The organism is Actinomadura citrea (assembly GCF_013409045.1).
GTDB lineage: Bacteria > Actinomycetota > Actinomycetes > Streptosporangiales > Streptosporangiaceae > Spirillospora > Spirillospora citrea.
The window spans coordinates 6608468-6664641 of sequence record NZ_JACCBT010000001.1 but is presented as its reverse complement, the minus strand read 5'-3'; the positions used below and the strand labels follow the sequence as shown (position 1 = coordinate 6664641).

The 56174-nt window shown below is 71.8% G+C and carries 55 protein-coding genes and 1 tRNA gene (2 of these 56 running past the window's edge); 36 read left to right on the top strand and 20 right to left on the bottom strand.

The genetic code is table 11. The features are described 5' to 3' along the window. The 3 genes in view from BJ999_RS30625 to BJ999_RS30615 are tightly spaced (at most 39 nt apart) and all read left to right on the top strand, a layout consistent with a single transcriptional unit that may run on beyond the window. Positions 1–455 carry the final stretch of a WD40 repeat domain-containing serine/threonine protein kinase gene (locus tag BJ999_RS30625; protein WP_179836477.1) on the top strand. The gene continues 1492 nt to the left of window position 1, outside the view, so the window shows 455 of its 1947 coding nt (coding positions 1493–1947); its start codon lies beyond the left edge, outside the window; the stop codon is at positions 453–455. Next, positions 455–2266: a WD40 repeat domain-containing serine/threonine protein kinase gene (locus tag BJ999_RS30620; protein ID WP_179836476.1), complete on the top strand. Its 1812-nt coding sequence runs from the start codon at positions 455–457 to the stop codon at positions 2264–2266. The genes BJ999_RS30625 and BJ999_RS30620 overlap by 1 nt, the downstream gene beginning before the upstream one ends. Positions 2267–2305: 39 nt before the next feature. Continuing rightward, a complete protein-coding gene (locus tag BJ999_RS30615; RefSeq protein WP_179836475.1) occupies positions 2306–3013 on the top strand; it encodes a helix-turn-helix transcriptional regulator in 708 nt (235 codons plus the stop codon). 80 nt (positions 3014–3093) lie between these two features. On the opposite strand, the gene BJ999_RS30610 is transcribed toward BJ999_RS30615, so the two are convergent. Together BJ999_RS30610 and BJ999_RS30605 are read right to left on the bottom strand one after the other, a co-directional pair. Further along, positions 3094–3396 carry a hypothetical protein gene (locus BJ999_RS30610; RefSeq protein ID WP_179836474.1) on the bottom strand — a complete coding sequence of 101 codons (303 nt, stop codon included), beginning with the start codon at positions 3394–3396 and terminating at the stop codon, positions 3094–3096. Between the two features lie 22 nt (positions 3397–3418). After that, the gene (locus tag BJ999_RS30605) at positions 3419–4177 is read right to left on the bottom strand and encodes a L,D-transpeptidase (protein WP_179836473.1); all 759 of its coding nucleotides are present in this window, start codon (positions 4175–4177) and stop codon (positions 3419–3421) included. 93 nt (positions 4178–4270) lie between these two features. On the opposite strand from BJ999_RS30605, the gene BJ999_RS30600 reads away from it, so the two are divergent. Continuing rightward, on the top strand, positions 4271–4960 hold the full coding sequence (locus tag BJ999_RS30600) for a response regulator transcription factor (protein ID WP_179836472.1): 690 nt from the start codon (positions 4271–4273) through the stop codon (positions 4958–4960). 7 nt (positions 4961–4967) lie between these two features. Beyond that, positions 4968–6983: a sensor histidine kinase gene (locus BJ999_RS30595; RefSeq protein ID WP_229810141.1), complete on the top strand. Its 2016-nt coding sequence runs from the start codon at positions 4968–4970 to the stop codon at positions 6981–6983. 106 nt (positions 6984–7089) lie between these two features. Here BJ999_RS30595 and BJ999_RS30590 read toward each other — a convergent pair whose 3' ends face one another. Together BJ999_RS30590 and BJ999_RS30585 are read right to left on the bottom strand one after the other, a co-directional pair. After that, positions 7090–7455 (bottom strand): hypothetical protein, encoded by a 366-nt coding sequence (locus BJ999_RS30590; RefSeq protein ID WP_179836471.1) that lies wholly within the window; start codon positions 7453–7455, stop codon positions 7090–7092. Next, the gene (locus BJ999_RS30585) at positions 7452–7988 is read right to left on the bottom strand and encodes a hypothetical protein (protein WP_179836470.1); all 537 of its coding nucleotides are present in this window, start codon (positions 7986–7988) and stop codon (positions 7452–7454) included. Before BJ999_RS30585 ends, BJ999_RS30590 begins: the two co-directional genes overlap by 4 nt. A gap of 334 nt (positions 7989–8322) precedes the next feature. Between BJ999_RS30585 and BJ999_RS43780 the strand changes: the two genes are divergently transcribed. Together BJ999_RS43780 and BJ999_RS30575 are read left to right on the top strand one after the other, a co-directional pair. Beyond that, on the top strand, positions 8323–8880 hold the full coding sequence (locus BJ999_RS43780) for an RNA polymerase sigma factor (protein WP_179836469.1): 558 nt from the start codon (positions 8323–8325) through the stop codon (positions 8878–8880). Continuing rightward, positions 8877–10022, top strand: a complete 1146-nt coding sequence (locus BJ999_RS30575; RefSeq protein ID WP_179836468.1) for a CU044_5270 family protein — start codon at positions 8877–8879, stop codon at positions 10020–10022. The genes BJ999_RS43780 and BJ999_RS30575 overlap by 4 nt, the downstream gene beginning before the upstream one ends. A gap of 92 nt (positions 10023–10114) precedes the next feature. Here the strand turns inward: BJ999_RS30575 and BJ999_RS30570 are convergent, their stop codons facing one another. Then, positions 10115–12415, bottom strand: coding sequence for an ABC transporter permease (locus BJ999_RS30570; protein ID WP_179836467.1), 2301 nt, complete (start codon positions 12413–12415; stop codon positions 10115–10117). After that, on the bottom strand, positions 12412–13086 hold the full coding sequence (locus BJ999_RS30565; protein WP_179836466.1) for an ABC transporter ATP-binding protein: 675 nt from the start codon (positions 13084–13086) through the stop codon (positions 12412–12414). The genes BJ999_RS30570 and BJ999_RS30565 overlap by 4 nt, the downstream gene beginning before the upstream one ends. 139 nt (positions 13087–13225) lie before the next feature. On the opposite strand from BJ999_RS30565, the gene BJ999_RS30560 reads away from it, so the two are divergent. From BJ999_RS30560 to BJ999_RS30545, 4 genes are all read left to right on the top strand, one after another. Beyond that, positions 13226–14002, top strand: coding sequence for a sensor histidine kinase (locus tag BJ999_RS30560; protein WP_179836465.1), 777 nt, complete (start codon positions 13226–13228; stop codon positions 14000–14002). After that, the gene (locus BJ999_RS30555) at positions 13999–14646 is read left to right on the top strand and encodes a response regulator (protein WP_179836464.1); all 648 of its coding nucleotides are present in this window, start codon (positions 13999–14001) and stop codon (positions 14644–14646) included. The genes BJ999_RS30560 and BJ999_RS30555 overlap by 4 nt, the downstream gene beginning before the upstream one ends. 247 nt (positions 14647–14893) lie before the next feature. Next, a complete protein-coding gene (locus BJ999_RS30550) occupies positions 14894–15484 on the top strand; it encodes a VOC family protein (RefSeq protein ID WP_179836463.1) in 591 nt (196 codons plus the stop codon). A 363-nt stretch (positions 15485–15847) separates the two neighbouring features. Beyond that, positions 15848–16222: a VOC family protein gene (locus BJ999_RS30545; protein ID WP_179836462.1), complete on the top strand. Its 375-nt coding sequence runs from the start codon at positions 15848–15850 to the stop codon at positions 16220–16222. Positions 16223–16318: 96 nt separating this feature from the next. Here the strand turns inward: BJ999_RS30545 and aceE are convergent, their stop codons facing one another. Then, positions 16319–19108: a pyruvate dehydrogenase (acetyl-transferring), homodimeric type gene (gene aceE / locus BJ999_RS30540; RefSeq protein ID WP_179836461.1), complete on the bottom strand. Its 2790-nt coding sequence runs from the start codon at positions 19106–19108 to the stop codon at positions 16319–16321. 317 nt (positions 19109–19425) lie between these two features. Here aceE and BJ999_RS30535 point away from each other — a divergent pair, with 317 nt between their 5' ends. The 6 genes from BJ999_RS30535 (at position 19426) to BJ999_RS30510 (ending at position 22953) form a co-directional block, all read left to right on the top strand. Further along, positions 19426–19623, top strand: coding sequence for a DUF1918 domain-containing protein (locus tag BJ999_RS30535; RefSeq protein WP_179836460.1), 198 nt, complete (start codon positions 19426–19428; stop codon positions 19621–19623). Positions 19624–19696: 73 nt separating this feature from the next. Beyond that, on the top strand, positions 19697–20104 hold the full coding sequence (locus BJ999_RS30530) for a YjbQ family protein (protein WP_179836459.1): 408 nt from the start codon (positions 19697–19699) through the stop codon (positions 20102–20104). A 337-nt stretch (positions 20105–20441) separates the two neighbouring features. Beyond that, entirely contained in the window at positions 20442–20870 is a 429-nt protein-coding gene (locus BJ999_RS30525) for a DUF3052 domain-containing protein (protein WP_179836458.1), read from the top strand. 20 nt (positions 20871–20890) lie between these two features. After that, positions 20891–21358: a peroxiredoxin gene (locus BJ999_RS30520; protein ID WP_179836457.1), complete on the top strand. Its 468-nt coding sequence runs from the start codon at positions 20891–20893 to the stop codon at positions 21356–21358. Between the two features lie 81 nt (positions 21359–21439). Continuing rightward, entirely contained in the window at positions 21440–21790 is a 351-nt protein-coding gene (locus BJ999_RS30515; protein ID WP_179836456.1) for a hypothetical protein, read from the top strand. Positions 21791–21894: 104 nt separating this feature from the next. Then, positions 21895–22953, top strand: a complete 1059-nt coding sequence (locus BJ999_RS30510) for a potassium channel family protein (protein ID WP_179836455.1) — start codon at positions 21895–21897, stop codon at positions 22951–22953. 166 nt (positions 22954–23119) lie between these two features. Here BJ999_RS30510 and BJ999_RS30505 read toward each other — a convergent pair whose 3' ends face one another. Next, on the bottom strand, positions 23120–24091 hold the full coding sequence (locus tag BJ999_RS30505) for a phosphoribulokinase (protein ID WP_229810140.1): 972 nt from the start codon (positions 24089–24091) through the stop codon (positions 23120–23122). Between the two features lie 159 nt (positions 24092–24250). Between BJ999_RS30505 and BJ999_RS30500 the strand changes: the two genes are divergently transcribed. The 5 genes from BJ999_RS30500 to BJ999_RS43775 all read left to right on the top strand — a co-directional run bounded on the left by BJ999_RS30500 (position 24251) and on the right by BJ999_RS43775 (position 29281). Continuing rightward, entirely contained in the window at positions 24251–24907 is a 657-nt protein-coding gene (locus tag BJ999_RS30500; protein ID WP_179836454.1) for a response regulator, read from the top strand. Then, complete coding sequence (locus BJ999_RS30495; RefSeq protein ID WP_229810139.1) at positions 24904–26052, top strand: GAF domain-containing sensor histidine kinase; 1149 nt, start codon at positions 24904–24906, stop codon at positions 26050–26052. The genes BJ999_RS30500 and BJ999_RS30495 overlap by 4 nt, the downstream gene beginning before the upstream one ends. Positions 26053–26163: 111 nt before the next feature. Further along, positions 26164–27447, top strand: coding sequence for an ABC transporter substrate-binding protein (locus BJ999_RS30490; RefSeq protein WP_179836453.1), 1284 nt, complete (start codon positions 26164–26166; stop codon positions 27445–27447). Continuing rightward, complete coding sequence (locus BJ999_RS30485; RefSeq protein ID WP_179836452.1) at positions 27444–28400, top strand: carbohydrate ABC transporter permease; 957 nt, start codon at positions 27444–27446, stop codon at positions 28398–28400. The genes BJ999_RS30490 and BJ999_RS30485 overlap by 4 nt, the downstream gene beginning before the upstream one ends. After that, positions 28397–29281, top strand: a complete 885-nt coding sequence (locus BJ999_RS43775) for a carbohydrate ABC transporter permease (RefSeq protein ID WP_218935302.1) — start codon at positions 28397–28399, stop codon at positions 29279–29281. The genes BJ999_RS30485 and BJ999_RS43775 overlap by 4 nt, the downstream gene beginning before the upstream one ends. A 57-nt stretch (positions 29282–29338) precedes the next feature. Here BJ999_RS43775 and BJ999_RS30475 read toward each other — a convergent pair whose 3' ends face one another. The 5 genes from BJ999_RS30475 to BJ999_RS30455 form a co-directional block, all read right to left on the bottom strand. Next, positions 29339–30364, bottom strand: a complete 1026-nt coding sequence (locus BJ999_RS30475) for an amidohydrolase family protein (protein WP_218935301.1) — start codon at positions 30362–30364, stop codon at positions 29339–29341. A 4-nt stretch (positions 30365–30368) separates the two neighbouring features. Next, positions 30369–31658: an alpha-glucosidase/alpha-galactosidase gene (gene melA, locus BJ999_RS30470; protein WP_179836450.1), complete on the bottom strand. Its 1290-nt coding sequence runs from the start codon at positions 31656–31658 to the stop codon at positions 30369–30371. Between the two features lie 8 nt (positions 31659–31666). After that, positions 31667–32425, bottom strand: coding sequence for an SDR family NAD(P)-dependent oxidoreductase (locus BJ999_RS30465; RefSeq protein ID WP_179836449.1), 759 nt, complete (start codon positions 32423–32425; stop codon positions 31667–31669). Between the two features lie 67 nt (positions 32426–32492). Continuing rightward, positions 32493–33341 carry an MBL fold metallo-hydrolase gene (locus BJ999_RS30460; RefSeq protein WP_179836448.1) on the bottom strand — a complete coding sequence of 283 codons (849 nt, stop codon included), beginning with the start codon at positions 33339–33341 and terminating at the stop codon, positions 32493–32495. Positions 33342–33384: 43 nt separating this feature from the next. Beyond that, positions 33385–34320: a zinc-binding dehydrogenase gene (locus BJ999_RS30455; RefSeq protein ID WP_179836447.1), complete on the bottom strand. Its 936-nt coding sequence runs from the start codon at positions 34318–34320 to the stop codon at positions 33385–33387. A gap of 72 nt (positions 34321–34392) precedes the next feature. Between BJ999_RS30455 and BJ999_RS30450 the strand changes: the two genes are divergently transcribed. The 3 genes from BJ999_RS30450 (at position 34393) to BJ999_RS30440 (ending at position 37569) form a co-directional block, all read left to right on the top strand. Further along, positions 34393–35166, top strand: a complete 774-nt coding sequence (locus BJ999_RS30450; protein ID WP_179836446.1) for an IclR family transcriptional regulator — start codon at positions 34393–34395, stop codon at positions 35164–35166. Positions 35167–35380: 214 nt separating this feature from the next. Further along, positions 35381–36205 (top strand): fumarylacetoacetate hydrolase family protein, encoded by an 825-nt coding sequence (locus tag BJ999_RS30445; RefSeq protein ID WP_179836445.1) that lies wholly within the window; start codon positions 35381–35383, stop codon positions 36203–36205. Beyond that, complete coding sequence (locus BJ999_RS30440) at positions 36202–37569, top strand: FAD-binding oxidoreductase (RefSeq protein ID WP_268247781.1); 1368 nt, start codon at positions 36202–36204, stop codon at positions 37567–37569. The genes BJ999_RS30445 and BJ999_RS30440 overlap by 4 nt, the downstream gene beginning before the upstream one ends. A gap of 7 nt (positions 37570–37576) precedes the next feature. Here BJ999_RS30440 and BJ999_RS30435 read toward each other — a convergent pair whose 3' ends face one another. Further along, positions 37577–38755: a saccharopine dehydrogenase family protein gene (locus tag BJ999_RS30435; protein WP_179836444.1), complete on the bottom strand. Its 1179-nt coding sequence runs from the start codon at positions 38753–38755 to the stop codon at positions 37577–37579. Between the two features lie 125 nt (positions 38756–38880). Between BJ999_RS30435 and BJ999_RS30430 the strand changes: the two genes are divergently transcribed. Next, complete coding sequence (locus tag BJ999_RS30430) at positions 38881–39057, top strand: hypothetical protein (protein ID WP_179836443.1); 177 nt, start codon at positions 38881–38883, stop codon at positions 39055–39057. On the opposite strand, the gene BJ999_RS30425 is transcribed toward BJ999_RS30430, so the two are convergent. Next, positions 39014–39940 carry a LysR substrate-binding domain-containing protein gene (locus BJ999_RS30425; RefSeq protein WP_179836442.1) on the bottom strand — a complete coding sequence of 309 codons (927 nt, stop codon included), beginning with the start codon at positions 39938–39940 and terminating at the stop codon, positions 39014–39016. The two genes, BJ999_RS30430 and BJ999_RS30425, sit on opposite strands and share 44 nt — an antisense overlap. A 209-nt stretch (positions 39941–40149) precedes the next feature. Here BJ999_RS30425 and BJ999_RS30420 point away from each other — a divergent pair, with 209 nt between their 5' ends. The 9 genes from BJ999_RS30420 to BJ999_RS30380 all read left to right on the top strand — a co-directional run bounded on the left by BJ999_RS30420 (position 40150) and on the right by BJ999_RS30380 (position 47025). Next, complete coding sequence (locus tag BJ999_RS30420; protein WP_179836441.1) at positions 40150–41583, top strand: form I ribulose bisphosphate carboxylase large subunit; 1434 nt, start codon at positions 40150–40152, stop codon at positions 41581–41583. A gap of 1 nt (position 41584) precedes the next feature. Next, positions 41585–42013 (top strand): ribulose bisphosphate carboxylase small subunit, encoded by a 429-nt coding sequence (locus BJ999_RS30415; protein WP_179836440.1) that lies wholly within the window; start codon positions 41585–41587, stop codon positions 42011–42013. Further along, a complete protein-coding gene (cbbX, locus tag BJ999_RS30410; protein ID WP_229810138.1) occupies positions 42010–42975 on the top strand; it encodes a CbbX protein in 966 nt (321 codons plus the stop codon). The genes BJ999_RS30415 and cbbX overlap by 4 nt, the downstream gene beginning before the upstream one ends. Positions 42976–43090: 115 nt before the next feature. Continuing rightward, entirely contained in the window at positions 43091–43999 is a 909-nt protein-coding gene (locus BJ999_RS30405; protein ID WP_218935299.1) for a proteasome assembly chaperone family protein, read from the top strand. 48 nt (positions 44000–44047) lie between these two features. After that, entirely contained in the window at positions 44048–44467 is a 420-nt protein-coding gene (locus tag BJ999_RS30400) for a CBS domain-containing protein (RefSeq protein WP_179836438.1), read from the top strand. Further along, a complete protein-coding gene (locus tag BJ999_RS30395) occupies positions 44464–45099 on the top strand; it encodes a dienelactone hydrolase family protein (RefSeq protein WP_179836437.1) in 636 nt (211 codons plus the stop codon). Before BJ999_RS30400 ends, BJ999_RS30395 begins: the two co-directional genes overlap by 4 nt. Next, positions 45099–46268, top strand: a complete 1170-nt coding sequence (locus BJ999_RS30390; RefSeq protein WP_179836436.1) for a geranylgeranyl reductase family protein — start codon at positions 45099–45101, stop codon at positions 46266–46268. The genes BJ999_RS30395 and BJ999_RS30390 overlap by 1 nt, the downstream gene beginning before the upstream one ends. Before the next feature lie 68 nt (positions 46269–46336). Continuing rightward, complete coding sequence (locus BJ999_RS30385) at positions 46337–46729, top strand: nuclear transport factor 2 family protein (protein WP_179836435.1); 393 nt, start codon at positions 46337–46339, stop codon at positions 46727–46729. Between the two features lie 224 nt (positions 46730–46953). After that, positions 46954–47025, top strand: a tRNA-Val gene (locus BJ999_RS30380). Between the two features lie 69 nt (positions 47026–47094). Here BJ999_RS30380 and BJ999_RS30375 read toward each other — a convergent pair. Then, a complete protein-coding gene (locus BJ999_RS30375; protein ID WP_268247779.1) occupies positions 47095–47742 on the bottom strand; it encodes a site-specific integrase in 648 nt (215 codons plus the stop codon). A gap of 39 nt (positions 47743–47781) precedes the next feature. Between BJ999_RS30375 and BJ999_RS30370 the strand changes: the two genes are divergently transcribed. Next, entirely contained in the window at positions 47782–48147 is a 366-nt protein-coding gene (locus tag BJ999_RS30370; protein WP_179836433.1) for an NUDIX hydrolase, read from the top strand. A gap of 592 nt (positions 48148–48739) precedes the next feature. On the opposite strand, the gene BJ999_RS30365 is transcribed toward BJ999_RS30370, so the two are convergent. The 4 genes from BJ999_RS30365 to BJ999_RS42485 all read right to left on the bottom strand — a co-directional run. Next, positions 48740–49765: a GNAT family N-acetyltransferase gene (locus tag BJ999_RS30365; protein ID WP_179836432.1), complete on the bottom strand. Its 1026-nt coding sequence runs from the start codon at positions 49763–49765 to the stop codon at positions 48740–48742. Positions 49766–49807: 42 nt separating this feature from the next. Continuing rightward, the gene (locus tag BJ999_RS30360) at positions 49808–51061 is read right to left on the bottom strand and encodes an IS256 family transposase (RefSeq protein ID WP_179836431.1); all 1254 of its coding nucleotides are present in this window, start codon (positions 51059–51061) and stop codon (positions 49808–49810) included. A 2583-nt stretch (positions 51062–53644) separates the two neighbouring features. Next, positions 53645–54856, bottom strand: a complete 1212-nt coding sequence (locus BJ999_RS30355) for a DUF4365 domain-containing protein (protein WP_218935298.1) — start codon at positions 54854–54856, stop codon at positions 53645–53647. Between the two features lie 1300 nt (positions 54857–56156). Beyond that, positions 56157–56174, bottom strand: partial view of a hypothetical protein gene (locus tag BJ999_RS42485; RefSeq protein WP_229810136.1) — the end only. 159 nt of this gene lie beyond the right edge of the window; only the last 18 of its 177 coding nucleotides appear in the window; the start codon falls outside the window, past its right edge; its stop codon occupies positions 56157–56159.

The following is a 56174-nucleotide window of genomic DNA, read 5'->3' as shown; positions in this document are numbered from 1 at the left end:
CCGGGACGGACGGTTTCCAGGGCCGTGCCGAGCCGGGTTCGGTGCAGGTGTGGGACGTCCGCACCCGCAGCCCGATCGCCCACGTCGCCGACCAGGGGAAGAAGACGAGTTCGCTGGCCCTTGCCCCGGACGGCCGGACCCTGGTCACCGCGGGGGGCGGCGCCACGATCCGGTTGTGGGACGCCGCCCGGGTCCGCATCACCGGTGCCCTCGCCTCCGGCGATGCCGGTGACGTCACCGAGGTGGCCGTCAGCGCGGGCGGCGCGGTGCTGGCCGCCGCCGGCACCGACCACACCGTTCGGCTGTGGGACCTGGCGACCCGCCGGGTGACCGCGGCCCTTGCCGGGACCGGCGGAGCGGTCAGGGGACTCGCGCTCTCCACGGACGGCCGGACGGTGGCGGGCGGCAGCGAACGTCGCGGACAGGCCGCCGTGAACCTGTGGAGGCTGCGCTGATGGACCGGCTGCGTGACGGCGACCCCCGCCGGATCGGCCCGTACCGGTTGGAGGGGCGGCTGGGCGCCGGCGGCATGGGCGAGGTGTTCCTCGGCGTGTCGGCAGGCGGTCGGCGGGTCGCGGTGAAGGTCATCCGGGCCGAACACCTGAGCCGCCCGGAGTTCCGGGTCCGGTTCGCGCGTGAGGTCGAAGCGGCGCGGAAGGTGGGCGGCTTCTACACCGCGCAGGTGGTGGAGGCTGATCCGGAGGCGGACGAGCCGTGGATGGCGACCGCCTACGTCCCGGGCCCCTCGCTGCGCGAGGCCGCGCCCTTGGACGTCGCCGGGGTCCGCGCGCTCGGTGTCGCGCTGGCGGAAGGGCTGGCGGCGATCCACGCGTGCGGGCTGGTGCACCGTGACCTCAAGCCCGGCAACGTCATCATGTCGCGGGACGGCCCGCGCATCATCGACTTCGGCATCGCCCGCGCGGCCGAGGCCACCGCGCTGACGTCCACTGGCGCGGTCGTCGGCACGTACGCCTTCATGTCGCCCGAGCAGGTTCGCGCGGACACGGCGGGCCCCGCGTCGGACGTGTTCTCCCTCGGCTGCGTCCTGGCCTTCGCCGCGACCGGGCGCGGGCCGTTCGACGCCGCCGAGGTGCCCGGGATCGTCCACCGCATCGTCAGCGCCCCGCCGGACCTGACCGGAGTTCCCGCCGAGCTGCGGCCCGCGATCGCCGCGTGCCTGGCCAAGGAACCGCAGCGGCGGCCGTCGCCCGGCGAGGCGGCCCGGCTGCTGGCGGCGTCGCCCCGCGGGACGGGACGCCGCGCCGTCCTGGCCGGCGGAGCGGCGGTGGGGGCCGCGGCCGTCCTCGGGGTGCCCGCGCTGCTGTGGTGGTGGCCCGGCGACGCCGGAGGGGAGGGCGCCACACCGCTGAAGACGCCCCGGCCGGTCGTGCTCGCCGGTGGACCGGTCGCGACGGTCCGGCTCGCGTTCACTCCCGACTCGGCGACACTGGTCTGCGCGGGGGCCGGGCAGATCTGGCGGTGGACCGTCGCGACCGGCCGGGGAACCGCGCACGAGCTGGGCGGCGAGGGCGCCGACCAGCTCACGGCCCTCAGCGGGGACGGTCGGCTGCTGGCGACCCTGCGCGGGAACGGCCCGATCCAGCTCTGGGACGCGGCCACCGGCTCCCGCCGCCGGACGATCATGCCCGAGGGCAGGATGTTCACCAAGGCGTTCAGCGCCGACGGCCGCACGTTGGCCACCGTCGGCGCCAATGGCATCGAACTCTGGGACACCGCGACCGGCCGCCGCACCGGCACGTTCGCGCCACGGAGCGGTGGCACCTTCCACCTGGCCTTCGACGCGACCGGTGAGCGGATCGCCGCGGTCGGCAGCCGCGGCCACGTCCAGATCCACGATCTGCGGCCGGGCCGGGACATCGAGAACGCCGTGGCCGGGCCCGTCAATGTGCTGTTCACGTTCGCCCCGGACGGACGGACCGCCGCGACCGACGTCGTGGACACGACGGGCCGCGACGCGTACACGATCCGGATACTGGACCTGCGAGCGGGGACGCCGCGCCGGGATCTGGTGGGACACGAGGGAACCGTGCAGGCACTCGCGTTCAGCCCCGACGGCCGGGTCCTGGCCAGCGCGGCCGGGGACGGGACGATCCGGCTGTGGGAGACGGGCACCGGCGATCACTTCGCGACGCTGGAGTGGGAGAAGTCGGACGGGACGGCCCTGGCGTTCAGTCCGGACGGCCGCCTGCTGGCCGCCGGAGCGGGCAGCTCCAACGGAAGGGTGCGCCTCTGGCGCTTCTCGTAGCGCCCGGGGAATGTCGGAGCCGGCGCGTACGGTCGGCGCGTGAACCGCACCGACCGCTTGTACGCCTTGGTGGAGGAGTTGCGCGCGTGCGCCCCGCGCCGGGTCAGCGCGCGGGAACTGGCCGCGCGGTACGAGGTGAGCGTCCGCACGATCGAGCGCGACATCGGCGCGCTCCAGCAGGCCGGTGTGCCGATCTTCGCGGACGTGGGCCGCGGAGGCGGCTACACCCTCGACAAGAGCCGGACGCTGCCGCCGCTGAACTTCACCCCCGCCGAGGCGGTGGCCCTCGCGATCACCCTGTCCCGGGCCGGCGGCTCGCCCTACTCCCGGGCCGCACGCACCGCCCTGCACAAGATCGTCGCCGCGATGTCGGCCGCCGACAGTGCCTCGGCCCGCGAACTGGCCCAGCGCGTCCGCTTCCTGACCCCCGCCGAGGTCGACGATCCGGCGTCCGTGCCGGCCGTGCTGGAAGAGGCCATCCGGACCCGCCGGGTGGTCCGCCTCACCTACGTCGACCGGACGGGCACCGAGACCGAACGCGACGTGGAGCCCGTCACGTTCACCGCGTCCGGCAACGGCTGGTACCTGACCGCCTGGTGCCGCATGCGAGACGGAAGCCGCATCTTCCGCACCGACCGCGTCCGCCGCGCCGCCCTCCTGGAGGAGACCGCCCCCGACCGCCCCGTCGAGGCCATGCACGACGACATCCCGTCCGACTACACCGTCCGCCCCCTGGAGTTCATCTGAGAACACCGGCCCAGGGCCGTCGCGGCGCTTCCACGGCGGCAGGCCCGCACGACGGGAGACGTGCGGGCCTGCTGTCACGGTCAGCCGGTGTAGTTCGGCACCCTGGGGATGGCATTGCCGGGAGGCATGGCGGTCGGCGGCTCGCTGGGCCTCGGCAGGTTGCCGCCGGGGCGCTGGGGCGGGGTCGGGACGCCGGGGCGCTGGGGTGCCGGAGAGCCGGGGTGCTGGGGCGGGTTCGAGGCGCCGGGGTGCTGGGGCGGGGTCGGGACGCCGGGTGAGGTGGTCGGGTGGGGGGTGGCGGTGGCGGCCTCGGCGGCGGCCATCCCGGTGCCGGCCAGGCCGATGCCCAGCGCGACGGCCGCGATGAGGGACTTCAGATGCATCGATGTTCCTTTCGGTGTTGTTTCACTTCTTGACGACGACAGGCGTGCCGATCGCCAGGTTCTTGGCCATCCAGGTGATGTCGTCGTTGCCGACCCGCACGCAGCCGTGGCTGACCTTGCCGCCCAGCGCCGACGCCTTGTTCGTGCCGTGCACGGCGAGCTGCCCTGGGCCGCCGGCGAACGTCTTCAGCGTCGGCGAGAAACCGCTCAGCCCGAAGGCGTACGCGCCGTAGTCACCGTTGGGGTTCGGCGGTCGGACCAGCTCGGTGAAGTAGAAGCGACCGGCCGGGGTCGGGGTGCCGCCCTCGCCGGTGGCGACCTTGCCGGTGCGCAGCACCTTGTCGCCGTCGAAGACGGTGAACGTGAACGCCTTCGGGTCGATCTCCACGCGGTGGGGCGTCGACGACAGCTTCACGTCGGACGCCCTGACCCAGCCGGTGCTGCCGTTCGGCCGGATCGGCAGCAGCACCTTGAGCCACTCGCCGTCCTTGGCGTCGACGAGGAAGACCCGGGTGGCGCCCATCTCGTTGGGGCTGGACAGCTTCTTCCAAGTCGCGCCGTCGCCCTTCTGCTTGTGCACGGCGATCTGGCGGCCGCGCACGGTCGCTATCTCGGCACCGCCCTGCCGCCCTGACCGCTGTGGCTCGGCGGCGGCCGCCGGTCGGTCCGCATCGGACGGGCCGTCCCCTGATCTGCGGTTGTCCGACGAGCCGCAGCCGGCCAGCCCGGCGATCAGGCCGGCGGCGAGCAGGACGCCGGTGTGGATCTTGACTTGGCGCATGCCGCGAGATGCTGGCCGAGGAGTGTGAAGAACCTGTGAGGCCGATGTGATGATCCCGTGGTGCCGGGATCGGCTTGGCTACGCTCAGGCCCCATGTGCGCGAATGTCCTGGTCGCGGAGGACGACCCCAAACAGGCGGAGCTGCTGCGCCTCTATCTCCAGCGCGAGGGGCACTCCGTGGTCGTCGTCCACGACGGGCGGGCCGCGATCGACGAGGCTCGCGCGCGCCGCCCCGACATCGTGCTGCTGGACGTGATGATGCCGGGGGTCGACGGCCTCGACGTGTGCCGCGGGCTGCGCGCCGAGTCCGACGTCCCGGTGCTCATGCTGACCGCCCGCTCGACGGAGGACGACCTGCTGCGCGGCCTCGACCTCGGCGCCGACGACTACGTCACCAAGCCCTACAGCCCGCGCGAGCTGATGGCCCGGGTGCGCACGCTGCTGCGGCGGACCGGGCGGGGGAGCGGCGAGCAGGTGTACCGGGTCGGCGGCATCACGGTGGACCCCGAACGGCACACGGTCCTCGCGGACGGGCGCGAGGTCGAGTGCACGCCCGCGGAGTTCCGCCTCCTGGAGGCGCTGGCCGAGCGGCCGGGCCGGGTGCTCACCCGGGTGCAGCTCCTGGAGCACCTGCACGGCTTCGACCGCTTCATCACCGAGCGCACCGTCGATGTGCACGTGAAGAACCTGCGCAAGAAGATCGAGCCGCAGCCGCGGCGGCCGGTCCGGCTGTGCACCGTGTACGGCGTCGGATACAAGCTGGTCGGCGACCGTGCGCCATAGCCTGCTCGTGCGACTGGTCGCCAGCTCGGTACTGATCGCGGTGTGCTCGATCGTTGCGACCGCGTGGCTGGCGGCGCGCAGCACGTCCGGCGAGATCCGGCAGCGGCAGGGCCGGACGCTCGCTCGCGACGCCCGGATCAACGACGCGCTGCTCGGCTACGCGGCGAGCCACCCGCATTGGGACGGCGTCGGGGAGACCGTGCGCGGGCTGGCCCGGCAGAGCGACCAGCGGGTCGCGCTGGCGACCGAGGACGGCACCCGGATCGCGGACTCGGCGGCAGGCCGGCCGCCGCTGCCGGCGCGCCCCTCGGCCGTCGTCGACCCGCTCGCCGTCGACGTCTCGCTGGGGCCCGGTGCGGCCACCGACCGGATCGACGCGCGTGCGGCCGGCCCGTTCCGGCTGCCGGATCCCGAGCGGGTGCGGCTGCGGCGGGAGGTCGACGCGCAGGCGGCGTGCCTGCGCCGCGAGGGCCAGCGCGCCACGGTCGTCGTCGGGCCCGGCGGCCGCCCGTACCTCCGCCGCGAGGGCGGTCCGACCAGCCCGGCACCGGGCACGAACCCTCCGGGCGCGCCCGTCGGCGCACCATCCGGACACGGTCCTTCAACATCGCGAGCCGCGCTTGCGCGACCGTCCGGTGGCGGAGCGTTTCGGCTCGCCGAAGTCGCCGAGACGCCGTCGGCCGCGGTCCCGCCGACGCCGAGACCTTCCTCGCCGACCGAGCCCGTGGAGAAGTCGCAGCAGCCGGGGAACACGCCCGGCGCGCCGCCCGGCGTGCCGACCCGGGCGCCCGGCGCGCAGACCGTCGCGCCCGGCGGCAGGCCGGCGGACCGGCCCACCGCGGAGCCGGAGCCCGCGGTGCCGCCCGCGTCGTGCTCGCCGGACGCACCCGGGCCGACCACGACCGAGAAGCGCGCGCTCACCCAGCTCGCCGCCCTGGTCCGGCAGTGCCGCGGAAGCCAGGTCGACGTGTGGCTGGACGAGACCGGCACGCCGGCCGCTCCGGCGTCGGCCGCCGAGTGCCTGGCCACCGCGCGCCGCACCCAGCTGAAGTCCTACGTCGCGCCGGCCGCGCTGCTCTACATCGGCTCGTCGGAGGACCGCACGCCCGCCATCGACCCGTACGGCATCGCGGGGGTCACCGCGGTGATCCTCGTCCTGGCGGTCGGGATCAGCGTCCTCGTCGCCACCCGGCTGGCGCGGCCGGTGCGGGCGGTCACCGCGGCGGCCCGGCGGATGCGGGCCGGCGACGGCTCGGCGCGGGTCGCGATGCGCGCCAAGGGCGAGGTCGGCGAGCTGGGCGCCGCGTTCAACGAGATGTCCGAGCACCTGGACCGCATGGAGCGGCAGCGCAAGGCGATGGTCAGCGATGTGTCGCACGAGCTGCGCACGCCGCTGAGCAACATCCGGGGCTGGCTGGAGGCCGCCCAGGACGGCGTGGCCGACCTGGGCCCGGCGCTGACCGCTTCGCTGGTCGAGGAGGCCACGCTGCTGCAGCACATCGTCGACGACCTCCAGCAACTCGCGCTCGCCGACGTGGGCAAGCTGCGGCTGCACCCCGAGCCGGTCGACGTGGCCGATCTGGTCGAGCAGATCGCGACCGTCTACCGGGCCGCGGCCGAGGCCGCCGAGCTGGTGCTGACCGCCGAGGTGACCGGTCGGCCGCACCTGGACGCCGATCCGGTACGGCTGCGGCAGGCGGTCGGCAACCTGCTCGCCAACGCGGTCCGCTACACGCCGGCCGGCGGACGGGTGGGCCTGAGCGCGCACGCCGACGGCGACGACGTGCTGATCGAGGTCGCCGACACCGGGCCGGGCATCGCGCCCGAGCACCTGCCGCACCTCTTCGACCGGTTCTGGCGGGCCGAGAAGTCGCGCAGCCGGCAGACGGGCGGCAGCGGACTGGGCCTGGCCATCGTGCGGCAGCTGGCCGAGGCGCACGGAGGCTCCGCCGCGGTGCGCAGCGCGCCGGGCCAAGGCGCGACGTTCACCCTGCGACTGCCCCGCGCACCGGACCACGCCTAGCCACCCGCCGCTCCCCGAGGCGCGTCTCCACAGGTCAGCGCCTCGGGGTCCGGTGCGGAGGAGGGTCAGGAGGGAGGGACGCGATCCGGCCCCTGGCCGGTGGTGCTCAGCACTCGCGGAGCGAGTAGGGGTTGAGGCCGCCGCCCCACAGCCAGGCGTGCCCCTCCCAGCCGTACCGGATCTTGACCCAGTCCGACCTGGTCCGGCCCCAGGAGGTCATCTGCGAGCCGTCGGTGATGTGGCACAGGGCGCTGGCCTCCGCGGGCGGCATGATCGAGCCGATGATCCTGCCCGGCGGGACTCCCGGAGCCCCCGGATCTTCCCGCACGTGCAGGGGCCTGGCCCAGTCGCCGACGGTGACCCGGTCCGCGCGAGCGCGGGCCGGAGAGTCGGCGACCGCGGCCGAGGGCGCCGCCACGGCCGACAGCGCCAGCGCCGCGACCATTCCGGCCCCGGTTCGCCAGGGGTTCATTGACCCTCCTCGCGTTCCCGGCAGCCGCAGGTCTTGCCGTCCGCGCCGCGGTCGGTCTTGATCCTCGGGCACCCGCAGAGGCACGGGCGGATGACTTCGTGGGGGTTGAGCCCGGGGTCCCACAGCCAGGCGGTGCGCTCCCCACCTAGGTCGATCTTGACCCAGGTCGAGCCGGTCCTGCCCTCGAAGGCGGTGATCGTGGCGCCCTCGGCCGCGCAGAGGGCCATGGCGCCGTCCCCCGGATGCTTCGCCCCGATGATATTTCCGGGCTGGCCGCCCGGCCAGCCCGGATGATCCCGGATGTTGAGACGGGGTTTCGCCCACTGGGCCACCTTGACGCGGTACACGGGGGGCGCCGCCGACACGCCGGACGGGACGCTCCCGGCCGCCGCTTCCGGCGGGGCCGCTGACCGGTTCACCGAGCCACCGGCGGCGGAGGCGGCCTGGCCGCTCGCGCCGAACGGGGCCGCCGCGAGCAGGCCCACCGCCGCCGTCAGGGTCGCCGCCCTGGTCAGAGGACGTTGTTTCCTCATGTGTGCACTCCTGCCTCGAAAGTGGCTCTCGGACCGGAGCCGCGAGAACCGTTCGAGTCCAGAGTCACCTTGCGTGCGGGGGAAAGCACAGAAGGTGGCACGCGCACGCCACTCCTTGAAGCGTCAATCGCCGTCCCGCCGGCCATCGAGCGCCGGCGCATCCATCGTGGACGGTCAGCCTTGAGGCAAGGCGCGTCTACCCGGCCGTCCAGGCAGGACGCCGCGCGCCCGTTGCCGTGGCGCGATCGCCGAAGGACTTCCGGGCCCGCGAGGTAATCCGCCGTGGCCTTCTCGGACTTCTCGGCGTACCGGCTCCGAGAAGAGAGGAGGTGGCGTGGACGAGCAAGAGGCCCGATTCACCCGCCTCTACGAGACGTACTACCGCAACGTGTTCGGCTACGTCGTGCTGCGGGTCTCCTCCCAGGCCGCCGAGGACCTGACGGGCGAGGTGTTCACCGTCGCGTGGCGGAAGATCGACGAGATCCCCGACCAGGCGCTGCCGTGGCTGCTGGGCGTGGCCAGGAACCTGGTCCGCCAGTCGCACGGCGCGGCGGGCAGGGCGCGCGGCCTGGTCGACCGGCTGGCCGGCCTCACCACCGACGCCGACCTGCACGCCTGGGACGTCGCCGACCACCTCATAGCCCGCGACCAAGCGCTGACCGCCCTGCGGGCCCTTTCCGCCAAGGAGGCCGAAGCGGTCACCCTGACCGCCTGGCACGGGCTCGAACCCGCGGAGGCGGCCCGTGTCGCGGGCTGCTCCCGCACCGCGTTCGTCGTCCGGTTGCACCGGGGGCGCCGGCGGCTGGCCAAGGCGATCGAGGCGTCCCAGGAGAGCACCGCGCGAGCGCACGGACGCGCCCCGCGCCCGCGAGTCATCCAGGAGAAGCAATGAAGCAGGACGAACTCGACGATCTGATCGTCGCCCTGAAGCCCGCGGCGGTCGCCGAACTGGCCGACGACGCCTACGCGCGTCGTCCCGACGCGGCGCGGGTCCGTGCGAGCGCCGGCGCCTCGACCGTGAACCGGGGCGTGGTCCCGGCGCGACGACCGGTCCGGCGGCTGGCCATCGCCGCCGGCGTGACCGCCGTGGCGGCGGCCGCGGCGGCGCTGGTCGTCGGCCTGCCGTCAGACGGCCCCGGCCCCGGCCCCGGCCCCGGCCCCGGCGCTCGACACGACGAGACGATCGACACCCGCGCATTCCTGCTGGCCAGCGCGAAGACGGCCGCCGAGCAGCCCGCCGCCCGCGGGGCCTGTTGGTACAAACGGACCCGCATGTGGCAGGACATCATGCCCTTCAAACCCGGCCCGGGCGTACCGACACCTCTGGGCAAGCCCCAAAGGTTCCAGGCGCGGACCGCGAGCAGCGCCGAGGACTGGGCGTGCACTGGGGGCGGGACCGGCATGCGCTTCCGTTCACACGGACCGCTGGACATCAAGGTCACCTTCCCCACGAAGAAGGACGAGGCCGCCTGGAAGGCGGCGGGCTCGCCCCCGCTCGACGTCAACGGCGGCACGACCGCCTCGAAACCGCTCACGGTCACCTACGGCAAGCGCTCGCACCTGGTGAACCCCACCATCGGGTCCCACGAGATCGAATGGAAGACGATCGCGAAGCTGCCGGCGACCGAGAGCGCCCTGGAGAGCCACCTGCGCAAGCTGTGGCGGCAGGACCGCCGGGGCGGCGCGAACGGCTACACCGCCCCGGCCGACTTCGGCCAGTACGTCTTCGTCAGCGCCTGGGACCTGTTCATGGCCCCGACCACGCCCGGCACCCGGGCGGCCCTCTACCGGATCCTGGCGCGCACCCCGTCCGTCCGCGTCACCGGCCAGGTCAAGGACCGACTGGGCAGGCCCGGCGTGGCCATCACCGCCCAGGGCACCAGCGTGCGGCTGGTCGTGGACCGTACGAGCGCCCAGCTCCTCGACTTCGAGGACCAGTACGCCGCCCTCCCCGGCAAGCCGGCTGGCAGTGAGTACCTGGCCTTCGAGAGCCAGGGGTGGGTGAACAAGATCGGAGCCGCCCCCGCCCGCTGACCGGCGACGACCGCGGGGACGCCGCACACCGCGGCGTCCCCGCCCCTCGCCTCCGTCCGCCCACCCGGGGCCGGCTGCCCCGGGTGGGCGGGTCACTCCGAGCGCAGGGCCGCAGCCGTCTTGATCCGGGACGCCCGGCCCGCCGGGATCAGGGCGCCGAGCAGGGCGATCGCGATGCCTGCCAGGACGGACAGGAGCATCAGCGGCCAGGGGAAGGTCTCCATGAGGCCATAGGGGAGGATCAGGCCGCCTGTGTCGGCCATGGCCGGCAGCACCACATGGTGGGCGGCCAGCCCCAGCGGCAGTCCGATGAGTCCGCCGACCAGGCCGAGCACGGCCATGGAGGCGAGCACGACCGTCAGGACCTGCCGCGGTGTCGCGCCCAGCGATTTCAGGACGCCGAAGTCGCGCGCCCGATCCTGGGTGTTGAGGATCACCGTGTTGAACACCCCGAGCCCGGCGACCGTGGTCAGCCCCAGGGTCAGCAGGGTGAGGAGCCCGAGGAGGATCACCTGGCCGGATTCGATGCCCTCGGCGGCCGGCTCGGCCGGGACCCCGTCCGCCCTGAGCGCGGCGGCGTAGTGCTCCGGGGAGGTGCCGGGGGTGAGGGTGACCTCCAGAAGAGAGGTCACCATGCCGGAGCGCGGGCCGGAGGATCTCGGGGACGCCGCAGGCTTCCCGCGGTCGACGAGCGAGGTGAGGGACGCCCAGTCCGTGAGGACGGTGTCGCCGCCGTCCACGAGCGCCGTCCCGACGATCCGCAGTGCGGCCTTCCTGCCGTCCGCGGTCACGACGACGGTGTCGCCGACCTTCTTGCCGCCGGTCTTCAGGAACGGGTCGCCCACGACGGCCTCACCCGGCCCGCCGAGCCAGCGGCCGTGCACCATCCGGTAGCCGTGCCGGTCGGTGACGTCCCCCTGGTAGGCCTTGACCTGCACCGGCCGGTCGAACCCCGGCACGTGGACCTGCTCGAAGCGCGTGACCGCGACCTTGGCGGTTCCGGGCCGCCCGGCCAGTGAGACCGGCCGTCCGCCGTCGACGGGGACCAGGACGTGGACGGTCTCGGTGAGCTCCGCGTCGGCGAGGTAGGCGCTGAGGGACCGGTTGAGGCCGGCGGCGAACGTCACCGCCGCCACTCCGAACGCGACGGCGGTGACGGTCAGCGCGGTACGGCCCGGCCGGGCGAACGGCAGGCCCAGGCCCAGGCTGACCGGGCGCGACAGCCGCGTCCGGGCCAGCGCCCGCTGCACCCGCAGGGCCCGGCCCCGCCGCGTCGCGGCGCCCGCGCTGACCGCGACCGCCGTCGGGATCCGCCCGGCCCGGACGGCCGGCACCAGCGCGGTGACGACGGCGACCGCGAGCACGCCCGTGAAGGCCAGGACGTCCACCCAGGGCGAGACGCCGGTGGCGGTCGGCAGGTCGAACGAGTCGCCCAGCGTGGTGGTGACCGTCCCCGCCAGGACGTTGCCCGCGGCGATTCCGATCAGGCTTCCCAGCACCCCGGGTATCGCGATCATCACCAGGTAGACGCCGGTGACCTGCGCGGGGGTGAAGCCGAGGGACTTGAGGACGCCGATGTGCCGGAACCCCGACACGACGGCGCCGCTGACCACGTTGGCGATGACGAGCACCGCGACGAGCAGCCCGGCGATCCCGAACGCGATCAGGAACGGGATGACGGTCGTTCCGGCCTCGGTGGCCTGCTGCCGGGAGACGAGATAGCTCTGGCTCGCGGTCGCCGGCAGCCCGGCGGTGACCGCGCCGGGCGGGGTGGCCGGGTCGGCGAGCCGGTAGAGCATCTGGAGGCCGTCCGGGGCGGTCAGCTGCCCGGGCGCCACCCACGCCTGGGAGGACCGGGTGATCGACCGGCCGATTCCGACGATGGTGAAGGTCCGCCCGTCGCCGAAGGTCACCTTTTTCCCGATCGGGTCGAACGGGAACCGCGCGTAGTCGGTGCCCAGCACGATCTCGCCGGGCGCGCCGGCCCAGCGGCCGCTCCTGAGCGTCAGGCGGTCGACCGGGTCGTCGGCGCGGCCGGTCCGCTCGGTGACCGTGAAGGGGCCGGGCGGGAGCAGCCCCGGACGCGTCCGGTCGGTCTCCTCCGGGATGTTGACGACCTGCGAGCGGTACGGGCCGCCCGCCGCCGTCACGCCCGGCCGGGACGCCGACGCCGCGACCTGCGCGGCCGTCGCCTTCGCGGGGTCGTAGGAGACCGTCAGATGTGCGCCGTGCTGCCGCGCGAACGCCTTGTCGTACGGGCCGTCCACGGTGGCGAGCAGGCCCAGCGCGAGCACGACCGTCCCGGTCGACACCAGCAGCACCAGCGTGATGATGGTCGTCTGCAGCCTGCGCCGCCGCACCGCGAACCGCGCGGCCTGCCACACCGCCCTCACCGGGTCACCTCGGCGGCCACGCGGCCGTCCTCGAACGCGACGACCCGGTCGGCGACCCGGGTGGCCAGCCGCTCGTCGTGGGTGACGATGAGCAGGGTCTGGCCGATCTGGTTGAGGTCCAGCAGCAGGTCCATGACCTGTTCGCCGGCCCGCGAGTCGAGCGCGCCCGTCGGCTCGTCGGCCAGCAGCAGGGCGGGCCGGTTCATCAGCGCGCGGGCGACGCCGACCCGCTGCCGTTCCCCGCCCGACAGCACCACCGGGTAGGCGTTGCGGCGATCGGCGATGCCCAGCTCGTCGAGCAGCTCCATCGCGCGGGCCTGCGCCTGCTTGCGCGCGGTGCCGAGCAGCTGGGCGGCCAGCATCACGTTCTCCAGCACCGGCAGGTCGTCGAGCAGGTTGAAGAACTGGAAGACCATGCCGATGCGGCGGCGCCGGTACCGGGCCAGCTCGGCCTCGCCCATGTCCGTGATGTCCTCCCCGCGCACCACCACCGTGCCCGACGTGGGCCGGTCCAGGCCGGCGATCATGTTGAGGAGGGTCGACTTGCCCGACCCCGACGGGCCCATCACCGCGACGGCCTGACCGGCCTGGATGTCGAGGCTCACCCCGGCGAGCGCGGCGGTCTCGCCGTACTCCTTGCGTACGTCCATCAGCTGGACCATCGGCTCCATGACCGTGACGGTACGAGCCGCGCCACCGCCCGCGCGTCGGGTCCTGGATGTAAGTACGGGGCCGGGTCATCCGAGGGATGTACGGTCGTGGGCCGCCAGAATGATGCGTTCCGCCCGGGTCTGGCGGCAGGATGGGCGGATGCTGCCCGCGTGGCTCGTGCCCCTCCTCGCCGCGGTTCCGTGCACATGGGCTCTGTGGGAGCGGCGCAGGCGCCGCGCCGAGCTCGGGGCGCGAACCTGGCTGCTGGAACGTGAACGCGAGGGCGCCGCGCGCCGGGCCGTCGATGAGGAGCGGGCCCGGGTGGCCCGGGACCTGCACGACATCGTCAGCCACAGCGTCAGCGTCATGGTCGTGCAGGCGGGCGCCGCCCGGCACGGTGTCGACGGCGAGGCCGAGGACGCGCTGCTGGCCGTCGAGCGGACCGGTCGGGAGGCGATGACCGAGCTGCGGCACCTGCTCGGTGTGCTCGCGCCCGCCCCGGACGGCGACGGTGAGGCGTTCACCCCACAGCCGTCGCTGGCGCACCTGGGGACCCTGGTCGACCGGATCGCGTTCGCGGGCCTGCCCGTCGATGTGCGGGTGACGGGCGAACCGTGCCCGCTGCCCGCCGGGATCGACGCGACCGGATACCGCATCGTCCAGGAGGCGCTCACCAACGCGCTGAAACACGGCACCCCGGGGGCGACGGCGGAGGTGACGGTGAGTTACGGGAGGCGGAACCTGCGGCTGGAGGTCCTCAACACCGGCCCGAGCGTGCTCACCGGGACGGGCCAGGCCCCGACCGAGAGCAGGGGCGGCCGGGGCCTGTCCGGGCTGCGCGAACGGGTCGCGGTGTACGGCGGCGACCTCGACGCGCGGCGGCGGCTGGGCGGCGGCTACCGGGTGCGGGCGCGGATCCCCCTGGAGCGGCCGTGACGCGGGTGCTGATCGCCGACGACCAGACACTGGTGCGCGGCGGGTTCCGGATGATCCTCAGCAGGTCCGGGATCGAGGTGGTCGGGGAGGCCGCCGACGGGCTGGAGGCGGTGTCCGCCGCGCGGCGGCTGCGGCCGGACGTGGTGCTGATGGACATCCGCATGCCCGGGATGGACGGTCTGGAGGCCACCCGCCGGGTCCTCGCCGACGACCCGGCGTGCCGGGTGCTGATCCTGACGACCTTCGACCTCGACCGGTACGTGTACTCCGCGCTCGCCGCGGGCGCGAGCGGTTTCCTGCTGAAGGACGTCACCCCCGAACACCTCGTGGCGTCGGTCAAGCTGGTCGAGACCGGGGACGCGCTGCTCGCCCCCTCCATCACCCGCCGCCTCGTCGAGCGATTCGCCCGCCCCGCGCCTGCGCCCCAGGGCCTGGACGTCCTGACCCCGCGCGAGAAGGAAGTGCTCCGCCTGGTCGGCGGCGGCCTGTCCAACACCGAACTGGCCGCCCACCTCCACCTCAGCGAGGCGACGGTCAAGACCCACGTGACCCGCATCTTCGCCAAGCTCGGCCTGCGCGACCGAGCCCAGGCGGTCGTGGTCGCCTACGAGTCGGGCCTGGTCGTCCCCGGCCCTCCCGAGTGACCGAACATGATGCACCGACGTGTACCGGATTCTGAAGGGTTCCCGGAATGGCGCAGCCGGTCGTCGTGAATCGGTACGGGTCAGGAGCGGGGCCTTGTGCTCAGGGGATCTTGGTCGGCAGGGTGGCCGGGGTGTGTGCTGATCTCGGTCCGGGCGACTTGTGAGGCGGGTGTCTCGCCGCTCCCGAATGGCATGCCGGCAGCGGTGACGACAGCAGGCGACGGGTTCGACAACCTTGGGGAATGGAATGCTGACCGGGATCGTGATCGACGCGCTGGATGTCGCGCGTATGGAACGCTTCTGGCAGGACGCGACGCGGGGCCGGACGGACGGCCTGCGGCTGCGGTTCGTGCCGACGGCGAAGCCGAAGGCGGGCAAGAACCGGCTCCACCTCGACCTGGCCGGAGGGCCGGACTGGGAGGCCGAGGTGACGCGCCTGCTCACACTCGGTGCGACCCGGGTCGACATCGGGCAGGGGGACGTTCCCTGGGATGTGCTGGCTGATCCAGAGGGAAACGAGTTCTGCGTGCTGCGTCCCGGGCACCCCGGAGTGCTTGCAGATTCCGGCCTCGTCGCGATCTGCCTTGACGTGGCCGAGGAGGACCGCTGCGCGCAGCCGTCCTTCTGGGAGTCCCAGGCCGACTGGCACGCGGTCGAATCCCACGACTGGGGCGTCCGGCTTCGACGGAGGCCCACCAGCACGGTCTCGCTGGTGATGGGGCCGCCTGCGGCGCCGAAAGCGGCGCGGAACAGGCTGCGACTGGAGGTCGCCCATCGCGACCGCCGACCCGGCGAGTTCCTCGACGCCGGCGGTAACGAATTCCACGTCACAGACTGATCCCCGGCTACCCCGTCGTACGTGCTGTGCTCGGCGTGGTGACGCTGCCGGGCGTTCAGGGTCGGGAGCGAGACCGTCTGCAACGTCATCACCCCCACGACCTCGGGTGACGGCGGCTGGGTGACGGTTAGCCTGCCGGCCGGGGCGGGTATTCCCTCACGTCAAGGGGGAAGACGGCACCGAGACCGGGCGCGGGATGCGGATCGTCGAAGCTCTCTCGAAGCGCCGGGGGTTCCGGGCGGACGGGGACCGCACGGTCGTGTGGGCGGAGTTCCGCTTCGAGAACTCGTTCGGAAACTCCGACAGGGGGCTGTCGCGGGACTCTTCCACGCTGGTGCCAGCAGCGTTCGAAGGAGAGGCTCAATGACTGTTCCCGCGTTCAACACCGTCACGTGGTTCCAGGTCGGCACCGACGCGCCGGAGGAGGCCCGCCGCTTCTACGGCGACATGTTCGGCTGGAAGTTCGCGATCGACCCGGACGGCGACGGCTACGACCTGGTCAGCTACCCGGGCGCCGACGCGCCGTCCGGCGGCGTCTCCTACGAGCCGGACGCGTCCCGCAACCACGCGATGTTCCTGGTCCTCGTGGAGGACGTCGGCGCCGTCTGCGACCAGACCGTGAAGTCCGGCGGCAAGGTGGCCATGCCCGCCATGACCAACAGCAACGGCCTCACGTTCGCCTACTTGCAGGACCCGTCGGGCAACACCTTCGGCGTCTTCACGCCTCCGTCGTCCTGACGTCGGACGTGAAAGGGCCCCGGGGAGGCGAGAACCTCCCCGGGGCCCTTTCGCGCGAGCCGGTGATCGCGGCCTACACCTCCGCGATCACCGTGCTCAAGCGTCGCCGCCGGTGTTGCTCTCGGCGCTGCCGACGCCGCCCGCGAAGACGTCGCTGACGGCGGAGTTCAGCTGGTAGCGCTGGATCGCCTCCGCCAGGGTCTCCGGCTTGACCTCGCCGTGGCGGGCGAGGCGGGTGAGCACCGCGAGGACGATCGACGCGGCGTCCACGTTGAAGAAGCGGCGGGCGGCGGCGCGGGTGTCGGAGAATCCGAACCCGTCCGTGCCGAGCGAGGTGTAGTCCCCGTGCACCCAGGGCGCGATCTGGTCGGGTACGGCGCGCATGTAGTCCGACACCGCGACGATCGGCCCGGCGACGTTGTCGAGCGTCCGGCTGACGTACGGGACGCGCTGCTCGGCGTCGGGGTTCAGCAGGTTCCAGTCGTCGCACTCGCGGGCCTCGCGGGCCAGCTCGTTCCACGACGTGGCCGACCACACGTCCGCGGCGACGCCCCAGTCCTCGGCGAGCAGCCGCTGTGCTTCGAGGGCCCACCGGCCGCCGACGCCGGAGGCGAGGATCTGCGCGCGCGGGGCCTGGCCGTTCCCGGAGGAGACCTCCGGGGCGGCCCGGTGCCGGTACAGGCCCTTGAGGAGCCCGTCGACGTCGAGGTCCTCGGGTTCGGCGGGCTGCTGGTACGGCTCGTTGTAGACGGTGAGGTAGTAGAAGACGTCCTCGCCGTTCGGGTGCTCCTCGGACGACCCGTACATGCGGCGCAGGGCGTCCTTGACGATGTGGGCCAGCTCGAAGGCCCACGTCGGGTCGTAGTGGACGCACGCGGGGTTGGACGCCGCGAGCAGGGGGGAGTGGCCGTCGGCGTGCTGGAGGCCCTCACCGGTGAGCGTGGTGCGGCCGGCGGTCGCGCCGAGCAGGAACCCGCGGCCCATCTGGTCGCCGAGCGCCCACATCTGGTCGCCGGTCCGCTGGAACCCGAACATCGAGTAGAAGATGTAGACCGGGATCATGTGCTCGCCGTGCGTGGCGTAGGCGGTGGCGGCCGCGATGGTGGAGGCCATCGAGCCCGCCTCGCTGATGCCCTCGTGGAGCATCTGGCCGCTTTCGGCCTCCTTGTACGACAGCAGCAGCTTGCGGTCCACGGCGTCGTAGGTCTGCCCGTGCGGCGAGTAGATCTTGGACGTGGGGAACAGCGAGTCCATGCCGAACGTGCGGTACTCGTCCGGGGCGATCGGGACGAACCGGGCGCCGATGTTCTCGTCCTTGATCAGGTCCTTGAGCAGCCGGACGAACGCCATGGTCGTCGCGATGTTCTGCTTGCCGGACCCCTTCTTCAGCTCGCTGTAGACGGGGTCGCCGGGCAGCTTGAGCGTCTTGGCCCGCACGACCCGCTTCGGCAGGAACCCGCCGAGGGCGGCGCGCCGCTCGCGCATGTACTGGATCTCTTCGGAGTCCTCGCCCGGGTGGTAGTAGGGCGGCAGCGGCGCCTCCAGTGCCGAGTCCGGGATGTCCAGGTAGAGGCGGTCCCGGAACTCCTTCAGCTCGGCCTTGGTGAGCTTCTTCATCTGGTGGGTGGCGTTGCGGGCCTCGAAGTCCGAGCCGAGCGTCCAGCCCTTGATGGTGTGCGCGAGGATCACGGTCGGCTGCCCGACGTGCTCGCGGGCCGACTTGAACGCCGCGTACACCTTGCGGTAGTCGTGCCCGCCGCGCGACAGCTTGCGCAGGTCGTCGTCCGACAGATGCTGGACGATCTTGCGCAGCCGGGGGTCGTCGCCGAAGAACTTCTCCCGGATGTACTCGCCGGACTCGACGGAGAACGTCTGGAACTGGCCGTCGGGGGTGGTGTTCATCTGGTTGACCAGGACGCCGTCGACGTCCTGCGCGAGCAGCGGGTCCCAGTCGCGGCCCCAGATGACCTTGATGACGTTCCAGCCGGCGCCGCGGAAGAACGACTCCAGCTCCTGGATGATCTTCCCGTTGCCGCGCACCGGGCCGTCGAGCTGCTGGAGGTTGCAGTTGACGACGAAGGTGAGGTTGTCGAGCTCCTCGCGGGCGGCGAGGCCGATCGCGCCGAGCGACTCCGGCTCGCCCATCTCGCCGTCGCCGAGGAACGCCCACACGTGCGAGCGGGACGTGTCCTTGATCTTGCGGTTGTACAGGTACCGGTTGAACCGGGCCTGGTACACCGAGTCGATCGCGGTCAGGCCCATGGAGACCGTGGGGAACTCCCAGAAGTCCGGCATGAGCCGCGGGTGCGGGTAGGACGACAGGCCGCCGCCGGGGTGCGAGTGCTCCTGACGGAACCCGTCGAGCTTGTCCTCGGGCAGCCGTCCCTCGAGGAACGCGCGCGCGTAGATGCCGGGCGCCGCGTGGCCCTGGATGAACACCTGGTCGCCGGACTCGCCGTGGTCCTTGCCGCGGAAGAAGTGGTTGAAGCCCACCTCGTAGAGCGAGGCCGCGGAGGCGTAGGTGGCGATGTGGCCGCCGACGCCGAGTTCGGGGCGGTTCGCCCGCGACACCATGATCGCGGCATTCCACCGGATGTAGGCGCGGATGCGCCGCTCCACGTGCTCGTCGCCGGGGAACCAGGGCTCGGATTCCGGCGGGATCGTGTTGATGAAGTCGGTGCTGCGCAGGCCGGGCACCCCGACCTGCAGTTCTCGCGCCCTCTCCAGCAGCCGCAGCATCACGTAGCGCGCCCTGCCGCGGCCCTCGGTCTTGATGACCGTGTCCAGCGACTCCAGCCACTCCCGGGTCTCGTCCGGGTTGATGTCGGGCAGCTGGCTCGGCAGCCCGTCGCTGATGATCGAAAAGCGTTGACGTCCGGAAGCCACGGGGTCCCCTCTGTCCTTACCGTCTGTGCTGGTCAGACCTGGGCCGCCGCGCGGGAGGCCGCCGGTCCCGGCAGACTGTTCGTCGCCATGGTTCGTGATCCATCGTCGCCGGTTATCACGGCTAACGCATCTCTACCAACCAGTAACCATCCTCCCCGGTCAGGACGTGAACCGACCCGGCGGAACCACCTTTTTCACTCGGCCGGGAGATTCCCTCGGGCGGAGTGCGGGGAACGTAGGAGACGGGGAGTCAACGGGTGCTGACATGCCCGGCCCGGTCCGCCCCGGCGGCGGGCGAACGAGCTTGGGGGTGGGGGATGAACGGAAAGATCGGAGACCGGCTGCACGTCCACGGGAACGTGGTGGGGCAGCCCGACCGGACCGGCGAGATCGTCGAGGTGCGGGGCCCGGACGGCGGCCCGCCCTTCCTGGTCCGCTTCGACGACGGCCACGAGGGGCTGGTGTACCCGGGGCCGGACGCGGTCATCGAGCCGCGTGCGAAGGCGTCCCGCTAGCCGTGCGGCGCCGGCCGCGGATCCGACCGGGCGCGGATGCGTCCGGGGCCGCGGATGGGGTACACACGGGATCATGGAGAGCACCGTGGTCCGGGTGGCCACCGGTACCGGCGAGGCCGTGCACGACATCACGGCGGAATGCGAGCGTTTCGCCGCGTCGGCGGGCGGCGACGGGCTGCTGCACGTCTTCGTCCCGCACGCCACCGCCGGCGTGGCGATCATCGAGCTGGGCTCCGGCAGCGACGACGACCTGCTCGCGGCCCTGCGGGACCTGCTGCCGGCGGACGACCGCTGGCGGCACGCGCACGGGTCGCGGGGGCACGGGCGCTCGCACGTGCTGCCCGCGCTCGTGCCGCCGTTCGCGACCCTCCCGGTCACGGGCGGGCGGCTCGCACTGGGGACCTGGCAGTCGGTCGCCCTGGTCGACCTCAATGTGGACAACCCCGACAGGCAGGTGCGGTTGTCGTTCCTCAAAGGATGAACAGCGTGGACCCGGGGGCACGGGAGGTCGTTCCCCAACAGGGCGCAGGTATGAGTAGCGTGGACCAGGGGATATCGGGGGCCGTCTTCCCGCAGGGTGCGGGAATGAGCAGCGTGAACCCTCCGGGGGGTCACCGTGGGTGGGCGTCCTGTGACGGGGATCTTCGTAATCGGGCCAATGGGGCCACCAAAAGCCGGGAAGACACTTGCGCAAGGGGCCCACACTTGTGTGGACTGTCCCGCAAACACCGCACAGGTGCGGACGGGCCGCCCGTCCCGGGGGGCCGAGAGCCATACGGGCACGGACCGTGCGGACTGACGACAATGGGAGGACTTTCGTGAGCGCGACCGCGGGTCAGGCGCAGTCTGAGCGCAGCCTGGCCGAACGGCTCGGCCTGAAGGCGGGCCAGGTGGTGCAGGAGATCGGCTACGACGAGGACGTCGACGAGGAGCTCCGCCGCTCCGTCGAGCAACTCACGGGGAACGAGCTGGTCGACGAGGACTACGAGGACGTGGTCGACATCGTGCTGCTGTGGTGGCGCGAGGAGGACGGTGACCTGTTCGAGGGCCTGACCGACGCCATGATCCCCCTCACCGGCGGCGGCAACATCTGGCTGCTGACGCCGAAGGCGGGCCGCGACGGGCACGTCGAGCCGAGCGACATCGGCGAGGCCGCGCAGACCGCCGGCCTGTCGCAGACCAGCAGCGTCAGCGCCGCCAGGGAGTGGTCCGGCACGCGGCTGGTCGCGCCCAAGGTCCGCAAGTAGCGCCGGGGCTGGAGACACCTTTGCCGGTCAACGTAGGCGACGCCGCCCCGGACTTCGAGCTGAAGGACCAGCATGGCGCCCCGGTGAGACTGTCGGGTTTCCGCGGCGACAAGAACGTCGTGCTGGTGTTCTACCCGCTGGCGTTCAGCGGCGTCTGCACGGGCGAGCTGTGCGCGCTGCGCGACGATCTGTCCAGCCTCGTCGCAGGGGCGGGCGCGGACGTGCAGGTGCTCGCGGTCTCGGTCGACTCGATGTTCGCGCTGCGGGCCTGGTCCGACCAGGAGGGCTTCCGCTTCCCGCTGCTGGCCGACTTCTGGCCGCACGGCGGTACGGCGCAGCGCTACGGCGTGTTCGACGAGGCCAAGGGCGTCGCGCTGCGCGGCACCTTCATCATCGACACCGAGGGCGTGGTCCGCTGGAAGGTCGTGAACGCGATCCCGGACGCACGTGACATCGACGAGTACCGCAAGGCGCTCGCCGGGCTCTGAGCGAAACGGACCGGTTCCGGCACACCCCAAGGCCATCCGGTCCGGGTGGCCGGAACCGGCCCCCGCACCCTTGGAGGTGTGATGCCCTGCTTCCGCTGCGGGGCGCGGCAGACCGACCCCGTGCGCGGCGCGAGCCCGTGGAAGCGCGGGGTCCGGGCGGACCACCAGGTCCTGATCTGCCCCCGGTGCCAGGCCGTCCACGACTGGGCGGACGCCCTGGACCACTGCCCGGAGTGCGGCTCGGCCGCGCTGGTGTGCCGGCTCGGCGAGGTGGAGTGCCGCGACTGCGGCCATACCCGCGATGCCGTCCGGGACGAGCCGGGCACGGCCGGTCTCGTGCACTCGGGCGCCCAGCCTCCCGCCGACGGCGGCCTCTCCGAGGAGGTCGCGGCGGCGCTGTCGCGCGTCCTGAAACGGGGCCCGGTCGCCTGAGGGCCCGGCCGTCCCCGGACGGCGGCCCTGACCTGGCCTGACCAGGCCCTTCACCGGGCGATGCGGGCTTGACGCGGCATTTTGCCCGGTGCCACGCTTCGCGGATGCCGATCGTGCTGATGCGCCTGGTGCACCGGATCACCGGGCGGACGTGGCGTGCGCCCGCGCTCGTCCTCCTCACGGCCTTCGTGGTGGGCTGGCTGCTCATCGCGGTGTTCGAGGACCCGGGCGCCGACATCAAGAAGCCGCACGAGTACATCTGGTACTTCCTGGTCAGCGGCACGACCACCGGCTACGGCGATCTGTCCCCGACCACGGTCGGCGGCCGGATCGGCGGTGTGCTCATCATGATCGCCGGGCTCACCGCCGGGCTGGTGATGTTCGCCGAGCTGACGCTCTGGATGGGGAAGGGACGCATGATGAGGGCCAACGGCCAGGCGCGGCTGCACCGGCGACGGCACGTCGTGATCGTCGGCTACGAGCGGGACGGGCTGGTCGCCATCATCCGGCAGCTGCGCGCCGACCCGCAGTTCGCGAAGACGCCGGTCGTGACCGTCTTCTGGCCCGGTGAGCTGGCGGGGGAGAACCCGGACCCGGAGCTGTACGACGTGGTCGCGTTCGACGCGACCGCCTTCGAGCGGGCGTGCATGGAGCAGGCGCGGACGGTCCTGGTGGTCGGCCGCAGCGACGACGAGACGGTGCGGGTGATGCTGACCGTCGAGGCCTACCTGCGGCGCAACGGCGACCCGGCCGTCCACCTGCTGGCCGGGGTGCGCGACGGCGGCCGGCGGGCCGAGATCACCGAGGCCCTCCGGCTGGTCGGCGAGAACATCGAGCCTGTCGACATCGACGATCCCGCGGTGACCGCGGTCGCGATCCGCAACCCGGGCATCGCCGCGATCTACCACAACCTGGCCAGCACGCTCGACAGCGACGGCACCCTCTACCGCGTGGACATTCCCGAGGACGCCGGCGAGTGGGCCCGCCTCGACGTGGCGATCTCCCTTCTCCGCCGGGGGAGCACGCTCCTCGCGGTGGGCGACTCGCACCGCCCGGACGCCCGCTTCCGCCTGGCGCCCGCCCCCGACGAGAGGATCCGCGGCGGCCAGTCGCTGGCGGTCGTCGCCACCCACCGCCCCGAGATCCCCTGGGACGAGCTGTAGGGGCCGGGAGGGCGCCCCTCGCGCCCGCTGAGGGCGCCCTCCCGGCGACCGCGGACGCGCGGCCCGGGGCACAGGTCCAGGCCCCGGGGCCTCCCCGCACGCCAGCGGAGTCTCAGGTGTATCCCGTGTGGGAGAAACCTCCAACACTCTCCGGTTCGCTCCGCGCTCATGCTGCCTGGCGCTTGTCGGCGTCGAGCAGGTGGTACAGCAGCAGCAGTTGGGTGATGGCGAGCGGGTCGCTGGAGCCGGCGTCGCCGATGCGGCCGAGGGCGTCCGGATCGGGCAGCGCGGTACCGGCGCGGGGGCCGAGGCGCTCCCAGATGGCCTTCTTGACGACCTTCGACTCCTCGGGCGAGACGTACCCGTGGACGTGCAGCGCGTCCACCGGGCGGCCGTCGGTGTCGCGGTGGAGGCGCAGGTGCATGGCGGTCTCGGTGTCGCCGGGGCCGCTCTCCAGGACGTCGGCGAGCTCGGGGTGGTCGATGGTGGGGCGCAGCAGCAGCTCGGCCGACAGCGGGGTGCCGGGCGGATCGAGGCGGCCGGCGACGGGCGCGAACCGGACGACGATGTCGGCGTGCTTGCGCTGCGGGCGGATGTAGGCGGCGCTCTCGGGCTCGCGGCGGGTGAGCTCCGCCATCACCTGCTCGGGGCTGTATCCGCGCTTGTCGCAGTCGCGCCGGACCTTCCAGGAGTGGCGCAGCGGCTCGGGCGGGTCGAGGTAGACGGTGATGTCGAAGCAGGCCCGCGCGAGCCGGGTGTGCAGCGGGAGCAGTCCCTCGACGATCACGAAGTCGCGGGGCTCGACCAGTTCCGGCCGGACGAGCTCGCCGGTCGCGTGGTCGTAGACCGGTTTCAGGATCGGCTCGCCCATCGACAGCAGCTGGAGGTGCTGCTCCATGATGTCGATGTGGTTGCAGTCCGGGTGCAGCGCCGTGAACGGCTTCCCGGCCCGCTCGGCACGGTCGTAGCGGTGGTAGTCGTCCACGCAGACCGCCGTCATCCGGTCCGCCCCCAGGCACCGCACAAGCCCCCTGGTCAGGGTGGTCTTGCCCGCCGCGCTGTCCCCCGCGATGGCGAGCATGACGGGGCGGCGGCCCGACCCGCGCGCCCGCAGCATGTGCACGATCCGATGGGGCACTGATTCCTCCGTCCTGCGGAATTCGGTTTTCGCTGTGCAGCGTAGGCAGGTTCGCGCGGCGGCTCGTCCCCCATTCAGGGGAGAGCGGGGGTGAAGTCGCGGAAGGCCTTTCCCGGTGGGGGCTACTGGCGAGTAGCTTGCGGTTGTTATCGTGCCGGGATGGGTGTCCCCGTACGCGTCGTCCTGGTCGACGACCACGAGATGATCCTCGCCGGGCTGACCGCGATGCTGGCCGGGTTCTCCGGCCGGGTGCGCGTCGTCGGGCAGGCGGGGACGGGGGACGAGGCGGCCCGGCTGGTCACCGCGCTGCGCCCCGATGTCGTCCTGCTGGACGTGCGGCTCGGTCCCGAGAGCGGCCTGGACCTGTGCCGCCTGATCACCGGGCGCGTCCCGGAGTCCCGGGTGGTGTTCCTGTCGGTCTACGACGACGAGCAGTACGTCTTCGAGGCACTGCGCGCGGGGGCGGGCGGCTACCTGCTCAAGCGGGTGGACGGCCCGGAGCTGGTCCGCCGGCTGGAGGAGGTGGCGCAGGGCGAGACGGTCGTCGATCCGACGCTCGCCGGGCGGATGGCGGTGACCGCGGCGCGGCTCACCCGCGGCGAGTTCTGGCCGGGCGCCAACCGCGGCCTCACCCAGCGCGAGAGCGAGGTGCTGTCGCTGCTGGTGGGCGGCCTGTCGAACAAGGCGATCGCCGCGCGGCTCGTGCTCAGCGAGGAGACGGTCAAGAGCCACCTGCGCGCCCTGTACCGCAAGCTGGAGGTGGCCGACCGGTCGGCGGCGATCGCCGTCGCGCTCCGCGAGGGGCTGTTCCGGTGACCGGCGTGCCGCCGCTCGAACTGCTCGCCGGGCGCGGCAGCGACCTGCTCGTGCGCGTCGCGGGCGTGGCCTGCTCCGACCGCGAGCTGCCGCGGATGGCCGAGAACCTGGCCGAGCTGGTCGTGCGGTCCGCGCGGGCGCTGACGTTCTGCGACGTGTACGTCCTGGACGAGGAGGAGCGCGTGCTGGAATGGCGGGGCGCGCCCGTCCCGCTGGGGGAGGGCGAGGCCGGCCGGGTCGCCGCGCACGGCCGCGCCCGCACGCACCCGGACGGGCGGGGCGCCGCGGTCCCCGTGCACGGCGACGGGATCGTGATCGCCGTCGTGGACGTCCGGTCCGCCGGGCCGTGCCCGCCCGACGACCTCGCGCTCGTCACCGCGCTCGCCGGGCTGTTCGCGCCGGTGCTGTCGTCGTGCCGCCGGCTGCGGACGGCCCGTGAGCGCGAGCACGCGGCCGAGCGGTTCGCCGAGCGGGCCGTCGAGGCGCAGGAGGCGGAACGGTCGCGGCTGAGCCGGGAGATCCACGACGGCATCGCCCAGCGGCTCGCCAGCCTCGGCTTCCACCTGTCGGCGGCCGAGCGGGCGCTGCCCGAGCACCATCCCGAGGGGCTGGCGCAGATCATGATGGCGCGGCGGCTGTGCGAGCTGGCCGCCGCCGAGACCCGCGCGGCGATCGGGGGCCTGCGCCCGCCCGTCCTGGACGACCTCGGCCTGTCGGCGGCGCTCGCCACCCTGGCCAGGGAGGCCGGGGACGGTTCCGGCGCGCCCGGCGCGCTCGACGTGACGGTGACCGTCGAGGGCGAGCTGGAGGAGGAGCTGCCCGACCACGTGCAGACGGCGCTGTACCGGATCGCGCAGGAGGCGGTCGGCAACAGCCTGCGGCACGCGTCGGCGGACCGCGTCGACCTGCTCCTGGAGCACTCCAGCGACCGGGTTCGGCTCAAGGTGGCCGACGACGGGTCCGGCTTCTCGATGCGGGACGTCCTCGCGCGCGGCGGCCGGGGCCGCCGCCCGGACTCCTACGGGCTGCGCGGCATGCGGGAGCGCGCCGAGCTGCTCGGCGGGCGGGTCGCGGTGACGAGCCGGCCCGGCGTCGGCACGACCGTCGAGGCCGTCATCCCCATCCCCGGCCGCCGCCGTTCCTGAACTGCGGAGCCTTGACCTGCACGCCCACCGCTGCTAGCTTTTGCCGCATCCTGGAACTGTATTCCGTATCGCGGAAATATCGCGGAAATCCAGAGCAGCGGAGGGATCCCGTTGAAGAACCTCGTCCCGATCCTCGCGGCCGTGCTGCTCGGCGCCGCCGCCTGCTCCTCGTCCGGAGGCGGGGACTCCGGCGGCCCCGTCGAGCTCGTCATGTGGCACGGCCAGGAGGACAGCGCGGCCAAGTCGCTGGAGAAGCTGGTCGGCGCGTTCAACCGGAGCCACCCGGGGATCAGGGTGAAGATGGACTCCGGCGGCGCCACGGCCGACACGATGCTGCCCAAGGTCACCGCCGGGTTCGCCGCCGATACCTATCCCGACATCGCCTACATGTACGGGTCGTGGGGCGCCGCGCTCGCGCGCAGCCCGAAGGTGCCCGACCTGAAGAAGTACGTCGGCGGCCCCAAGACCGGCTGGAACGACTTCTGGCCCAACGCCCGGCAGACGGCGACCGTCCACGGCAAGGTGATCGGGTTCCCGGCCGTGGTGGACGACCTGACCGTCCTCTACAACAAGAAGCTGCTGGCCAAGGCCGGGCTGGAGCCCCCCTCGCCGGACTGGACGTGGGAGGAGTTCCGGTCGATGGCGCGCAGGCTCACCGACGCCGGGTCCAAGACCTACGGGACGACCTGGGCGGTCAGCGGCGGCGAGGAGACGACCTGGAGCCTGTGGCCGCTGCTCTGGCAGCACGGCGGCTCGATCCTGTCGGCGGACGGCAGGAAGGCCGCCTTCAACTCGCCGCAGGGGGTGCAGGCCCTGACGCTGGTGCAGCAGATGGCCGTCCAGGACAAGTCCGTCTACCTGGACTCGACCCCCGCCGAGAAGGGCCAGAAGCTGTTCGAGTCCGGCCGCCTCGGGCTGTTCCTGTCCGGCCCGTGGGTGCTCAGCGACGTCAAGGCCGCGGGGATCGACTACGGCATCGCGCAGCTGCCCGGGACCAACGGCGACCACCAGACGGTCTCCGGCCCCGACAACTGGGCGGTGTTCGACCACGGCGACCGCCGGGTGAAGGCCGCCGTCGAGTTCCTGACCTGGCTGACCCAGCCCGAGCAGCAGCTCGTCTGGATGATGGGCACCGGCTCGCTCCCGACTCGCCAGTCGGTCACCAGGCTGCCCGGCTACCAGGACTTCGTCCGCAGGTACCCGGGAATCGGCGTCGTCACCGACAATCTCGCCAACGCCAAGCAGATCAGGCCGGTGACGGCCAAGTACCCGCGCGTCTCCGGCCTCGTCGCCGACGCCATCGCGGCGGTCCTGCTCGGCCGGTCCGACCCGAAGAGCGCGCTGGACGACGCGGCCCGCAAGTCCGACGCTCTCCTCGCGGTGCCCGGCCAATGAGCGCGGCGACCGTCACCCGGCGCGCCGGGCGCCGGACCCCCGCCGATCCGGGCGGGCCCCCCGGCGGCGGCCGGAAGGGACGGCGGCGGCTCGCCGACCAGGCCGCCGCGTGGTCGTTCGCGGGCCCCTCCACGCTGCTGGTCCTCGGCTTCTCGCTGCTGCCGATGGGCTGGGCGTTCCGGCTCTCGCTCACCGACTCCGACCTGGTGTCGGAGGGGCAGGGCGTGGGGTTCGCCAACTACCGGACCCTGGCGCACGACCCGGTGTTCTGGAAGTCGATCCGCAACACGCTGGAGCTCGTCGGCCTCTACATCCCGGTCTCGCTGCTGCTCGGGCTCGCGGTCGCGCTCCTGCTGAACAAGCCCATCCGGGGCATCGGGTTCTACCGCGCGTGCTTCCTCGTGCCGTTCGTCGCCTCGGCCGCGGCCGAGGGACTGCTGATGGCCTTCGTGTTCGACAAGGACTTCGGCGTGGTGAACGGCCTGCTGACGCGGACCGGGCTGCCCGCCCAGGGCTTCCTGGACGACCCGTCCCAGGCGATGGTCGTCATCACCGGCATCTTCATCTGGACCCAGTTCGGCTTCAACGTCGTGATCTACCTGGCCGCGCTGCAGGAGATCCCCAGGGAGGTCATGGAGGCCGCGTCCATCGACGGCGCGGGCCCGTGGCGGACGTTCCGGCACATCGTCGTCCCCTCGGTGCGGCCGATCTCGCTGTTCCTCGCCGTCTGGGGCCTCATCGACTGCCTGCAGTTCTTCGACCTGCTGCTCACCACGACCAAGGGCGGCCCCGTCAACTCGACGATCACGATCGTCTACTACGTCTGGCAGCTGGCCTTCGAGTACTTCACCGCCGGGTACGGCGCCGCCGTAGCGTACACGCTGTTCGCGGGCAGCCTGGCGGCCATCGTCATCGGCCTGGTCTTCGGCCGCCGGAAGGGGTTCCTGCTGTGACCGCCGCACCCGTCACCACCGCGCCCCCGCCCGCCGGGCCCGCGCCCGCGCCCGCCGCACGGCGCGCCGGGCGGCGGCGGCCGAGCGCCCGGCACCTGGCCCTGGCCCCGCTGTCGCTGCTGATGGTGCTGCCGTTCCTCTACATGCTGGGCGCGTCGGTGATGACCAGGGCGCAGCTCAACCGGTTCCCGCCGCCGCTCGTCCCGCCGGGCGTGGACCTCACCGGGTACCGGGAGCTGCTGGCCGACTCCGAGTTCCCGCGCTGGTTCCTCAACAGCGTGGTCGTGTCCCTGGCGATCGTGGCGTCGCAGGTCGTGCTGTGCAGCATGGCGGGGTACGCGTTCGCGCGGCTCCGGTTCGCGGGCCGGCGCGTCACGCTGGCGCTGGTGATCGCCACGACGCTGATCCCCTTCCAGCTCACCGTGATCCCCACCTTCCTGATCTTCAACGAGCTGCACCTGATCAACACGCTGGGAGCGCTGATCGCGCCGCAGCTCGCCTCGGCGCTCGGCGTCTACCTGATGACCTCGTTCTTCCAGAACTTCCCGCGCGAGCTGGAGGAGGCCGCCCGGATCGACGGCTGCTCGCGCTGGGGCGTGTTCTTCCGGGTCGTGCTGCCGGTCGCGCGCCCGGCGCTGGCCGCCCTCGCGGTCATCACCTTCATCTACGCGTGGAACGACCTCTTCTGGCCGATGGTGGCGATCTCGTCCAAGGAGAACTACACCGTGCAGGCCGGGCTCGCCACCTTCCAGGGGCAGCACCGCGCCGACTGGCCGCAGATCATGGCCGGGACGGTGCTGACCACCGTCCCGGTCCTGATCGTGTTCCTCGTCGGCCAGCGGCGGTTCGTCCAGGCGCTGGCCGGGGCGGTCAAGGGGTGAGCCGGCCGGAGTGAGCCGGCCCCCGGCCGCTCGGGCGCGGGGGCGCCGCTCGCCTCCTCAGATGCCGAGGAGGCGAGCGGCATTGCCGGCGTAGACCGACGCGAGGACGTGCTCGGGGAGGTCGAGCCCGCTGATGCGCCAGCGGCCCATCAGCGGCGGGTCCTCCGCGGAGTGCGGGAAATGCTCGTCGGGCGTTTCGAGGAACCGGAAGTGGGTGGCGTAGGTCTCCGCGTCCGGCGGGAACTCGTCGGTGCCGAACAGCACCCGGCCTGGGAACCGCAGGATGAGCGCGCGGGCGGCGCGCGGCTGCCGGCCGAGTTCGGCGATGCGGGCCGCGATGTCGATGTGCAGGTTCGGGTGGGCGTCGAGCATCCGCCCGACCCGTCCGAGGTCCTCGGCCTGGCACCCGGCGTGGACGGCGACGAACGTCGTCCGGGGATGCGCGGCGACGAGCGCCTCCAGGGCGTCCACCAGGCGCTCGAAGCTCGGGAAGCGCTCCCGGTCGGCGAAGGACCAGTCGGGGTGCGCGAGCAGCTGCTCGTACCGCTCGTTGCGCTCGTCGACCGGGTCGAAGAACGCGATCGGGTCGGCGGTGTGGATCGCGACGGGGACGCCGAGGTCGGCCGCGGTCTCCCACAGCTCGTCGAGGCGCGGGTCGTCGGGCAGGACGAGCCGCCCCTCGCCGTCCCGGACGTGCAGGCCGAGGTCCTTCCAGACCTTCAGCCCGCGCGCCCCCGCCGCCACCGACCGCCGCAGGCTCGGCGCGAGCCCCCGGCCGCCGGTGCGGGCGAGGTCGTCCCAGTCCACGTGGCAGAACGTCGCGAACCGGCCCGGGTGGGCGCGATCGTAGCGTTCGAGGTTGGCCTCCAGCTCCTCGCCCCAGCGGCCGTCGAGATTGACGATCGCGCGGACGCCGCAGTCCTGCATAAGGGCCAGCAGCCGGCCGACGTCGGGCACCGACCAGCCGCCGGTCAGCCAGCGGCCGAGGTGGTTGTGGGCGTCGACCGCGGGGAAGGCGGCGCGGGGAACGCGCGACCCCGGCACGCGCAGGCGCGGCCGGGGCCGGTACTCGCTCAGCTCCATCGGGCTAGCGGATCCCCTCGGGGAGCGCGTCCCCATGGGCCTCGATCATGTCCTCGACCAGGTCGTGGATCTGGGCGAGCGTGAGGGTCGCCGCGGCGTTCGGGTCGAGCATGGCCGCGTGGTGGACGTGGTCGCGCCGTCCCTCCAGCGCGGCCCGGACGGTCAGCTCGCCGACGTTGAGGAACGTGCGGTTGAGCGCGGCGAGCTGCGGCGGCATCGCGCCGACCCGCGTCGGCCGCACGCCCGCCCGGTCGACCACGCACGGGACCTCGACGAACGCGTCCGCGGGCAGGTTGGTGATCAGGCCGTCGTTGCGGACGTTGCCGTGCACGATCCTGCGCTCGCCCGTCTCGACCGAGTGGATGATCTCCGAGGCCAGTTCCGACATCGGCTCGATCTCCACGCCCTCGCCCGCGGCGAGGCGGCGGCGGGTCTCCTCGTAGGTGCCGAGGTTCTCCCGCGACCACTCCAGGTAGGCGCCGACCTGGACGCCGAAGTGCTCGACCTGGTCGTCGTGCCGCAGGAACCAGGGCAGGTACTCCGAGCCGTGCACGCTGGACTCGGTCGGGAAGTGCCCGAACCGCGTGAAGATCTCGGCCCGGACGGTGCGCCGCAGCGCGGGGTCGGCCCCGATCGCCGCCGCCAGCCTCGGGTAGAGATCCTCGCCGTGCCGTTCGAACCTCAGCACGAACGCCTGGTGGTTGACCCCGGCGGTGACGAAGCCGATCTCCTCCTCCGGGACGCCGACCAGCCGCGCCAGCCGGGCCTCGGTGTCGCGGACGGAGTGGCAGATGCCGACGACGTTGCGGAACGGCGTCCCCTCGTACACCGCGCGGGGGACCATCGACATCGGGTTGGTGTAGTTGAGCAGCAGCGCGTGCGGGGCCAGTTCCGCCAGGTCGTCGCCGAGCGCCACCATGACCGGGATGGTGCGCAGCGCCCGGAAGATGCCGCCGATGCCGAGCGTGTCGCCGATCGTCTGGCGCAGCCCGTACCGGGCGGGGACCTCGAAGTCGATCCGGGTGGCCGCGTACCCGCCGACCGCGATCTCGTTGATCACGTAGTCGGCGCCGTCGACCGCGGCGCGCCGGTCGGTGTGCGCCTCGACCTTGGCGGGCAACCCCAGGTGCTGCACCATCCAGTGGGCCATGGCCTCCGCGGTGGCCAGCCGCCCGGCGTCGATGTCGTGCAGGACCAGGGTGGACGCGCCGAGCCCGGGGAGGGTGAGGATGTCGGACAGGACGTTCTTGGTGAACTCGACGCTGCCGGCGCCGATGAAGACGATGCGTGCCATGGGTTCCCTTACATGATCGCGAGCTGGCCGCCGTCGATGACCAGCTCGGCTCCGTGGACGAAGGAGGCGTCGTCGGAGGCCAGGAAGGCGTAGGCGGCGGCGACCTCCTCCGCCCGCCCGGCCCGGCCGAGGGGGATGTGGTCGCGCTGGTAGGCGGCGACGAACCCGGGGTCGAGGCCCGCCTCGATGGAGGCGTTGAGCGGGGTCCTGATGTAGCCGGGGCAGAGCGCGTTGACCCGGATGCCGTGCGCGCCCAGCTCGACGGCCATCGTCCTGGTCAGCTGGAGCACACCGCCCTTGGAGGCGTTGTAGTGGGCGTAGTCCGCCTCGCCGCCGAGCGCGTTCGTGGAGGCCATGTTGACGATCGAGCCGCGCGTGCCGCGGGCGACCATCGCCCGGCTGACGGCCTGGCCGACGAGGAACATCCCGCGCAGGTTCACCGCGATGACGGTGTCCCAGTGCCCGGCGGTGATCTCCAGGAACGGCTCGCGCCGGCTGGTCCCGGCGTTGTTCAGCAGCACGTCGATCCCGCCGAGCGCGGACTCGGCCTCGGCGAGGAGCCGGGCGACCTCGTCCTCCCGGCTGACGTCGCACACCGTCCCGCCGATCTCGCCGAGCGCGCCCAGCTCCTCGACCGTCTCCCCGACCCCGTCGAGGCCGCAGACGAAGACGCGCGAGCCCTCCTCCAGGAAGCGCCGCGCCGCGGCCGCCCCGATCCCGCTGGTGCCGCCGGTGATCAGGACGTTCTTTCCGGTCAGCCCGCGCATGGCGGCTCCTCTTCGCGCGCGGTGGCGTTCTGGCTGGTCGTGGAAGGGCACATGCGGAAAGGACCTCTCAGACTCCGAGCACGACCGCTCGTCCGACCTTGGGCACGAGGTACTCCTGGTCGGAGAACCGGCGGTCGAGCGTGTCGACGAACGTGGTGACCGATTCGGCGTTGACGGCGAACAGGTCGTGGTGGCTCGGGACCAGCCAGCGCGCGTCCGCCCGGGCGGCGAGGTGCGCCGCCTCCCGGACGGTCAGGTTGCCGACGATCCCCATCTCCTCGCGGATCCGGTCGCGGCCGTTGACGGGCAGCAGCGCGACCCGCGGCCGCAGCCCGTCGAGGGCCCGGTCGATCTCGGGGTGCGGGACGGTGTCGCCCGCGTGGTAGACGGTCACGCCGGGATCGACCTCGACGACGTACCCGAGGAACCGGTGCGCGCCGTCCTGCACCATGACGTCGTAGCAGTCCGGGCCCGTGTACTCGGGGGAGTGCGCGGCCGGGACCGGATGGACGAGGACTCCGCCCAGCTCCTGCGGCCGTCCCGCGTGCGCCGGAGCGAACCGGGCGCCGAGCGCCTCCACCTCGTCCCGCAGGACGGGCGGCGCGACGACCGTGAACGGGCGGCGCGCGAGGGCCGGCGCCAGCGTCGCCGGGTCGAAGTGGTCGGCGTGCTCGTGGGTGACGAGCACGACGTCGGCGTCCAGGTCGGCCGGGGCGAAGGGCGGCGGGAAGCGGCGCGCCCACCGTCCGGGCGGCCCGAACTCCGAGTCGCGGGCGAGCCGGTCCGACAGGTAGGGGTCGACGGCCACGACCGTCCCGCCCGCGCCCTTGACCAGGAAGCCCGCCTGGCCGAGGGCGCACAGCGCGACCATGCCCGGCGGGACGGCCAGCTCGCGGAAGCCGGCGCTGACGTTCATGAGCGTCTCCCTTCGCTCGGGATGTTCCCCGCGCGGACCGCCCTCACGGCGTGAGCAGGGCCTTGACGGGCTGGGTGCCGCCGTTCATCAGGTCGGTGAAGACCCGGGCGCCGTCGGCGAGGGGGAAGGTGTCCACCCAGCTGAGGTCCCACTCGGCCGCGAGGGTCACGGCGGCGGCGAACTCGCCGGGGGTGTAGCCGAACGAGCCGAGCACCCGCTTCTCGGACCGGACGAGGTCCGCGCCGTCGAAGCCGCTCTCGGGGCTGAGCAGGCCCAGCCACACGGCCGTGCCGCCGGGCGCGAGCCGGGCGAGCGCGTCGGCGCGGGTGGCGGGCAGGCCCACCGCGTCGAACACCACGTCGAACTCGCCGGTCAGCGCGGGACCCGCGACGTCGGCGCCGACCCGCTCGGCGATGGCCGCGCGGCGCTGCGAGACATCGGCGGCGGCCACGGCGGCGGCGCCCCGGGCGCGGGCGAGCTGCACGCACAGCAGCCCGATCGAGCCGCAGCCGATCACACCGATCCGCGCCCCCTCGGGGACCTGTGCAACGTTCCAGGTGTGGACGGCGTAGGCGATCGGCTCGATCAGGCCCGCCGCCGTCCACGCCATGCCGGGCGGCAGGACGTGCACGGCCGAGGCGGGCACGGCCGCCCGCTCGGCGAACCCCCCGGGGCGGTGCACCCCGATCAGGGCCCGGCGCCGGCACAGGTGCCCGCGCCCCCTGCCGCACAGGTCGCAGCGCCCGCAGGACAGAATGGGGTTGACCGCCACCCGGCGCCCGTCCGGGGTCGTCCCGGCGAACTCGTGGCCCATCACCAGCGGAGGGGTGCGGAACCCCGGGGTGCGCACGCCGTGCAGCTCGCTGCCGCAGATGCCGGCGGCGGCCACCTCGACGAGGATCTCATCGGCTCGGACGAACGGTTCGTCGACGTCGTGCAGTTCCACCACACTCGGAGCGGTGAAAACGAGTGCCTTCATCACGCCGCGAATGTAGCAGGCATCCGCATCGTGGGCTAGCATTCCGTATGACGGAAACTGAAGGGTGGACAGATGGCGAAGAGCGAGTCCCCGGTCGGCAGCGTCGACCGGGCGCTGCGCATCATCCAGCTGCTGTCGGAGAGCGGGCGCGGCGTGACCCTGGAGGACCTCGCGGTCCGCTCCGGGATCCCGCGCAGCTCCCTGCACCGGCTGCTCGGCGCGCTGCGGCACCGCGGGTTCGCCGCGCAGCCGGAGCCGAACGGCCCGTACTTCCTCGGCACCGAGCTGCTCGCGGCGGCGTTCCGCTTCTACGACCGGATCGACCTGCGCTCCCTCGTGCACCCCGTGCTGCTGCGGCTGCGCGAGGAGCTGAACGAGACCACCCACATGGCCGTCCTGGAGGGCGCCGAGATCGTCTACGTCGACAAGGTCGAGGCCATCCACCCGATCACCATGACCTCGGTCATCGGCGGGCGGAACCCCGCGCACTGCACCGGGGTCGGCAAGGCCCTGCTGGCCTGGACGTACCCGACCGACGAGGCGATCCGGCTGTGGGCCTCGGCGCACGAGCTGCGGGCCGTCACCCGGCACTCGATCACCTCCCCGGCGCGGCTCGCCGAGGAGATGGCCGAGATCCGCGAGCGCGGCTACGCCCTGGACCTGGAGGAGAACGAGGAGGGGGTGCGCTGCGCGGCCGTCCCGGTCTTCCTCGGCCGGGCCACGCCCTCGGCCGGCATCAGCGTCACGGCCCCGAAGGACCGCTTCCCCAAGGCGCGGCTGACCGAGGTCGCCACCCGCCTCCGCACGATCCTCGCCGACGAGCTGGACCGCCCCGCAGCTCCCTGACGGCGACCCGGCGGTGCGGAGACCCCGTGAGCCGCGGCCCGTGCCGGGTGGCGGCCGGCCGGTGGTGGCGGCTCGTGGGGCGTGGCAGCCCCGTGGGGTGTACAGCGGTCGGTAGGTGTGGTGACCCCGGTGGGTTGCTGGTTGACAGCGATGGCGCTGTCTTGCTTGTCTGTATTGCGGAATGTCGTTCCGTATTATGGAAATGGAGAGTGGCGTGCGACTTCTGACCTTTCGAGGTGAGGGCGGTACCCGGGCGGGGCGGCTGGACGGGGATGCCGTCACTCCGCTCGACGCGCCGGACGTGGGGGCGTTGCTCGGGGCCGGGCCCGACTGGCGGGACCGGGCCGCGTCCGCCGCCGGACGTCCCGTCCCGCTCGCGGACCTGGACCTCGCCCCGGTGGTTCCGCGCCCCAGCAAGATCATCTGCGTGGGACTGAACTACACGCCGCACATCGCCGAGACCGGGCTCGACACTCCCGAGTACCCGACGCTGTTCGCCAAGTTCGCGCGCTCGCTCGTCGGCCCGGCCGACCCGATCGTGCTGCCCGCCGCCTCCACGGCGATGGACTGGGAGGCGGAACTGGCCGTCGTCGTCGGCCGGACGGTCCGCGGCGCGGACCGCGCCGGGGCCCGCGCGGCGATCGCCGGCTACACCGTGGCCAACGACGTCAGCGCCCGCGACTTCCAGCGCCGCACCACGCAGTGGCTGCAGGGCAAGACGTTCGACTCCACGACCCCGCTCGGGCCCGCCCTGGTCACCGGCGACGAGGTGGGCGACGCCGCCGACCTGGAGGTCACCTGCTCCGTGGACGGCGAGGTCATGCAGCGCGGCCGGACGTCCACCATGCTGTTCCCGCCGGAGGAGATCGTCTCCTACGTCAGCGGCATCGTGACGCTCGACCCCGGCGACGTGCTGCTCACCGGAACGCCGGCCGGGATCGGCGACAGCCGGGTCCCGCCGGTGCGGCTGCGTCCCGGGCACGTCGTGACGACCGAGATCGAGGGGCTCGGCGTCCTGCGCAACCGGTGCTCGAAGTGACCGCCGGACGGGAGCCCGCCGAGGCGTTGCGCGCCCTGCTCCCCGCGGGGCGCGTCCTCACCGACCCGGACGCGATGGACGCCTACACGCGGGACCAGACCTACGCGGTCCCCGGCGCGCCCCTCGCGGTCGTCCGCGCCCGCGACACCTCCGACGTGGCCGCGACCATGGCGTGGGCGCAGGAGGAACGGGTCCCGGTCGTCCCGCGCGGCGCGGGCACCGGGCTGGCCGGAGGGGCCACCGCCGTGGACGGCTGCGTCGTGCTGTCGCTGGCCGCGATGACCGCGATCCGGGAGATCTCCCCGCGGGACCACGTCGCCGTCGTCGAACCCGGTGTGATCACCGCGGACCTCGACCGCGCGGCCCGCGCCCACGGCCTGATGTACGCGCCGGACCCCTCCAGCCACGAGATCTCCACGATCGGCGGGAACCTCGCCACCAACGCGGGCGGGCTGCGCTGCGTGAAGTACGGCGTGACCCGCCACTCCACGCTCGGACTGGAGGTCGTCCTCGCGGGCGGGACGGTGATCCGGACCGGCGGGCGGACGGTCAAGGGCGTCACCGGCTACGACCTCACCGGGCTGTTCGTCGGGTCCGAGGGCACCCTCGGGGTGATCACCGCGGCGACCGTCCGGCTGTTCCCGGCGCCCGCGCGGCCGCCCGCCACCGTGCTCGCGACGTTCCCGTCCCTGACGGCGGCCGGCGCGGCGGCGGCCGCGATCATGGGCGCCGGGCTGCGGCCGAGCCTGCTGGAGCTGGTCGACCGGGCCACGCTCCGCGCGATCGACGAGTGGCGCCGGATCGACCTCGACCCCGGCGCCGCCGCCGTGGTCATCGCGCAGACCGACGGGCCGGAGTGCCCGGCGGACGCGCTGGTCCGCGAGTGCGAGGGGGCCGGCGCCGCGTTCGCCGCCGCGTCCTGCGACGAGGCGGAGGCCGACGCGCTGCTGGAGGTGCGGAGGCTGGCCTACCCCGCCGCCGAGAGGCTCGGCAAGTGCCTCGTCGAGGACGTGTGCGTCCCGCGCTCGCGGCTCCCGGAGATGGTGGAGCGCATCGAGCGGGCGTCGGAGCGGCACGGCGTCCGGATCCTCACCGTCGCGCACGCCGGGGACGGCAACCTGCACCCGCTGTTCGTCTTCGACCGCGGCCTCCCCGGCCCCCCGCCGCCCGTCCTGGCGGCGGCCGACGAGGTGTTCTCCGCCGCGATCGACCTCGGCGGCACCCTCACCGGTGAGCACGGCGTCGGCGTCCTGAAGAGGCCCTGGCTGGACGCGGAGATGGGACCCGACGTCCGCGACGTCCACCGGCGGATCAAGCGGGCCCTGGACCCGGACGGCGTGCTGAACCCCGGGAAGGCGATCTGACCGGCGCTCAGCCCGCGTCGAGGACCCGGAAGGAGATCCCGGCCTTGACGAGCCGCTCGATGAGCGCGTCGCCCATCGCGGCGGCCGTCGTGACCTGCCCGGACGTCGCTGGCAGATCGTCGTGGGCCAGGCACAGCGCCGACTCGGCGAGCATCTTCGCCGTCTCGGTGTACCCGGGGTCGCCGCCCGCGACCTCGGTCACGACGCGCCTGCCGCCGCCCTCCCCGACGAACTTCACGCTGAACCAGTTGCGGGCGCGCCGCTCCTCGGACGGCCCGTCGCCGGGCGTCCGGAGCCGCAGCAGGAGGCTGCGGGTCGGGGGGAGCGTGGCGAGGGCCAGCAGGGCGCCGGAGCCCGCCGCCATCCCCGCCGCGGTGGCGAGCCGCTTGACCGCCACGTAGTGGCCGTAGGAGAAGTCGGGCCCGTACCGGTCCAGGGCCGCGGCCGACCGGACCACGATCCGCGGGTCGATGGTGGGCAGCGGGAGCGTCCAGCCTCCCCCGATGCGGGCCTTCGGCGCCGGGCGCCGCGAGATCCGCACGGTGCGCCCGGCCGGAGGGGCCTCCACCTTGCGGCGCTCGCGCTCGGCGCGCACCATCCCGGCGGCGTCGCCGAAGATCCCGACGGCCGAGTGCAGGGTGCCGCCGGAGGCGTCCCCGCGCACCCGCAGGAATCCCTCGACGTGCAGGGGGACGCCCTCCGGGAGCTGCTTGACGGTGAAGTAGGCGCCGAGGTCGTGCGGGATCGAGTCGAATCCGCAGGCGTGCACGATCCGGGCCCCGCTGCGCACCGCGGTGTCGTGGTGCTTCACGTACATCCGGTCCACGAACGTGGGCTCGCCGGTGAGGTCGACGTAGTCCGTGCCCGCGCGCGCACACGCCGCCACCAGGGGCTCGCCGTACCTGACGTAGGGGCCGACCGTCGTGATGACGACCCGCGCCGACTCCGCGATCTCCTGGATCGACGCCGCGTCGGTGGTGTCGGCGTGCAGCAGCGGCAGCCCGGCGCACGCAGGGTCCAGCTCCACCAGCCGGTCGCGCACGGCCGCCAGCTTCGCCTGGTTGCGCCCCGCCAGCGCCCAGCGCGTGCCGGGACCGGCGTGCCGGGCGAGGTACTCGGCGGTGAGCGCGCCGGTGAAGCCGGTGGCGCCGAACAGGACGACGTCGTACGGGCGGTCGGCGGTCATGGAGGGCCCCTTTCACGGTTCCGAACACGATTCTGTCGCTTTCGGTGCCGTTCATGCGCGCCGGCCCGCCGATGTGAGGGACCGCACTCCTCTAGGGTTGCTCCGATGATGCGGATGGTGAGGGTGTGACGGGGCTCGCCGTGGCGATGGACGTCGTCGCCGCCGGCTTCCTCGTGAGCTTCGTGGTCCTGCTGACGCGCCGGGGCGCCGCCCCGTCCGGCGAGGGCGGGCGGTCGGTCGCGATGATCCTGATCGCCGTCAGCCTGGGCCTGCTGTCGGTGTCGCTGTGGAGCCTGCCCTAGCCGCCGCGGGACCCGCCGTGGCGGGCCGCCAGCCGGGCGCCTCCAGCAGGTGCCGGACGAACAGCAGCGTCGTCGCGGTCGGCGCCGCGCCCCCGACCGCGTGCCACGGCCGGTCCAGGGGCATCCCCGGCGCGTCGACCACCACGAGCCGCCCGGTGTCCAGCTCCGCGCCGACGGCGTCCCGCGAGACCAGCGCGACGCCGAGCCCCGCCGCCGCGCCCGCGATCACCGCGCCGTTGGAGCCGAGCACGAGCCGCGGCGGCGCCGCCTCCCGCTCGACGAGGTAGGCGTCCGCGCTCGCCCGCGTCCCCGACCCGGGCTCGCGCATCACCCACGGCGTGCGGGCCAGGGCGAACCCGGCCGCGAGATCCGGCGCCCCCACGACGACCAGCTCGTTCGGCCGCCTGGCCAGCACGGTCGCCGCGACGTCGGCGGGCGGGCGGCCCGCCAGCACGAGGTCGGCCTCGTGCGCGGCGAGGCTGCTCCACACCTGGCGGCGCGGACCCACCTCCAGTGCCAGCTCGACTTCCGGCCAGCGCGCCCGGAACGAGGCCAGCAGCTCGGGAAGGATCTGGTCGGCGGCCGTCGTCACCGCCGCCAGCCGCAACGGCCCCCGCCCCGGATCGGCCGCGCCGCGCGCCGCCGCCCGCCCCTCCTCCAGCAGCCCGAGCACCTGCCGCGCGTACCCGGCGTAGACCGCCCCCGCGCCGGTCAGCCGGACGCCGCGCCCCTCCCGCCGGACGAGCGGGACGCCGAGCTCCCGGGTCAGCGCCGCGACCGCCGCCGACACCGCCGACTCGGTCACGTACAGCCGCCGCGCCGCCGACCGCACCGACCCGGTGTCGGCGAGCGCGACGAGCGCCCGGAGCCGCGCCTCCGTCACGCCCCGCCTCCTCGTTCAAGCGAATGCTTGACGGTCACCGTAGAACACTTGATGGACATTGCAAGTGTCGGGAGGCGATTCTCGGACGCGTCACGGTTCCACGTGGCGGGACGCGGCGCTCCACCCCGATCCCCTGGGACATGCCGTCCTCCACCGGGGCGGCGCGCCGCGGCCCGCCACATCCAGGCTTCGGCTGAAGGAGAGCGGCGATGAGCGCGGGCAGATGGTCGGCGGGCGTGATCCCCTACGCGGAGATGGGCTACTGGCGTCCGGACTACGAGCCGAAGGACAGCGACATCCTCGCCGCCTTCCGCATCACGCCCCAGCAGGGCGTGCCGCCGGAGGAGGCGGGCGCGGCCGTCGCGGGCGAGTCGTCCACCGCCACCTGGACGGTCGTGTGGACCGACCGGCTCACCTCCTACGAGAACTACCAGGGCAAGTGCTACAAGGTGGAGCCCGTCCCCGGGCAGGGCGACCAGTTCATCGCCTACATCGCCTACGACCTCGACCTGTTCGAGGAGGGCTCGATCGCCAACCTGACGTCGTCCATCATCGGGAACGTCTTCGGGTTCAAGGCGCTGAAGGCCCTGCGCCTGGAGGACATGCGGATCCCGACCCACTACGTGAAGACGTTCCAGGGCCCGGCGCACGGCATCGTCATGGAACGCGAGTACCTCGGCAAGTTCGGCCGCCCCCTGCTGGGCGCGACCGTCAAGCCGAAGCTCGGCCTGTCGGCCCGCAACTACGGGCGCGTCGTCTACGAGGCCCTCCGCGGCGGCCTGGACTTCACCAAGGACGACGAGAACATCAACTCCCAGCCGTTCATGCGCTGGCGCGACCGCTTCCTGTACTGCATGGAGGGCGTGAACCGGGCGCAGGCCGCGACGGGCGAGGTCAAGGGCCACTACCTCAACGTCACCGCCGCGACGATGGAGGACATGTACGAGCGCGCCGAGTTCGCCAAGGAGCTCGGCAGCGTCATCGTGATGATCGACCTCACCATCGGCTACACGGCGATCCAGTCGATGGCCAACTGGGCGCGCAGGAACGGCGTCATCCTGCACCTGCACCGCGCGGGCCACTCCACGTACACGCGGCAGAAGACCCACGGCGTGAACTTCCGCGTCATCGCCAAGTGGATGCGCCTCGCCGGCGTCGACCACATCCACGCCGGGACGGTCGTCGGCAAGCTCGAAGGCGACCCGAACAGCGTCCGCGGCTACTATGACACCCTCCGCCTCGACCGCGTGGAGGCCGACCCGGTGAAGGGCCTGTACTTCGACCAGGAGTGGGCGTCGATGCCGGGCACGATGCCCGTCGCGTCCGGCGGCATCCACGCCGGGCAGATGCACCAGCTCCTGCACTACCTCGGCGAGGACTCGATCCTGCAGTTCGGCGGCGGGACCATCGGCCACCCGATGGGAATCGCCGCCGGCGCCGCCGCCAACCGCGTCGCGCTGGAGGCGATGATCAAGGCGCGCAACGAGGGCCGCGACTACCTCGCCGAGGGCCCGGGCATCCTGCGCGCCGCCGCCAAGCACAGCCGCGAGCTGGACGTCGCCCTGTCCACCTGGGGCGACATCACCTTCACCTACGACTCCACCGACACCCCCGACGCCGCCCCGACCCCCGTGAGCGTGTGACATGCGGATCACCCAGGGCACCTTCTCCTCCCTGCCCGACCTCACCGACGAGGAGATCGCCAAGCAGATCGCCTACGCCCTGGACCAGGGCTGGCCCTGCTCGGTCGAGTTCACCGACGACCCCCACCCGCGCAACTCCTACTGGGAGATGTGGGGCCTGCCGATGTTCGACCTCACCGACCCGGCCGGCGTCCTGTACGAGGTCAACGAGTGCCGCAAGGCCTATCCGGACCACTACGTCCGGCTGAACGCCTACGACGCCCGCTACGGGCGGCAGACGACGGCGCTGTCGTTCATCGTCCAGCGCCCGGCCGAGGAGCCCGGATTCCGGCTCGACCGCACGGAGACCGCCGACCGGCGCGTCCGCTACGCGATGCACCCCTACGCCCTCGACCGTCCCGAGGGGGACCGTTACGGGGCGGGACGTTGAGCGAACGCCCCGGCTTCGGGATGCGGCAGAACGGCTCCCCGGTGGTGGACGCTCCAGAACCCGCGACCGGGGAGCCGCTCCCCGCCGACGCCCGCGTCGACCTCGCCAAGGAGCGCGCAGACTCCCAGGTCGACACCGTCCTCTCCGCCCTGGACGCCGAACTCGTCGGCCTCGCCCCGGTGAAGACCCGCATCCAGGAGATCGCCGCGCTGCTGCTCGTCGACCGCGTACGGGCCCGGTTCGGCATCGAGTCGGGACGTCCCAACCTGCACATGTGCTTCACCGGCAGCCCCGGGACCGGCAAGACGTCCGTGGCCGTCCGGCTCGCCGAGCTCCTGCACCGCCTCGGCTACGTCCGCCGGGGCCACCTGGTCTCCGTCACCCGCGACGACCTCGTCGGCCAGTACGTCGGCCACACCGCGCCCAAGACCAAGGAGGTCCTGAAGCGCGCCATGGGCGGCGTCCTGTTCATCGACGAGGCGTACTACCTGTACCGGGCCGAGAACGAGCGCGACTACGGGCAGGAGGCCATCGAGATCCTCCTCCAGGTCATGGAGAACCAGCGCGACGACCTGGTGGTCGTCCTCGCCGGCTACAAGGACCGCATGGACTCCTTCTTCACGTCCAACCCCGGCATGAGCTCCCGCATCGCCCACCACATCGACTTCCCCGACTACGAGCCCGGCGAGCTGGAGTCCATCGGCCGTCTGATGATGGACCGCGAGGGCTACACCCTCGCCCCCGAGACCGAGCCGGTCTTCCGCGACTACCTGGCCCGCCGCCGCGCACAGCCCCGCTTCGCCAACGCCCGCTCCGTCCGCAACGCCATAGAACGCGCCCGATTGCGCCACGCCAACCGCCTCCTGGCCCACCCGGGCGAGGTGGACCGCGAGGCCCTCACCACCCTCCACCCCGAAGACTTCCTGACCAGCCGAGTCTTCAGGGAGGCCCGTCCGAGCTGACGGCGGCCCCCACCTGCGGCCCGGGGTGCGGCGGGTGCCGAGGCCCCGAGGCATCGGCACCCGCCTCACCCCAATGGATACTCTTGGGCTGAGGACAGTAGAGGTGGGGGAGAAGTTGCTTAACCCAGAGGATCTGTACGAGCTCGACTCCGACCTGCCGGAGATGACGGGTCCGGTGCTGCTGCACAGCCTGGACGGCTTCGTGGACGCGGGGACCACCGGGCAGCTCGTGCGGGAGCACCTCCTGGAGGCACTGGATCACCGGGTCATCGCCCGGTTCGACGTCGACTCCCTGATCGACTACCGGGCTCGCCGCCCGCCGATGACCTTCGACCGCGACCACTGGGCCACCTACGAGGCGCCCGAGCTGGTCGTCCGACTGCTGCACGACGAGGCCGGCAGCCCGTTCCTGATGCTGTCCGGCCCGGAGCCCGACCGGCTGTGGGAGGGCTTCACCACGTCCGTCCTGCATCTGGTGGAGCGGCTCGGCGTCGGGCTGGTCGTCGGTTTCCACGGCATCCCGATGGGCGTCCCGCACACCCGCCCGGTCGGTACCACCTCGCACGCGACCCGGCCCGAGCTGATCACCCGCAACTCCTGGTTCGACAAGGTGCAGGTGCCGGGCAGCGCCGCGGGACTGCTGGAGCTGCGGCTCGGCGAGGCGGGCCACGACGCCGTCGGGTTCGCCGTGCACGTCCCGCACTATCTGGCGCAGTCGGCCTATCCGGCCGCGGCGGTCGCCGCGATGGAGGCCGTCATCTCCGCGACGGGGCTGGTGCTGCCGGTCGACCGGCTGCGGGAGGCGGCCGCCGCCACCGACGCCGACATCGCCGAGCAGGTGGAAGGCAACGACGAGGTCGAGAAGGTCGTGCGGGCCCTGGAGCAGCAGTACGACGCGTTCGCGGGCGCCGCCGAGCGCGACAACCTCCTCGCCGAGTCGCAGGACATGCCGACCGCCGACGAGCTCGGCGCGCAGTTCGAGCGGTTCCTCGCCGAGCAGGAGGGCCCCGACTCGCCCGGGTAGACATATCCCGTCCGCCGCTGGGTACGCGAGGCCTGAGGGAGGTCTCGCATGGGCCAGAAGGTGAACGAAGTGATGACGCCCGCGCCCGTGGCGGTGTCCCCGGACACGAACCTGGTCGAGGTCGGGGACCTCATGCGCCGGCACGGCATCGGCGACGTCCTGGTGGTCCACGAGGGGCGGCTGCGCGGCCTGGTCACCGACCGCGACATCGTCGTCCGCGCCGTGGCCGAACACCGGGACATGTCCCGCACGACCGTCGCCGACATCTGCAGCACCAACATGATCACGATCGGGCCCGGGGCGGACGCCGAAGAGGCGGTGCGGCTGATGCGGGCGCACACCGTCCGCCGGCTCCCGGTCGTGGACGGCGACCGCCCGATCGGCATGGTGTCCATCGGCGACCTCGCCGTCCAGCGCGACGAGCGCTCGGCCCTCGCCGACATCAGCGCGGAGCCGCCCAACACATGATCACGCTGAGGCTGCCGGACGCCGAGCTGGCGGGCGACCTGGACATACCGGACGGCGCGCGGGGCGTCGTCCTTTTCGCGCACGGCAGCGGCAGCTCGCGGCACAGCCCCCGCAACCGCGCGGTCGCGGGCGGCCTGAACGCCGCCGGGATCGGGACGCTCCTCATCGACCTGCTCACCGGCCCCGAGGAGGAGGCCGACCGGGTCACCGCGGCCCTCCGCTTCGACATCGACCTGCTCACCCGCCGGCTCGTCGGCGCGGTCGACGGCCTCGCCGAAGGGCTCGAATCCGCCCCCCACACGGCGGGCCTCCCCATCGGCCTGTTCGGGGCGAGCACCGGCGCGGCCGCCGCGCTCGGCGCCGCCGCGGCCCGTCCCCCGATCGCCGCGGTCGTCTCGCGCGGCGGGCGTCCCGACCTGGCGGGCCCGTCCCTCGCGCGGGTCGGGGCCCCCGTCCTGCTGATCGTCGGCGGGCGCGACACGGAGGTGCTGGAGCTGAACGAGCGGGCGCACCGGAGCCTCGCCACGTCCGAGGTGCATGTGATCTCCGGCGCGGGCCACCTGTTCGAGGAGCCCGGGGCGCTGGAAGAGGTCACCGCGCAGGCCGCCGACTGGTTCAACCGGTACCTGTGATGCACGACGTCATCGTGGTGGGAGCGGGCCCCGCCGGCTCGGCGGCCGCGAACCACCTCGCCCGCTCCGGCCTGGACGTCCTGGTGCTGGAGAAGAACTCGTTCCCGCGCGAGAAGGTCTGCGGGGACGGCCTGACGCCGCGGGCCGTCCGGGAGCTGAAGGCCCTCGGCGTCGACACCGCCGGACCGGGCTGGTTCCCGAACAAGGGCGTCCGCCTCATCGGCGCCGACCGCCGCGTGGAGCTCCCCTGGCCGGACGGCCCGGGCCTCACCCGTACACGGGCCGGCCTCGACGAGCTCCTCGCCCGCCAGGCCGTCCGCGCCGGCGCGGCCCTGCGGGAGAACACCAGGTGCACCGCGCCGCTGACGGCGAACGGGCGGGTCAGGGGCGTCCGGACGTCCGGCGGGACCCACGAGGCTCGCCTGGTCATCGCGGCGGACGGGGCCTCGTCCCGCCTGTCGGTCGCGCTCGGCCTGCGTCCGGCACGCGACCGGCCCCTCGGCATCGCCGGCCGCCGCTACTTCCGCAGCCCCCGCCACGACGACGAGTACCTCGAGATCTGGCTCGACCTCGCACCCGCCGCGTACGGCTGGGTCTTCGGCATGGGCGACGGCACCTGCAACGTCGGCGTCGCGCTGCTGCGCACCGGGCATCCCGACTACCACCGGCTGTGCTCCCGCTGGCTCGCCTCGCTGCCGGCGTCCTGGGGCTTCACGGAGGGCAACGCCGTCGGCCCGCTGCGCGGCGCGGCCCTGCCGATGGGGTTCGGCCGCCGGCCCCACTACCTGCCGGGCGTCCTCCTGGCCGGGGACTCCGGCGGCATGGTCAACCCGTCCACTGGCGAGGGGATCGGCTACGCGCTGGAAGCGGGCCGCCTCGCCGCCGAAGTGATCACGCTGGCCTCCCGCTCCCCGTTCCCCGAACGCGTTCTGCGGACGTACCCGGACGCGGTCAGGCGCGCCAACGGCGGCCCCTTCACCCTCGGCCGCGCCTTCACCCGCGCCCTCGACGACCCGCGCGTCATGCGCCTCGCGACCCGCCACGGCCTCGCCCACCCGGCCCTGATGCGCTTCGCGCTCCGCCTCCTCGACGGCCTGCCCGCGCCGGCCTCGCCCACCGCCGCCGACCGGCTCGCCGCCGCGCTGACCCGTCTCACCCCGGCGTCCTGACCGTGCCGCACAGGTTCGAGCAAATCTGAGACGCTGGACTTGCTCCTAGACACCCGGAGGGCAGCACCTTGAGCGAGGCGCACGACATCGTCAAGGCCCACTACGCGGCCGCGGAACGCGGCGACCTGGACGGCATGGTCGAGAAGTTCGCCGACACCGTGGCGTGGACCGAGATGGCCGGGTTCCCCTACGCGGGCACCTACGTCGGGACGGACGCCATCAAGGCCGGAGTGTTCGGCCGGCTGGTCGCGGACTGGAAGGGCTTCCGCGCCGCCCCCGACGAGTTGATCGACGGCGGCGACGGGACCGTCGTGGCGCTCGGCCACTACGAGGGCACCTACCGCGCGACCGGCAAGGGGATGCGCGTCCGCTTCGTCCACGTGTGGCGGGTGCAGGACGGGCTGATCACCGGCTTCGAGCAGTTCACCGACACCCACCTCCTCCGCGAGGCCATGGCGTGAGCGCCCCCCCGTCCGGGCCCGGCACGGCTCGGCCGGGGGCACCCTGGACCGCAGAAGCCCGACCCGGGGAGCAACCGTCCCCGACCGGTTCGAGCACCGCCGACCCGCCACAGAGGCCCCCTCCGGACCCGTGACCTGCCCACCGCCCACACAGACGGCCGGATCCCCTGATCCCGCCGCTTCGCGATCGCCCCCACGAACCAGGTACGCTTTCCCGGCAACGCGGGCGCGTAGCTCAGGGGTAGAGCACTCGCCTTACAAGCGAGTGGCCGCAGGTTCGAAACCTGCCGCGCCCACCCACGTCAAGGCCATGATCCGCTCCCGCGGATCATGGCCTTCGGTGCTCTGAGTGACTGATTGAGTGACTACGGCTCTTGAGCTGTTGCGCCACCGGCGTCGCTGAAGATGCCGTCCATGGCGGTGGCGCCATGCTCCATCACCGGCCGGATCTGGAGCCGGTAGACGGTCTCGGTGACCGTCGTGCTCCGATGGCCGACCAGCCGCGAGATGTCCTCGATGGGGATGCCGTGATCAGACAGCACCGACACGAAGCTGTGCCGCATCTCCCGCGGAGCCCACTCGGCCCCGACGAGGCCGGCCTTGTCGAGCACCTTGCGGAAGTCGCGCCGCACGTTGCCGGCCGACAGCGGGCGGCCGCTCTGGGTGCAGAAGACCAGCTCGTGTTCGGCTGGTGCGTCGCCGGCGTTGTCGCCCTGGTGCTCCTGGAGCCGCTTGAGCGCGTCGACGCAGATCTGGGGGAGCTTGAGGGTGCGGCGGGATCTCCTGGTCTTGGTGTCGCCCTTCTTGCGGACAGACCGCCAGACGTACATCGCGTAGGCGTCGTGCTCCCATCCCGCCTCCCGGACGGGGACCCATCGTGAGGCGCTCTCCACGTAGGCGACGACGTGGTCCCATGTGAGCGCGCGCATTTCCTCCGTGCGGGCTCCGGTGGTCAGGGAAAGGGCTATGTAGGCGGCGATTCGCGGTTCGGCTTTCCGGGCCACGTCGAGCACTGCCTTGGCTTGCCGGACCTCCTCAAAGGAGCTTGCGTGATGTCCGACAGTCGCCACTCCGTCAGCGTGGCGGACGTCGTCGTCGACGACCAGGGCCGCGCCCTCCTGATCCAGCGCCGAGACAACGGCCACTGGGAAGCACCCGGCGGCATCCTGGAGCAAGACGAGGACTTCACCGGCCTCCGCCGCGAGGTCGAAGAGGAGACCGGACTAGATGTATCGCCGATCGCCCTGACCGGCGTCTACAAGAACATGCCCCGCGGCATCGTGGCTTTGGTCTTCCGCTGCAAGGCCGACGCCGGCTCTCTACGAGAGTCCGACGAAACCTCCGCCTTCCGCTGGGTCACCACCCCCTCAATCGTCCCCATCCGCCAACACGACGGCGTTCGAGTGCTTGGTCGATAACCCCCGGTCGCAGCAACTGTTCGAAAGAAACCGCGAAACAGCCATCACCGCAGGCAGGCCCGCGTGTGCTCGGTCGCCGACGCCATCAGTCATAAGCCCCTGTTCCCGGTACTTCCGTGCTGTACTGCGACCCGTCGCTTCACGGCCTTCGCCGGCTTGGGAGTCCTTGACGCCTTACGGCGCCGAACGGTCGTGCGTCTGGCAGACGGATCTACAGTCCCACCGCCCAACTCTCCCGACCTGCGCCTACGCCACCCACCAGACGAACTTCGGCTGGCATTCGGCATGGCGACCTTCCCTAAGCTCTACGTTCTACAGCCGACGCGGTCTAGCGTGAGCCTCGAAGCGGCCAACCTGCTGAGGGACGCACCATGGCACAGATCGAAGTCAAGGGGTGAAGCGCCGACCACTACACACCGAGGGCAGAGAAGAGCCGGGCGCGCAAGTGTGCCCAGGGAGGTTCTGAGGTCTGCCGGCATGATGCGGAGTTCACGATCGTCTAGCCAAACGGTGAGTCGATCGCCACCTGTCCAGATCACCTCATCACGTACGTGCGTAGGAGAATCAAGGACGACGGCTGGAAGAGGTATTGTCAAATCCTGTGGACTGACCCGACAGCCCAATGGCCGGTCGATCGAGCAAGCGGCTTGCGGTAACGGGCGTACTCGTTCCGCCGCCGGAACCCCACACTCTCGTAAAGGTCGTAGGACCGGTGTGGATTTGCCGTGCCCGTGAACAGCCGAGCGGTCGTTGCACCCTGCTCGCGAAGGCTCCGCAGCCCGTCCAGCAGCAGGACCCGGCCGATTCCGAGGCGTCGCTGGTCCGTCCGGACACTCAGCTCTTCCACCTCGCCCGCGGTGTGGTCGTGACGGCGGATGGAGCACAGGGCGACGCCGACCATGTCCTGCCCGTTCCAGGCAGCCCTCCAGCATGCCGGGTCGGCGGTGTCGACGAAGTCCTGGAAAGGCCATCTCTGAGTGAAACCGCGGTCCGCGTACGAATCGACGACCGTCCTCCAGGCCGCACGGTAGTGGCTTGTCCCGATCGGCCCTGTCCGTATCCCGGCCGGCAGCTCGCTGCCCGGCTCGGGCACCTGCTGCAGATCGCCCAGCTCCAGCTCGACCAGGCTGAAGACATGTCGGTAGCCGGCTGCGCGCAGAAGTGTCGTGGCGTCCTGCTCGGAGGCCATGGCGTTCGCGCCGATCACTGCCGTCCGCGCCGTTCCATGCTGTTTGACGAGCTGGCGGATCCGCTCTTCGGCCCAGCTCAGCATGGCTGAGCCGATGCCCTGGCCGCGATGCTCGGGCAAGAGGTAGCCGCGGTGCAGGTACAGCCACGTATCGTCCCGCTCTTGCCACCACCGGATCGTCGCGTAGCCGACGACGCTCTCGTCGAGCACCACCAGGATCTGGTTCTTGGACGGCTCCTCCAACTTGGCAGAAGCTTCGGCGATCTCGGCCGCTGTCGGGAGCCCTTCCACTACCGAATGGACATCGACCCGGTCCCGTTCAACACACCCCAGCCGCACCGCGGCCATGGCGCCGTGGTCTTCGTCGCCGCGATATGGCCGGAACCCGAGGCCGACCGGAAGGTCCTGTCCTGCCGTGCCATCCAACATGACCGGATGTTCTCGAACTTCGAGGCAGGTCCGCCACCCTATTCACGCCGCGGTCGTCTGCGACCGTTCAAGGAGCTGGCCGCGTTCAAAGCGGGCCCCAGCGCGGACGAGGGCAACGAGGTGGGGTGCATTCACGGCTCGCCAGCGGGCCTGGGCGGACTCGACGAGCTTGAAGACCATCGCCAGGGCGGCGGCCCGGGATCCGGCGCCCTTGGTGACCTTGGTCCGCAGACGGACGGTCGCGAAGGTCGACTCGATGGGGTTGGTTGTCCGCAGGTGGATCCAGTGCTCGGCGGGGAAGTCGTAGAACGCCAGCAGCTCATCCTCGTCATCGACGATCTTCTTGACGGCCTTGGGGAACTTCGCGCTGTACTGCTTGGCGAACGCCTTGACCGCGGCGGCCGCGTGCTCCTTGTCCTCGGCGTTGTAGATGTCCTGGATGGCCTTCTTTGCCGCGGGCTGAGCTGACTTCGGGAGGCTGTCGAGGCAGTTGGCCGTCTTGTGAACCCAGCACCTTTGGTGGCGGGTTTCGGGGAAGACCTCGTTCAACGCGTTCCAGAAGCCCAGGGCTCCGTCGCCGACGGCGAGGACGGGAGCGCGCATGCCGCGCCGCTGGCAGTCCCGCAGCAGGCTCGCCCAGGACTCCGAGGACTCGCGGTAGCCGTCGGCCATCGCGATCAGCTCCTTGGTTCCGTCAGCGCGGACGCCCATGACGACCAGGACCGCGGCCTTCGCCTCCTCCAGCCGTATGCGCAGGTGGATACCGTCGGCCCAGACGTAGACGTAGTCCGTGGTGGACAGGTCGCGCTCGCTGAACGCCTTGTGGTCGGCCTGCCACTGGGCGGTCAGCCGGATGACCGTGGCCGGCGACAGGCCGGCCGAGGAGCCGAGGAACTGCTCGAGCGCGGGCACGAAGTCCCCGCTGGACAGGCCGTGGAGGTAGAGGAGCGGCAGCACCTCGCTGATCTTCGGGGACTTGCGGCACCACGGCGGCAGGATCACCGAGGAGAACCGCTTGCGCTCGCCGGTTGCCTCGTTGATGCGCTTGTCGTTGATGCGTGGGGCCTTCACCTCGATCACCCCGGCCGCGGTCGCGACCTTCCTGGTCTGGTGATAGCCGTTGCGGACCACCAGGCGGCGCCCACTCTCGTCTCGCTGGTCGGCCAACTCGGCGATGTAGGAGTTGACTTCAGCCTCCAGAGCAGCGGCCAGCATCCGCCTCGCGCCCTCGCGGACGATGTCGTCGATCAGAGAGCCGGTCTCGGTCGTTCCATCGGCATTCACTACGCTCAGCACGGGCGTGCCTTCCCAACCGACGGTGCAAGGTCGGCCTACTCGATGACCAGAAGTCGATCACTCGGGAAGGTACGCCCTTCGCGTCCAACCCGAGGCCGATCCACAGGTCATGAGCATTGCTCCGGCTGGAATCCGTACCTTCAGCTTGGGAATCAGACCGATCCATCCCATCACGCATGTCGACCTGGCCGGATGCCACTCCACGAGTTACCGTGATTGACCGCTGTCCACCCTGACTAATTGCGCTCTAATTGCCCGTCCGCCGCCGTCTCTGTAAGGCAATGCGCCGCACCATAGGGACTTTGGGGAGCCTCAGCCAGTCCTTCAAGCATCACTTGGTGCGGGGCGTGGACGGACAGAAGACGGACCCAGGGAACATCCCGGCTTGCCCTCGACTCCAAGGCTGGCGCTCTGCAGGCCGTGGCCGAGTGCTTCGTGTAGGGCGAACTGGCGGGCAATGGCCTGGGCGAACTCCGTGTTGCGGAGGTCAGCCCTCCTCCCAGGAGCGATCGTGAGCACCACTTTTCGCCCGGCGTAAGGCGGCCTGTTGGGCTGGCGAATATCCACCTGGCCTGCCAGTGAACGGGAGCGCCTGTTCAGTAATGTTCCGAACATGGCCGAACCGGGCCATTGCTTGACAAGGCGGACTTCCACATGCGATCGTCCAAGCAGAATCCATCCAGCACTACACCGAGCCGACATGGACGTCCCACAATAGAGGGAAAACAAGAAAGAGATCAGGTATGCGGCGTGCACAAAAGTTCATCACGATCCCGGCCCTGACGACCTCAGCAATGCTGGGCCTCCTTCAGTCTCCAGCCAGCGCCGAGGTTTCATACTTCATTTCTGGCGAAAGCGACAACGTTGCCACCTCAGCCGGCGCAGACTACTCCTATTCACCAATCCGATCTTCGTGCAGCGGAACCGCCTACGAGGCGACTTTCGGACCTGGAACCATTACGGACAACCTGCGCAATGACAGCTACGGAGGGGCCGTCGTCGCAAGGTGGGAGTACTGCGACAACTCCGGAACATGGAGGACGAGGCAGCAGTGGGGTCTGGTCGTATACGAAGCAGGATATAACCATCTTTCATACAGCCGTTTCACGTTCGGTCATGACAATGACCCGGTGCTGGGGTACCCCGTGCGCAATCTCCACTTCTATGTCTGCAATGTCGGACCCACTGGCAACATCGGCACTTGCGGCGACCAGATGCACAAGGTGCCCTAAGGCGCTCATGCATGGCTGGTAGCGGGATATTGGCAGCCACGAAGTAGCCCGTGTGTCATGTGGCCGCAGACGTTCGCAACCAGGTCTGAGGCCGAGCGGGCTCGGTGGAGGCAGTTGAGGGCGGGCTCGCGGACACGAGCGAAAGCCACCGGTTCAGCGTCCGTCCTGTGGCCGCGTTCGCGAGCCCGCGTACCGTCTCCATCCCCGCCCTGATTGCGCTGACCTGGCCGCACACCTGGAGAAGCACACCGGCAAGGGCTCCGACACCCTGGTGTTCACGAGGGGAACTCACCCCGAAAGATGCACGTCGTCAACGCCACGGGTGCCCCAGGCCGCCACCTTCACGACCTCTCCACACCGGCAACACCTTGGCCGCCTGCACGGGCGCCTCGCTGGCCAACCTCATGGCGTGGACGGCCACTACAACGAACGGGCCGTACTGCCCTACCAGCACCAGCCCACAAACGCTGACCGCGCCATCGCCGATAGCCTTGACGCCCTCGTTCAGGCCCACCAGCCCCGGGGAGGACGAGGACGGAGCGGCTGGCAAGCTCGTGCCCGTGGCTTGGTGGCACGCTAATTGCGCGCCTCCGTAGCCACTGAGCTGCGCGTCCTCGGCCGATCAGCCGGCGACAGCACCCCGGTCACCTGAGGGCAAGCGGACCCGGAGCGCAGGGCCTGCCACGGGCCCAAGCACCGGAAGCCGCGCGGCAGCGATCGCCCCCAACCACGCAACGCACCTCAACTGCGCTGTGGCGATTGTGGGGCTGGAATTGCAGAGCGGCTCATTACGAGTCTCACGAGCAAGATCTACACCCGTCCAGATCCGTCCCCTGACCTGCTCCGGAGCCCTTCCGCGCGTCCTCCGATCCCACACGTGTCCAAGGCTTGTCCAGGACCGCTGTTAGCACCCGTGTTAGCAATCCCCCGCAAACCTCCGCCAGTGACAGACCGTCTCGCGCGATCGTGTGCTCCGGCCCGCGGGGGGCTGGGGGCTGCGAAGCCCCCGCTTCAGGCGCGTCCAACCAACTTGAGCGCTTACGCGGCACCTCTTCGTCCCGAACTATCGGCGGCCCCGAGATCGAGTGCTCGCCGCGCTTGTGGAGGCTCGTGGTGGCGTACGGACCGGTGAGGCGATGTGCGACGATGTTGCTGTACTTCCTGCTGTACAACTGTCGCTTCGATCTGCGACAGAACCCCGGCATTTCGAGGGCAACTCCGACCCGTACCGCAGGGCCGGCCACAGCCCGAGGAACGGAAGCGGGGGCGGCAGCGAGAGCCCCCGACCCTGAAGCCTGCCCAGCCACTCGCGGCGATCGGCTTGAGCATGAGCTTGGGAAGCTGCGGCGCTTTAGGCCTGACCGGCGCTATCGGATACCGCATTTTCGGGCTCGGGGATGCGCCAGACGATTTGTACCTGCTCGTCGAGAGGTAGCGAGGGGTCGAAGATGTAGACGCGTTTGATCAGGTAGAGGATGGCCAACCGAAATGCCTCCGGCTCGGTTTCGTTCACCGTCGCCCGGCTTAGCTTGGTCACCTGGCGGACAATACGTGAGTTAGCTTCGAGCGGGCCAAGCTCGGCGATGATCCCGGGTTCGAGTTCTCCTTCCTCACGCATGACCAGGATCGACCGGTGCAGCAGGTCTGGTTCGGCCTCGACCCGGTCGATGATGCGGGCAATGACGTATGCATCGGCTATGTCCGCAGCGATGTTGGCGTGCTCCACCCGTTCCTCACCTGTGCAGCTCGGGCACCCTTCACACTCGGTGGGCCCCTCAGTCCATTCGTCGGCCTGCTCAGTGGAAATGAAGCACGAGGCTACCCACATAGTCTCGGACCGACTCAGCTCCAGTTCTTCGGCGGTCGCGAGGTCGGGGTCGCCCCGCTGGTCCTTCTGTCTGCCTTCTTCTCCGACATCTGGTATTGGAAGCTCGGAGCGGATCAGAGATTCCAGGCTAACGAGATACGGTTCCCAGTCTTGGGCGCTGAGGAGCAATGTCGCGAACGCGGCCCCCGGGCGCTTCCAGAAGATGAGGTCTTCGTCGTCGCCATTGACGAAGTGCAGAACGTGGTCCGTCGGATCGAAGTCGACTCCGGACATCTCTCCCAGGTGGGTGAGGACGGCCTGTCGGCCTCGGTAGCGGCCGACGTAGCGGCGGGCCTGGGTGACGAAGGAGGCCATGGTCGTGTCATTCAGCACCGCGTTGGGGCTAACACCGATGACACGTGGGCGATTAAGGGGGCCGGACCGGCGGAGTTGTTGGGTGGCGTTCGCCCAGTACAACCTCTTGGTGTCGGGGTCGTACACCACGCAGTAGACGGGGATGTTCCCGTTCGCCCAGGTGTCGCCGTGCTGGTCGACAGGCACCGCGTAGCCGTTGGCTCGGCGCCACGAGTTCCCACCCTTGACCTGGACCTTGATCACGTCGCTCGTCACACGCCCGTTATCGGCGAAGGTGACATAGAGGTCCTCGCCGAAGTCGTTCTGGCCAGATATCTCTTGAACGATATGGTCGTGCTCTTCGAGCAGGGCGCGCACCGCGTTCACGGCGGCTTGTGCCACGCGCCGTCCCGTCGGGATTCTCGGCATGCCACCCTCTCCAGTGATTTCTCGCCTGCCCGGGCCGATCCAGCTTCGGATCTCGTCGCAGTGTCGACTTTGGTCTGAGACAGGACCCGCTCAATCGAGGGCAAGCGGACCCGGAGCGCAGGGCCGGCCACGGCCTGAGCACCGGAAGCCGTGCGGCAGCCGATCGCCCCAGCCTCGAACGGCGCCCAACCACTTTGGCGATCGTCACGGCCTGGCTCCGAGCATCTGATCCGCAGCAAGATAAGGTACGTCCAGGCCCGTCCCCGCCGGTCCCCTGACCAGCGCCGCACGCTCCCGTGCTTCCACACCCGTCCAGGGTCATCCATCCTCGCTGTTTGCACTGCCGCTAGCACTTACACCCGTCCCGTGGGGTGCTCCCGCGTGAGCGGCGAGGGGGTGTGACAGTCCGTTTCGCGCGGGACTGGCCTGCGGCTCACGGGGGGCTGGGGGCGCGAGCCCCCCGTTCGTGCTCGCCCATATGCCAATGCGACTCAACCAAGGCAGCCAACGTTTCGTTCAACACTCCGATCATCCCCTTGCCACAGAGCGGAAAGCCAGACTAATACTGCACCCTTCAAACATCGATGAAGACTGCCACATTGAAGACAGGCATCCGATAAAGCCCAACACGAATACGGAAAAGGCATCGACCAATACTCCGGAGATGGTCACTGAAGGTAAGGCCACCTCTCACCCTGCTGAGGCGGTCGGTCGAAGCGGCGCGGCGGGACCGGACGGGAGAGGCCGCATGCCCGGCGCGCCGGGCATGCGGCCGCCGGCGGCGCGGAGCGGGCGCCCTTGAGCACGTGGCGATGGTCCTCACCGTGACCTTGACGTTCGAGGGTTGGCTGCCTGGGGTGGTTCGGCGGAGGACCACGACGCTGGCAGAAGCCGGTCGCGTGCGTGATGAGGGACTGTCGTCTGGCATGCAGGGGGGCGCGGGATGAGTGTCTAACTGAGTGACAGTCGGGACGGACGCGGGTGGACGTCGATGGTCCGTTAGGTACCGCTGTGCAGGGCGGGGGGTCGCGTTAACCCCGGGTGAGCTTGGCTTGCAAGCGAGTGGCCGCAGGTTCGAAACCTGCCGCGCCCACCAGCCAGAAGACCCCGTTTCCAAGACCGGAAACGGGGTCTCGTGCCATTAGCCCACGATCGCGAGCGCTCCGGCCGCTCGTCATCGTCATCAAGATCGACATTGTTGATCTTGTCGTTCATCGCTCGGGTCCGCCGGAAGTTCGCCGGCCGCGGGACGCCGCCGGCTTGCCGGTGAAGATCAGCGCTTCGGGTCCGG

What these genes read in the sequence shown, in the direction of transcription:
- BJ999_RS30365 (WP_179836432.1), bottom strand. Translation starts at nt 49,765, where the DNA reads ATGTTGGATGGCACGGCAGGACAGGACCTTCCGGTCGGCCTCGGGTTC.
- BJ999_RS30590 (WP_179836471.1), bottom strand. Translation starts at nt 7,455, where the DNA reads ATGAACCCCTGGCGAACCGGGGCCGGAATGGTCGCGGCGCTGGCGCTG.
- BJ999_RS30535 (WP_179836460.1), top strand. Translation starts at nt 19,426, where the DNA reads ATGAACGGAAAGATCGGAGACCGGCTGCACGTCCACGGGAACGTGGTG.
- BJ999_RS30475 (WP_218935301.1), bottom strand. Translation starts at nt 30,364, where the DNA reads ATGGAGCTGAGCGAGTACCGGCCCCGGCCGCGCCTGCGCGTGCCGGGG.
- BJ999_RS30370 (WP_179836433.1), top strand. Translation starts at nt 47,782, where the DNA reads ATGTCCGACAGTCGCCACTCCGTCAGCGTGGCGGACGTCGTCGTCGAC.
- BJ999_RS30560 (WP_179836465.1), top strand. Translation starts at nt 13,226, where the DNA reads ATGCTGCCCGCGTGGCTCGTGCCCCTCCTCGCCGCGGTTCCGTGCACA.
- BJ999_RS30485 (WP_179836452.1), top strand. Translation starts at nt 27,444, where the DNA reads ATGAGCGCGGCGACCGTCACCCGGCGCGCCGGGCGCCGGACCCCCGCC.
- BJ999_RS30605 (WP_179836473.1), bottom strand. Translation starts at nt 4,177, where the DNA reads ATGCGCCAAGTCAAGATCCACACCGGCGTCCTGCTCGCCGCCGGCCTG.
- BJ999_RS30530 (WP_179836459.1), top strand. Translation starts at nt 19,697, where the DNA reads ATGGAGAGCACCGTGGTCCGGGTGGCCACCGGTACCGGCGAGGCCGTG.
- BJ999_RS30550 (WP_179836463.1), top strand. Translation starts at nt 14,894, where the DNA reads ATGCTGACCGGGATCGTGATCGACGCGCTGGATGTCGCGCGTATGGAA.
- BJ999_RS30455 (WP_179836447.1), bottom strand. Translation starts at nt 34,320, where the DNA reads ATGAAGGCACTCGTTTTCACCGCTCCGAGTGTGGTGGAACTGCACGAC.
- BJ999_RS30415 (WP_179836440.1), top strand. Translation starts at nt 41,585, where the DNA reads ATGCGGATCACCCAGGGCACCTTCTCCTCCCTGCCCGACCTCACCGAC.
- BJ999_RS30395 (WP_179836437.1), top strand. Translation starts at nt 44,464, where the DNA reads ATGATCACGCTGAGGCTGCCGGACGCCGAGCTGGCGGGCGACCTGGAC.
- BJ999_RS30460 (WP_179836448.1), bottom strand. Translation starts at nt 33,341, where the DNA reads ATGAACGTCAGCGCCGGCTTCCGCGAGCTGGCCGTCCCGCCGGGCATG.
- BJ999_RS30435 (WP_179836444.1), bottom strand. Translation starts at nt 38,755, where the DNA reads ATGACCGCCGACCGCCCGTACGACGTCGTCCTGTTCGGCGCCACCGGC.
- BJ999_RS30600 (WP_179836472.1), top strand. Translation starts at nt 4,271, where the DNA reads ATGTGCGCGAATGTCCTGGTCGCGGAGGACGACCCCAAACAGGCGGAG.
- BJ999_RS30450 (WP_179836446.1), top strand. Translation starts at nt 34,393, where the DNA reads ATGGCGAAGAGCGAGTCCCCGGTCGGCAGCGTCGACCGGGCGCTGCGC.
- BJ999_RS30390 (WP_179836436.1), top strand. Translation starts at nt 45,099, where the DNA reads ATGCACGACGTCATCGTGGTGGGAGCGGGCCCCGCCGGCTCGGCGGCC.
- BJ999_RS30575 (WP_179836468.1), top strand. Translation starts at nt 8,877, where the DNA reads ATGAAGCAGGACGAACTCGACGATCTGATCGTCGCCCTGAAGCCCGCG.
- BJ999_RS30610 (WP_179836474.1), bottom strand. Translation starts at nt 3,396, where the DNA reads ATGCATCTGAAGTCCCTCATCGCGGCCGTCGCGCTGGGCATCGGCCTG.
- BJ999_RS30500 (WP_179836454.1), top strand. Translation starts at nt 24,251, where the DNA reads ATGGGTGTCCCCGTACGCGTCGTCCTGGTCGACGACCACGAGATGATC.
- BJ999_RS30420 (WP_179836441.1), top strand. Translation starts at nt 40,150, where the DNA reads ATGAGCGCGGGCAGATGGTCGGCGGGCGTGATCCCCTACGCGGAGATG.
- BJ999_RS30620 (WP_179836476.1), top strand. Translation starts at nt 455, where the DNA reads ATGGACCGGCTGCGTGACGGCGACCCCCGCCGGATCGGCCCGTACCGG.
- BJ999_RS30565 (WP_179836466.1), bottom strand. Translation starts at nt 13,086, where the DNA reads ATGGAGCCGATGGTCCAGCTGATGGACGTACGCAAGGAGTACGGCGAG.
- BJ999_RS30510 (WP_179836455.1), top strand. Translation starts at nt 21,895, where the DNA reads ATGCCGATCGTGCTGATGCGCCTGGTGCACCGGATCACCGGGCGGACG.
- BJ999_RS30465 (WP_179836449.1), bottom strand. Translation starts at nt 32,425, where the DNA reads ATGCGCGGGCTGACCGGAAAGAACGTCCTGATCACCGGCGGCACCAGC.
- BJ999_RS30545 (WP_179836462.1), top strand. Translation starts at nt 15,848, where the DNA reads ATGACTGTTCCCGCGTTCAACACCGTCACGTGGTTCCAGGTCGGCACC.
- melA (WP_179836450.1), bottom strand. Translation starts at nt 31,658, where the DNA reads ATGGCACGCATCGTCTTCATCGGCGCCGGCAGCGTCGAGTTCACCAAG.
- BJ999_RS30585 (WP_179836470.1), bottom strand. Translation starts at nt 7,988, where the DNA reads ATGAGGAAACAACGTCCTCTGACCAGGGCGGCGACCCTGACGGCGGCG.
- BJ999_RS30515 (WP_179836456.1), top strand. Translation starts at nt 21,440, where the DNA reads ATGCCCTGCTTCCGCTGCGGGGCGCGGCAGACCGACCCCGTGCGCGGC.
- BJ999_RS30400 (WP_179836438.1), top strand. Translation starts at nt 44,048, where the DNA reads ATGGGCCAGAAGGTGAACGAAGTGATGACGCCCGCGCCCGTGGCGGTG.